This window comes from Pseudorhodobacter ferrugineus DSM 5888, from assembly GCF_000420745.1.
In the GTDB taxonomy this organism is placed as follows: domain Bacteria; phylum Pseudomonadota; class Alphaproteobacteria; order Rhodobacterales; family Rhodobacteraceae; genus Pseudorhodobacter; species Pseudorhodobacter ferrugineus.
On sequence record NZ_ATVN01000008.1, the window covers coordinates 1 to 55,309 of the forward strand.

Annotated in this window: 60 protein-coding genes and 1 pseudogene (1 of these 61 cut by a window edge); 33 read left to right on the forward strand and 28 right to left on the reverse strand. The window is 59.0% G+C overall.

The annotated features are described in order from the left end of the window. Positions 1-324: IS5 family transposase (locus G560_RS20610; RefSeq protein WP_155947204.1), on the forward strand; the 324-nt coding region annotated here is incomplete at its 5' end. A gap of 119 nt (positions 325-443) precedes the next feature. Here the strand turns inward: G560_RS20610 and G560_RS18865 are convergent. The 3 genes from G560_RS18865 to G560_RS0108530 form a co-directional block, all read right to left on the reverse strand. Next, positions 444-686: a hypothetical protein gene (locus G560_RS18865; RefSeq protein WP_022703897.1), complete on the reverse strand. Its 243-nt coding sequence runs from the start codon at positions 684-686 to the stop codon at positions 444-446. A 75-nt stretch (positions 687-761) separates the two neighbouring features. Next, positions 762-1,496, reverse strand: a complete 735-nt coding sequence (locus tag G560_RS0108525) for a tyrosine-type recombinase/integrase (RefSeq protein ID WP_022703898.1) — start codon at positions 1,494-1,496, stop codon at positions 762-764. Beyond that, positions 1,477-1,902, reverse strand: coding sequence for an integrase arm-type DNA-binding domain-containing protein (locus G560_RS0108530; RefSeq protein ID WP_022703899.1), 426 nt, complete (start codon positions 1,900-1,902; stop codon positions 1,477-1,479). Before G560_RS0108530 ends, G560_RS0108525 begins: the two co-directional genes overlap by 20 nt. A 408-nt stretch (positions 1,903-2,310) precedes the next feature. Between G560_RS0108530 and G560_RS0108535 the strand changes: the two genes are divergently transcribed. From G560_RS0108535 to G560_RS0108560, 6 genes are all read left to right on the forward strand, one after another. Continuing rightward, positions 2,311-3,225, forward strand: a complete 915-nt coding sequence (locus G560_RS0108535; protein ID WP_022703900.1) for a lipid A-modifier LpxR family protein — start codon at positions 2,311-2,313, stop codon at positions 3,223-3,225. Between the two features lie 308 nt (positions 3,226-3,533). After that, complete coding sequence (locus G560_RS0108540) at positions 3,534-4,403, forward strand: Hint domain-containing protein (RefSeq protein WP_338053573.1); 870 nt, start codon at positions 3,534-3,536, stop codon at positions 4,401-4,403. Positions 4,404-4,666: 263 nt separating this feature from the next. After that, positions 4,667-5,287 (forward strand): 30S ribosomal protein S4, encoded by a 621-nt coding sequence (rpsD, locus tag G560_RS0108545; RefSeq protein ID WP_022703902.1) that lies wholly within the window; start codon positions 4,667-4,669, stop codon positions 5,285-5,287. Positions 5,288-5,426: 139 nt separating this feature from the next. Beyond that, on the forward strand, positions 5,427-6,512 hold the full coding sequence (gene hisC, locus G560_RS0108550; RefSeq protein WP_022703903.1) for a histidinol-phosphate transaminase: 1,086 nt from the start codon (positions 5,427-5,429) through the stop codon (positions 6,510-6,512). After that, a complete protein-coding gene (locus G560_RS0108555; RefSeq protein ID WP_022703904.1) occupies positions 6,512-7,453 on the forward strand; it encodes a prephenate/arogenate dehydrogenase family protein in 942 nt (313 codons plus the stop codon). The genes hisC and G560_RS0108555 overlap by 1 nt, the downstream gene beginning before the upstream one ends. A 176-nt stretch (positions 7,454-7,629) precedes the next feature. Next, complete coding sequence (locus G560_RS0108560; protein ID WP_244870037.1) at positions 7,630-8,271, forward strand: extensin-like domain-containing protein; 642 nt, start codon at positions 7,630-7,632, stop codon at positions 8,269-8,271. On the opposite strand, the gene G560_RS0108565 is transcribed toward G560_RS0108560, so the two are convergent. Then, positions 8,272-9,258, reverse strand: a complete 987-nt coding sequence (locus G560_RS0108565) for a DUF2125 domain-containing protein (protein WP_028913889.1) — start codon at positions 9,256-9,258, stop codon at positions 8,272-8,274. Between the two features lie 65 nt (positions 9,259-9,323). Between G560_RS0108565 and G560_RS0108570 the strand changes: the two genes are divergently transcribed. From G560_RS0108570 to G560_RS0108580, 3 genes are all read left to right on the forward strand, one after another. Then, entirely contained in the window at positions 9,324-9,860 is a 537-nt protein-coding gene (locus G560_RS0108570; RefSeq protein WP_022703907.1) for a gamma-glutamylcyclotransferase, read from the forward strand. Positions 9,861-9,927: 67 nt separating this feature from the next. Next, on the forward strand, positions 9,928-11,130 hold the full coding sequence (locus G560_RS0108575) for a hypothetical protein (RefSeq protein WP_022703908.1): 1,203 nt from the start codon (positions 9,928-9,930) through the stop codon (positions 11,128-11,130). Positions 11,131-11,133: 3 nt separating this feature from the next. Next, complete coding sequence (locus tag G560_RS0108580) at positions 11,134-12,777, forward strand: peptidoglycan -binding protein (protein WP_022703909.1); 1,644 nt, start codon at positions 11,134-11,136, stop codon at positions 12,775-12,777. Positions 12,778-13,154: 377 nt separating this feature from the next. On the opposite strand, the gene G560_RS21490 is transcribed toward G560_RS0108580, so the two are convergent. Further along, positions 13,155-13,397: a hypothetical protein gene (locus tag G560_RS21490; protein WP_231575854.1), complete on the reverse strand. Its 243-nt coding sequence runs from the start codon at positions 13,395-13,397 to the stop codon at positions 13,155-13,157. A gap of 3 nt (positions 13,398-13,400) precedes the next feature. After that, positions 13,401-13,490, reverse strand: a pseudogene (locus G560_RS21705) (M23 family peptidase); the annotation flags it as partial. Here G560_RS21705 and G560_RS21500 point away from each other — a divergent pair. Next, complete coding sequence (locus G560_RS21500) at positions 13,456-13,692, forward strand: hypothetical protein (protein ID WP_022703911.1); 237 nt, start codon at positions 13,456-13,458, stop codon at positions 13,690-13,692. The pseudogene G560_RS21705 and the gene G560_RS21500 overlap by 35 nt on opposite strands. A 108-nt stretch (positions 13,693-13,800) precedes the next feature. Here the strand turns inward: G560_RS21500 and clpA are convergent, their stop codons facing one another. Next, positions 13,801-16,119 carry an ATP-dependent Clp protease ATP-binding subunit ClpA gene (gene clpA / locus G560_RS0108595; RefSeq protein ID WP_028913890.1) on the reverse strand — a complete coding sequence of 773 codons (2,319 nt, stop codon included), beginning with the start codon at positions 16,117-16,119 and terminating at the stop codon, positions 13,801-13,803. A 172-nt stretch (positions 16,120-16,291) separates the two neighbouring features. Continuing rightward, positions 16,292-17,077: a hydroxyacylglutathione hydrolase gene (gloB, locus tag G560_RS0108600; protein WP_022703913.1), complete on the reverse strand. Its 786-nt coding sequence runs from the start codon at positions 17,075-17,077 to the stop codon at positions 16,292-16,294. Positions 17,078-17,140: 63 nt separating this feature from the next. Between gloB and G560_RS18875 the strand changes: the two genes are divergently transcribed. From G560_RS18875 to G560_RS0108635, 7 genes are all read left to right on the forward strand, one after another. After that, positions 17,141-17,980, forward strand: a complete 840-nt coding sequence (locus G560_RS18875) for a class I SAM-dependent methyltransferase (protein ID WP_022703914.1) — start codon at positions 17,141-17,143, stop codon at positions 17,978-17,980. A gap of 344 nt (positions 17,981-18,324) precedes the next feature. After that, the gene (locus tag G560_RS0108610; protein WP_028913891.1) at positions 18,325-18,885 is read left to right on the forward strand and encodes a F0F1 ATP synthase subunit delta; all 561 of its coding nucleotides are present in this window, start codon (positions 18,325-18,327) and stop codon (positions 18,883-18,885) included. Then, positions 18,886-20,424, forward strand: a complete 1,539-nt coding sequence (gene atpA, locus G560_RS0108615; RefSeq protein ID WP_022703916.1) for a F0F1 ATP synthase subunit alpha — start codon at positions 18,886-18,888, stop codon at positions 20,422-20,424. It begins immediately after the preceding gene. A gap of 12 nt (positions 20,425-20,436) precedes the next feature. Further along, complete coding sequence (locus G560_RS0108620; protein ID WP_022703917.1) at positions 20,437-21,312, forward strand: F0F1 ATP synthase subunit gamma; 876 nt, start codon at positions 20,437-20,439, stop codon at positions 21,310-21,312. A gap of 23 nt (positions 21,313-21,335) precedes the next feature. Then, positions 21,336-22,772 carry a F0F1 ATP synthase subunit beta gene (gene atpD / locus G560_RS0108625; protein ID WP_022703918.1) on the forward strand — a complete coding sequence of 479 codons (1,437 nt, stop codon included), beginning with the start codon at positions 21,336-21,338 and terminating at the stop codon, positions 22,770-22,772. A 9-nt stretch (positions 22,773-22,781) separates the two neighbouring features. After that, a complete protein-coding gene (locus tag G560_RS0108630; RefSeq protein WP_022703919.1) occupies positions 22,782-23,180 on the forward strand; it encodes a F0F1 ATP synthase subunit epsilon in 399 nt (132 codons plus the stop codon). A 242-nt stretch (positions 23,181-23,422) separates the two neighbouring features. Next, the gene (locus G560_RS0108635) at positions 23,423-23,773 is read left to right on the forward strand and encodes an H-type lectin domain-containing protein (RefSeq protein ID WP_022703920.1); all 351 of its coding nucleotides are present in this window, start codon (positions 23,423-23,425) and stop codon (positions 23,771-23,773) included. 34 nt (positions 23,774-23,807) lie between these two features. On the opposite strand, the gene G560_RS0108640 is transcribed toward G560_RS0108635, so the two are convergent. Beyond that, positions 23,808-24,824: a ribose-phosphate pyrophosphokinase gene (locus G560_RS0108640; protein WP_022703921.1), complete on the reverse strand. Its 1,017-nt coding sequence runs from the start codon at positions 24,822-24,824 to the stop codon at positions 23,808-23,810. Between the two features lie 105 nt (positions 24,825-24,929). Here G560_RS0108640 and G560_RS0108645 point away from each other — a divergent pair, with 105 nt between their 5' ends. Together G560_RS0108645 and G560_RS0108650 are read left to right on the forward strand one after the other, a co-directional pair. Continuing rightward, a complete protein-coding gene (locus G560_RS0108645) occupies positions 24,930-25,526 on the forward strand; it encodes a 2-hydroxychromene-2-carboxylate isomerase (RefSeq protein ID WP_022703922.1) in 597 nt (198 codons plus the stop codon). Continuing rightward, a complete protein-coding gene (locus G560_RS0108650; protein ID WP_022703923.1) occupies positions 25,527-26,354 on the forward strand; it encodes an alpha/beta fold hydrolase in 828 nt (275 codons plus the stop codon). Here G560_RS0108650 and G560_RS0108655 read toward each other — a convergent pair. The 7 genes from G560_RS0108655 to G560_RS0108685 all read right to left on the reverse strand — a co-directional run bounded on the left by G560_RS0108655 (position 26,351) and on the right by G560_RS0108685 (position 32,310). Next, on the reverse strand, positions 26,351-27,367 hold the full coding sequence (locus tag G560_RS0108655; RefSeq protein ID WP_022703924.1) for a threonine aldolase family protein: 1,017 nt from the start codon (positions 27,365-27,367) through the stop codon (positions 26,351-26,353). The two genes, G560_RS0108650 and G560_RS0108655, sit on opposite strands and share 4 nt — an antisense overlap. Further along, the gene (locus tag G560_RS0108660; protein ID WP_022703925.1) at positions 27,367-27,849 is read right to left on the reverse strand and encodes a YcgN family cysteine cluster protein; all 483 of its coding nucleotides are present in this window, start codon (positions 27,847-27,849) and stop codon (positions 27,367-27,369) included. Before G560_RS0108660 ends, G560_RS0108655 begins: the two co-directional genes overlap by 1 nt. Then, positions 27,846-28,772, reverse strand: a complete 927-nt coding sequence (locus G560_RS0108665; RefSeq protein ID WP_022703926.1) for a bifunctional riboflavin kinase/FAD synthetase — start codon at positions 28,770-28,772, stop codon at positions 27,846-27,848. The genes G560_RS0108660 and G560_RS0108665 overlap by 4 nt, the downstream gene beginning before the upstream one ends. Positions 28,773-28,799: 27 nt before the next feature. Further along, complete coding sequence (locus G560_RS0108670) at positions 28,800-29,243, reverse strand: MaoC family dehydratase (RefSeq protein WP_022703927.1); 444 nt, start codon at positions 29,241-29,243, stop codon at positions 28,800-28,802. A gap of 117 nt (positions 29,244-29,360) precedes the next feature. Next, positions 29,361-30,254, reverse strand: a complete 894-nt coding sequence (locus G560_RS0108675; protein WP_022703928.1) for a TIGR01459 family HAD-type hydrolase — start codon at positions 30,252-30,254, stop codon at positions 29,361-29,363. A 74-nt stretch (positions 30,255-30,328) separates the two neighbouring features. Beyond that, positions 30,329-31,249: a manganese-dependent inorganic pyrophosphatase gene (locus G560_RS0108680; RefSeq protein WP_022703929.1), complete on the reverse strand. Its 921-nt coding sequence runs from the start codon at positions 31,247-31,249 to the stop codon at positions 30,329-30,331. A gap of 65 nt (positions 31,250-31,314) precedes the next feature. After that, complete coding sequence (locus tag G560_RS0108685; protein WP_022703930.1) at positions 31,315-32,310, reverse strand: TraB/GumN family protein; 996 nt, start codon at positions 32,308-32,310, stop codon at positions 31,315-31,317. Positions 32,311-32,532: 222 nt separating this feature from the next. Between G560_RS0108685 and G560_RS0108695 the strand changes: the two genes are divergently transcribed. From G560_RS0108695 to G560_RS0108705, 3 genes are all read left to right on the forward strand, one after another. Then, positions 32,533-32,820: a co-chaperone GroES gene (locus G560_RS0108695; RefSeq protein WP_022703932.1), complete on the forward strand. Its 288-nt coding sequence runs from the start codon at positions 32,533-32,535 to the stop codon at positions 32,818-32,820. Between the two features lie 90 nt (positions 32,821-32,910). Then, positions 32,911-34,563, forward strand: coding sequence for a chaperonin GroEL (groL, locus tag G560_RS0108700; RefSeq protein ID WP_022703933.1), 1,653 nt, complete (start codon positions 32,911-32,913; stop codon positions 34,561-34,563). A gap of 242 nt (positions 34,564-34,805) precedes the next feature. Then, on the forward strand, positions 34,806-35,648 hold the full coding sequence (locus G560_RS0108705) for a DMT family transporter (RefSeq protein ID WP_028913893.1): 843 nt from the start codon (positions 34,806-34,808) through the stop codon (positions 35,646-35,648). On the opposite strand, the gene G560_RS0108710 is transcribed toward G560_RS0108705, so the two are convergent. Further along, entirely contained in the window at positions 35,637-36,395 is a 759-nt protein-coding gene (locus tag G560_RS0108710; protein WP_022703935.1) for an esterase/lipase family protein, read from the reverse strand. The genes G560_RS0108705 and G560_RS0108710 overlap by 12 nt on opposite strands. An 82-nt stretch (positions 36,396-36,477) precedes the next feature. Between G560_RS0108710 and G560_RS0108715 the strand changes: the two genes are divergently transcribed. Further along, positions 36,478-36,924: an NUDIX domain-containing protein gene (locus G560_RS0108715; protein WP_028913894.1), complete on the forward strand. Its 447-nt coding sequence runs from the start codon at positions 36,478-36,480 to the stop codon at positions 36,922-36,924. A 50-nt stretch (positions 36,925-36,974) separates the two neighbouring features. Then, positions 36,975-37,466, forward strand: coding sequence for a GNAT family N-acetyltransferase (locus tag G560_RS18880; RefSeq protein WP_022703937.1), 492 nt, complete (start codon positions 36,975-36,977; stop codon positions 37,464-37,466). Here the strand turns inward: G560_RS18880 and G560_RS0108725 are convergent. The 3 genes from G560_RS0108725 to G560_RS0108735 form a co-directional block, all read right to left on the reverse strand. Further along, on the reverse strand, positions 37,463-38,539 hold the full coding sequence (locus G560_RS0108725) for a 5-(carboxyamino)imidazole ribonucleotide synthase (protein ID WP_022703938.1): 1,077 nt from the start codon (positions 38,537-38,539) through the stop codon (positions 37,463-37,465). The genes G560_RS18880 and G560_RS0108725 overlap by 4 nt on opposite strands. Continuing rightward, positions 38,532-39,017, reverse strand: coding sequence for a 5-(carboxyamino)imidazole ribonucleotide mutase (purE, locus tag G560_RS0108730; RefSeq protein ID WP_022703939.1), 486 nt, complete (start codon positions 39,015-39,017; stop codon positions 38,532-38,534). The genes G560_RS0108725 and purE overlap by 8 nt, the downstream gene beginning before the upstream one ends. A 111-nt stretch (positions 39,018-39,128) precedes the next feature. Next, on the reverse strand, positions 39,129-39,347 hold the full coding sequence (locus tag G560_RS0108735) for a YdcH family protein (protein WP_022703940.1): 219 nt from the start codon (positions 39,345-39,347) through the stop codon (positions 39,129-39,131). Between the two features lie 199 nt (positions 39,348-39,546). On the opposite strand from G560_RS0108735, the gene G560_RS0108740 reads away from it, so the two are divergent. Next, positions 39,547-39,960 (forward strand): Hsp20 family protein, encoded by a 414-nt coding sequence (locus tag G560_RS0108740; protein WP_028913895.1) that lies wholly within the window; start codon positions 39,547-39,549, stop codon positions 39,958-39,960. A gap of 27 nt (positions 39,961-39,987) precedes the next feature. Next, positions 39,988-40,215: a DUF1150 family protein gene (locus tag G560_RS0108745; RefSeq protein WP_022703942.1), complete on the forward strand. Its 228-nt coding sequence runs from the start codon at positions 39,988-39,990 to the stop codon at positions 40,213-40,215. A gap of 45 nt (positions 40,216-40,260) precedes the next feature. On the opposite strand, the gene trxB is transcribed toward G560_RS0108745, so the two are convergent. Next, positions 40,261-41,202 carry a thioredoxin-disulfide reductase gene (gene trxB, locus G560_RS0108750; RefSeq protein WP_028913896.1) on the reverse strand — a complete coding sequence of 314 codons (942 nt, stop codon included), beginning with the start codon at positions 41,200-41,202 and terminating at the stop codon, positions 40,261-40,263. A 177-nt stretch (positions 41,203-41,379) separates the two neighbouring features. Between trxB and G560_RS0108755 the strand changes: the two genes are divergently transcribed. Further along, entirely contained in the window at positions 41,380-41,880 is a 501-nt protein-coding gene (locus G560_RS0108755; RefSeq protein WP_022703944.1) for an Lrp/AsnC family transcriptional regulator, read from the forward strand. A 443-nt stretch (positions 41,881-42,323) separates the two neighbouring features. Here the strand turns inward: G560_RS0108755 and G560_RS20975 are convergent, their stop codons facing one another. The 4 genes from G560_RS20975 to lgt all read right to left on the reverse strand — a co-directional run bounded on the left by G560_RS20975 (position 42,324) and on the right by lgt (position 45,467). Beyond that, on the reverse strand, positions 42,324-42,476 hold the full coding sequence (locus G560_RS20975) for a hypothetical protein (RefSeq protein ID WP_022703946.1): 153 nt from the start codon (positions 42,474-42,476) through the stop codon (positions 42,324-42,326). A 277-nt stretch (positions 42,477-42,753) separates the two neighbouring features. Then, positions 42,754-43,506, reverse strand: coding sequence for a peptidoglycan editing factor PgeF (gene pgeF / locus G560_RS0108775; protein ID WP_022703947.1), 753 nt, complete (start codon positions 43,504-43,506; stop codon positions 42,754-42,756). Between the two features lies 1 nt (position 43,507). After that, a complete protein-coding gene (locus G560_RS0108780) occupies positions 43,508-44,596 on the reverse strand; it encodes a class I SAM-dependent methyltransferase (protein WP_022703948.1) in 1,089 nt (362 codons plus the stop codon). Continuing rightward, positions 44,583-45,467 (reverse strand): prolipoprotein diacylglyceryl transferase, encoded by an 885-nt coding sequence (gene lgt, locus G560_RS0108785; protein ID WP_022703949.1) that lies wholly within the window; start codon positions 45,465-45,467, stop codon positions 44,583-44,585. Before lgt ends, G560_RS0108780 begins: the two co-directional genes overlap by 14 nt. A 154-nt stretch (positions 45,468-45,621) precedes the next feature. On the opposite strand from lgt, the gene G560_RS0108790 reads away from it, so the two are divergent. From G560_RS0108790 to G560_RS0108805, 4 genes are all read left to right on the forward strand, one after another. Beyond that, positions 45,622-45,867, forward strand: a complete 246-nt coding sequence (locus G560_RS0108790) for an accessory factor UbiK family protein (protein ID WP_022703950.1) — start codon at positions 45,622-45,624, stop codon at positions 45,865-45,867. 87 nt (positions 45,868-45,954) lie between these two features. Continuing rightward, the gene (locus G560_RS0108795; RefSeq protein ID WP_162140856.1) at positions 45,955-46,812 is read left to right on the forward strand and encodes a glucosamine kinase nucleotide-binding domain-containing protein; all 858 of its coding nucleotides are present in this window, start codon (positions 45,955-45,957) and stop codon (positions 46,810-46,812) included. A gap of 111 nt (positions 46,813-46,923) precedes the next feature. Beyond that, on the forward strand, positions 46,924-47,670 hold the full coding sequence (locus G560_RS0108800; RefSeq protein ID WP_028913897.1) for an SDR family oxidoreductase: 747 nt from the start codon (positions 46,924-46,926) through the stop codon (positions 47,668-47,670). Positions 47,671-47,685: 15 nt separating this feature from the next. Next, complete coding sequence (locus G560_RS0108805) at positions 47,686-48,534, forward strand: fumarylacetoacetate hydrolase family protein (protein ID WP_022703953.1); 849 nt, start codon at positions 47,686-47,688, stop codon at positions 48,532-48,534. Between the two features lie 271 nt (positions 48,535-48,805). Here G560_RS0108805 and murJ read toward each other — a convergent pair whose 3' ends face one another. The 3 genes from murJ to G560_RS0108820 form a co-directional block, all read right to left on the reverse strand. Beyond that, positions 48,806-50,353, reverse strand: coding sequence for a murein biosynthesis integral membrane protein MurJ (gene murJ / locus G560_RS0108810; protein ID WP_022703954.1), 1,548 nt, complete (start codon positions 50,351-50,353; stop codon positions 48,806-48,808). Beyond that, positions 50,350-53,049: a [protein-PII] uridylyltransferase gene (locus G560_RS0108815; protein ID WP_231575855.1), complete on the reverse strand. Its 2,700-nt coding sequence runs from the start codon at positions 53,047-53,049 to the stop codon at positions 50,350-50,352. Before G560_RS0108815 ends, murJ begins: the two co-directional genes overlap by 4 nt. Positions 53,050-53,211: 162 nt before the next feature. After that, positions 53,212-54,390, reverse strand: a complete 1,179-nt coding sequence (locus tag G560_RS0108820; protein WP_022703956.1) for a penicillin-binding protein activator — start codon at positions 54,388-54,390, stop codon at positions 53,212-53,214. 83 nt (positions 54,391-54,473) lie between these two features. On the opposite strand from G560_RS0108820, the gene rsmI reads away from it, so the two are divergent. Continuing rightward, positions 54,474-55,309: the 5' portion of a 16S rRNA (cytidine(1402)-2'-O)-methyltransferase gene (rsmI, locus tag G560_RS0108825; protein WP_022703957.1), read on the forward strand. Its footprint extends 85 nt past the window's final position; 836 of the gene's 921 nt are visible here — the first part of the coding sequence; it begins with the start codon at positions 54,474-54,476; its stop codon lies beyond the right edge, outside the window.

Below are 55,309 nucleotides of genomic sequence, written 5' to 3' on the forward strand. Positions count from 1 at the left end.
GGTCAGGTAAGCGACTACACTGGCGCCATGGCTTTGCTGAGCAGTTTGCCAAATGCAGAATGGCTGCTTGCAGATCGAGGCTATGATGCCGACTGGTTCCGCGAAGCCTTGTCAGAAAGGGGTACAAGGCCCTGTATCCCAGGTCGCAAATCACGCAACAAGACCATTCGATACGACAAGCGCCGTTACAAACGCCGCAACCGCATCGAAAGAATGTTTGGCAGGCTCAAAGATTGGCGACGCGTCGCAACCCGCTACGACCGCTGTCCAAAGGTATTCCTGTCAGCAATTGCACTCGCTGCAACCGTCATATTCTGGTTATGAGTCCTGAACCTAGAGAGTGGGTCACCAAGATGAAAACCGAGAGGATTAGTTTTCTCTGACTTGGCATCATTGGCGTTATGCGGGCATTATCCGTTTTGGCTTGCCTTGACTGATTGACGTCAGGCAAGCGGCTCGTGCCGTTCCTGCTCCATGAACGCCCGTAGGTCCCTGACTGCGTAGCGAACGCTTCGCCCTACCTTGCAATAGGTCGGACCTTGGCGTCGGGTGCGCATGATTTCGAGACCCTGGACCGGAATACCAGTCAGCACAGACGCCCCGGCCGTGTCGAGGTATTCTGGCACAACTTGCTGACGGGCAAGCTGCGCTTCGATACGGGCGAGTGCGTCACGAATGTCTTCCATAATCTCAAGCCTTGTCAGTAACTTGAGTTGATTATGGAAGACAAAGGACAGTCAGCAAACCATCAGTTGAAGCAGCTACGCGCCCCGATAGGACACGATCTTGCCCGCAATGGTTTCGATGGCATCACGCATCGGACCAAGCAGGTTGGCGCGGGTCACGTAGTTCCAGGTGACGCCAGCAGGCCGATGGTTTATCAGGATCATGGTCATGCCCACATCAACACCCGCCTCCATCGCAAAGGTGCGGAACGTGTGCCTCATGCCGTGTGGTGCATAGTCAAAGGTTGTGGTGCGGCACATCTGCTCGATGTGGCCGGACTTCGCCGTAGGGGATGCGAAGACATAGGGCGAGCAGAGGGGGCGGGTCAGTTCTCGAATTTCTTCCACCTCTTGCAGCACAAACCGGGGCAGAGGCAGCTTGAACGCCTTGGCCTCGCCACCCTTCGGTGACGGCACGGTCAAGACGCCATCAGCATCGATATGTTCCCACTTCATGGACCTCGCGTCACCACTTCGAAGGCCACAAACGAGCATCACGATCCAGCAGCAGCGCCGAACGCGATCCTCTATGCCATCTAGCGCCTGCCAGAGTTTGGGCATGTCATTCGGCGCCACGGCCCAATCTCGGGGAGTTTCCTTGTTCAGCTTCACGGCACGGGTTACCACGTTTGGCGGTAGATCGAAGGTGCGGGCTGTGTCGTTCAGCAGCAGCTTGAGCACCCGCATCGTCCCGTTTGCGCCATAGGCACCACTTGTCCGCGTGATACGTTCATGAAGGGCACGGACGGTCTCACGGTCGATTGCATCCATGCGAGTGTTTTTCAGCTTCTTGAGCGGGCCTTCCACTTTCTCGCGATACCAAACCTTTTGTGGAGGGTTGCAGGTCAGGGCGACTGTCGAGATACCTTTCCAGAGCTTGCGCCAAGGTCGGAACCTCAGTCTTCACCCTGCGAGGATCGTCGCCCTTTGACAGTTTAAGCCTGATTGCCTGTGCTTCGGCGCGCGCTGTCTTTAGCGACACCTGATCAGTTCGCCCGAGCGTGGCAGTCACGTAGCTGCCTCCGGGGTTGTTGATTTTCCCCATCAGTTTGAACGACGATGCCTTCTTGCCCACGACCACACGAAGGCCAGGAACGGTTGCATCATACAGGATTGCGCCCTGCGGATGATCCTCGTGGAGCTTTCCCACAAGGGCTTGGGTTAGAGTGGTGGTCATGTGTATCCTCCATAATCAGGCCCTGGTCTGGACCATCTGTCAGGCCAAACGGTGTTGAATACACCAGAAGGCTATGGAAGGTATTATAGGCCTGAAAACAACAACTTAGGACCATTAAACAGGCTGGGGAAGGCATGAGAATACTCAGACTGAAATACTTAAAATCTGTTGGGGCTTGTCCCCGTGTGGGTTCGAGTCCCACCGCCCGCACCATCCTTTCCAAGTGTTGGCGGGGCAGGGTACGCCCTTGGGGCAATCTGCCTTTGACAGCCCGCGCGGCAATTTGCGGCGTTGCGACAACATAAGGTGATGAATTTGAGGAACTTCTTGTCAAGCTATAGCCGTGGCGCGACGAATCGTTTAGGGTTACGTCACTGGGCGGGGGCTTGGACTTAAGGTGAGATGTCTATGCCCCGTGCCCTTTTGGCGGTTTTGTCCGCACTTTTCCTAACAGCAATGCCATCGACGCTTGTGGCACAAGAGACTGTTACTCTTGGCTATGGCCGGTTTTTCAACAATGACGCTTTGGGGGATGGCAAGGATCGTTGGCGTACAGGTTCCTACACCGTTAGCATTGTGCGCGGAACGGACTGGGACGGTGACTTGCCCAATCGCTTTGGTGCCGTGCTGGAATATCGGGCGCGCAGCGAAATCATCGCACCTGCCAATCTTGCTGCACCATCGCCCAATGATCGACGCTATGTCGGCGCGTTGTCCGTGGGCGTTCATTCCTACTTTAAACGGAACGCGGTTGAGATGCGTCTGGGGGCCGATTTGGTCGCTGTTGGTCCGCAAACAGGGGTTGGGGCGCTGCAACGCAAAGCCCATAAACTGTTCGGCATGGGTGGGACAAGCGATCTGTCTGGTCAATTGTCCAACCATGTCTATCCCACCATGTCGGCCGAGATGGGAAAGACCTATACTCTGGGTGCGGCCCGCCTCCGCCCGTTCGCCGAGGCGCAGGTCGGCGTTGAAACCTATGTGCGTCTGGGGGGCGATCTGACGATTGGCCATTTTGGCCAAGGGGCGCTTATGCTGCGCGATCAGGTGACGGGGCAGCGGTTTACCGGCACGCGCGGCGATGCGGGGCAAGGGGCAAGCTTTACCGTTGGCGGCGATATCGCACGGATTTTCGACAGTGCCTACTTGCCTGATGGGGGTTCCGTAGAGTCAATTAAGCGTCGCAGCAGATTGCGGGCCGGTGTAAATTGGCGCGGTGAAAAATCTGAAGTATTCTATGGCGTTACACATCTTGGGCGCGAGTTTGATCGCCAGCCTTCCGGTCAAACGGTTGGATCCTTGCGCTTGCATATCCGATTCTAGCGATTCGATTCTCCAGGACTGTGGCAAAAATACAATAGCCAAGCGGAGTCTTGCCTGTTAACGTTTCATTATAAACTATAAAAAAACGAGCAGGCATACAGGAAATGGGAACGGGCTTTCGCGGCACGTTCGTTATCTCTTTGTCACAGACAGAAACAGACGGCCTGAAGGCCGCACCATTAGACGTACTTGCTGTTGGCGCTTCGTGGCGCTGGACAGGGGAAACTGTACGCGTTGACGGTGCGCAGGACGTTTTGCTTCTTCAGGGGGCCGAGGGGGCAGCGGACATAAGAAAACGGGCGGCGCGCATGGTGCGACGCCTTTTAGGGACTGCTATTTCGTCACGGGCGGACAGCCCCGATGCTGGCGAAGATGACGGTCTGGATGATCCAGAGCAGGGGTTCATCGTCACCGATGGCACCCAAAGCTATACCGTCACCTTGATTGACGTGCGCGACGTTGGCACGCGTCTTTTGATGTTTGTGGACGAGATTCCACCTGCAAACGTAGACCTGTGGGTCGTGCGCATGGCGATTGACCGGACAGCGCAAGTTGTCGGTGCGCGTGCGGCTGGTGGTGTGATTTGTTTCGCGCCAGACACGTCGATTCGCACCGCAGATGGCGCAAAACTGATCCAAGACTTGCGCCCGGGTGATGCCATCGCCACCAAAGACAACGGCCTGCAACAGATTTTGTGGACAGGCCATCGCCGTATGACAGGCGCTCGCCTGCATGCCATGCCCCATCTGCGCCCGATCCGGTTTCGGGCTGGCGCGCTGGGCCTTGGTCGTCCGGACGAGGATTTGTTGGTTTCGCCCCAGCACCGGATGTTGGTAAAGGGTCCGGCAGCTATGGCCTTGTTCAACGCTCCTGAGGTGCTGGTCGCTGCCGAAGACTTGGTCAATGATCATTCGATCCACGTTGATCTGACCCAGCGCGAGGTGACCTATATTCACATCTTGCTGGAACGCCATCAGGTGATTTGGGCCAACGGGTTAGAAACCGAAAGTTTCCATCCATCAAATACCGCGCTGGATTTGGTGGAAGCTGACCAACGACACCGCTTGCTTCAGCTTTTGCCCGGATTGGCCGATAACCCGCATGTTTACGGCGATTATGCCCGCCGCAACTTGTCTGGGTCCGAAGCTGCGATCTTGCGGCATGACTTGGCGGCATGAACTGGGGGGCCTGAACTGGGCGGCTTAGCGGTTGACACCGCTCTGCGGGCCTATATAAGCCCGTCTGTCCTCGGATTTACGTCCGAGGACTTTTCATTGGTGTTGGTGGACCTTGCAAAAGGAAACCTGTCACCCGCGAACCACCCCGAAACGGGTGGATCAAGGGGAAGGACAACGCCCTTCGTGACGCTCTGAGGCCCAAAAAGTGGGAACCGGTTTTTGGACCAGCCGAAAGAGCAAATTTTAACTGAAGGAGATCAGAGATGACAAAACGCACCTCTGCCAAATACAAAATTGACCGCCGCATGGGCGAAAACATCTGGGGCCGTCCAAAGTCGCCAGTAAACAAGCGTGAATATGGCCCGGGCCAGCACGGTCAGCGCCGCAAGAACAAGCTGTCGGACTTCGGTACACAGCTGCGCGCAAAGCAGAAATTGAAGGGTTACTACGGCGACCTGACCGAAAAGCAATTCCGCAAGATCTATACTGAAGCGGAACGCGTAAAGGGCGATACTGGCGAGATGCTGGTAGGTCTGCTGGAGCGCCGCTTGGACGCCGTCGTGTATCGTGCGAAGTTCGTGCCAACAGTGTTTGCGGCCCGTCAGTTTGTGAACCACGGCCATGTCACCGTAAACGGTGCGCGCGTGAACATCGCGTCTTACCGCGTCAAAGAAGGCGACGTGATCGCTGTTCGTGACCGCTCCAAGCAATTGGCCATCGTGCTGGAAGCTGTGGTTTTGGCGGAACGTGACGTGCCAGACTACATCGAAGTTGATCATTCCAAAATGACCGCGACATTTGTGCGCACCCCAACCTTGGGCGATGTGCCATATCCTGTTGTTATGGAACCAAACCTCGTGGTCGAATATTACGCCAAGAACTGATTTTGGCCGATATCTGGCCCGCTTTTTGTGGGTCAAACGAAACGCCGCCCTACATTAGGGTGGCGTTTTGCGTTTGCGGCCTCTGGTCAGCGCCAGTTGAAGCCGTTAACAAGATGCAGCATCTCGGGGGAGCGCTAAAATGACGTCTGACATTCGGCCAAAGCCGGGCATTATGGATATCGCTTTGTACCAAGGCGGGGCCGCCACGGTTGCTGGCAAGACCAACACCATCAAGCTGTCGTCAAATGAAAATCCGTTTGGCCCGTCTGATAAGGCCAAAGAGGCATTTGCGCGGTCCGTGCACCAGTTGCACCGCTATCCCTCAACCGATCATGCCGCCCTGCGCGCCGCGATTGCAGAGGTGCAGCACCTTGATGCTGACCGCGTGATTTGTGGCGTTGGCAGTGACGAAATCATCCATTTCCTGTGTCAGGCCTATGCGGGCGCGGGCGATGAGGTGGTGTTCACCGAACATGGTTTTTTGATGTACCGGATTTCGGCCACAGCCGCAGGGGCCACCCCGGTCGAGGTGGCTGAACGGGACCGCACCACGGATATTGGCAATCTGCTGGCCGCCTGTAACGAGCGCACGAAACTGGTGTTTATCGCCAATCCGAACAACCCGACAGGCACGATGATTTCCGCAGCCGAGGTGGCCCAGCTTGCCGATGGCCTGCCACCCCAAGCGATCTTGGTGCTGGACGGGGCCTATGCCGAATATGTCGACGGCTATGACGGTGGGCTGGCACTGATCGAATCCCGTGAGAATGTGGTGATGACCCGCACCTTTTCCAAAATCTATGGGCTTGGCGGTTTGCGGATCGGCTGGGGCTACGGCCCTGCCGCGATCATTGATGTGCTGAACCGCATTCGTGGCCCGTTCAATCTGTCAAACACGCAGCTAGAGGCCGCCGAGGCCGCGATGCGCGATCAGGATTATGTGGCCCGCTGCCGCAGCGATAACGCCCGTATGCGCATCTGGCTGGCCGAGGCGCTGGCCGAGCTTGGCGTGCCGTCTGATACCTCGCTTGCCAATTTCGTGCTTGCTCGTTTTGCGGATGCGGCCGAGGCCGAGGCCTGCGATGTCTATTTGCGCGACCAAGGGCTGATCGTACGCCGCGTGGCGGGGTACAAACTGCCGCATTGCCTGCGGATCACCATCGGCGATGAAAGTGCGTGCCGTCGCGTGGCCCATGCCGTGGCGCAGTTCAAAGGCAAGCGCTGATGGCCGTTATCTATGAAAAAGTCGCCCTGATCGGGTTAGGTCTTATTGCGTCATCCATGGCGCATGCGATGCGGCAGCGTGGGCTTGTCGGCACCATTACAGGCCATGCCAAGTCCGCTGAAACGCGTGATGCAGCGATGGAACTGAAGTTTTGTGATGCGGTTTTCGACACGGCTGCGGCGGCGGTTGAAGGGGCCGACCTTGTGGTGCTTGCCGTTCCAATTGGGGCGATGGACAGTATCGCCGCGCAAATCGCCCCGCATCTGAAACCGGGGGCAACCGTCACCGATGTGGGGTCCGTCAAGCAAGCGGTGATTGAGGCTGTTGCGCCCCATATGCCAAAGGGTGTGCATTTCATCCCTGGCCACCCGCTGGCGGGCACCGAACATTCCGGCCCTCGGTCGGGCTTTGCCACGCTGTTTGAAAACCGTTGGTGGCTGCTGACCCCTGCGGCTGATGCCGATGCGGCGGCCGTGGCCCGCCTGCGCAGCTTGCTGGAAGGCATGGGGGCGAATGTCGATATGATGGACGCCCCGCACCACGACCTGGTACTGGCCGTGACCAGCCACACGCCCCATCTTATCGCCTATACAATGGTCGGTGTGGCCGATGATCTGCGCCGCGTTACTGATAGCGAAGTCATAAAGTATTCGGCGGCAGGTTTCCGCGATTTCACCCGCATTGCGGCAAGCGATCCGACCATGTGGCGCGATGTGTTTTTGACCAACAAAGACGCCACACTGGAAATCCTTGGCCGCTTTACCGAGGAACTTTTCGCCCTACAGCGTGCCATCCGCAAAGGCGATGGGCCGCATTTGCACGATTATTTCACCCGCACCCGCGCTATCCGACGCAGTATCATTCAGGCGGGACAAGACACTGACGCCCCCGATTTTGGCCGTGGCGCGCGGGCGGTGCCAAAGCCCGATGTGGCCGTATGAAAGGGCTTTGCCCTGCGTTTGTGTTGGCGTGCTGCCTTGGCGGGCAGGGCTTGGCAGATATTTCGTCCGTGCGCCCCATGCCGCGTCCCGCTATTCTTGCACCCGCTGACGCGCCGCCCCAAGCACCGATTGATTCGGCTGAATTCGCAACGATTCGATTTCCGTCGATCCGCCCGATGCCACGGCCTGAGGGCGTTCAAGCCGCTGTTGAGGCCCCGAAAAGAGGGCTTTTGGGTAAACTATTCGGTCCTGAAAAGGTGATTGATAAAAAACTCGGAGCCCAAGAGCAAAAGACCTATGGCAGCAGCGCTATCTGTCAAGACAGCGCGATCCAAGGCACAGCGATCCCCTCTATCCGTGGGGCGCAATCAGGCTGCGGCGTAGACAGCCCTGTCCGCATCACGGCCGTCGATGGCGTGACCCTAAGCACCCCCGCTACCATTGATTGCGATACAGCCCGCGCGCTGCGCAAATGGGTCACCAACAAGGTCAAACCTGCCTTTGGCCGCAACGAGGTAACGCAGCTTCACGTGGCGGCCCATTATGTTTGCCGTGGCCGAAACAACAAGAAAGGCGCGCGGATCAGCGAACACGGGCGCGGAAAAGCTATTGATGTTTCGGGGTTTACACTGGCCGACGGCACAAAGCTAAGCATTCAGGCCGACTATAAATCCAGCCGGGGCAAAGCGATCCGCAAGGCCCACAAAGGCGCGTGCGGCATCTTTGGCACCACCCTTGGTCCCGGGTCTGATGGCTATCATGAGGACCATCTTCATTTTGATACCGCCAAATATCGCGGCGGGCCTTACTGCAAATAATCACCGCAGCCGTGGCGCTGGCCCGACCGGAAGCGGCCCGATAAGCGTAAGCCCATTGGCGAACCGCAAGGGCAATTCCAGTGTGTCCACCCCGTCCGTCGACTTGGCCAGAAACTGCGCTGCGCGCTCCCATGTCCGGCGCTGATCGGGGGCCAGCAGACCTGTCGCCTGCGCCACATCCAGCGCCACACGCCAGTTTTCCAAGCGCAAAACGGCATCGCCTTCGGCAAATCCCGCCGCGTCGGCCACGATACTGCCTGTCACCGCAACGCCCATCGTGCCCCAGTCAATTCGCAAATCATCCAGCTCGACCGCTGCAATTTGTGGCTTGGCCGCCAAAGCGGTCCTGTCAAGCGGCGCGGTCAATTCCACATGGGCATCCAGGCGGATCAAGGCGATCTGCGCCGGCAGAACCCCACCAAAAAGTGCCGTCAATCCAGCATCCGGCGTCAGGGTTCCCAGATTCAGCCCAACCTCATGCCAATGCGCGCGGCTTTCATCCAACCGCGTTGCAAATTGCACCGTCTCGGCTTTCACCGTCCACCCCTTGTCGCCAACGACCTCCAGCGCCTGGCCTACCACGGCCAAACGGTCCAGCGGCAGGCTCGTTTGCGGCTTGGCCACCACGCTGGCTTGCAGCTTTCCCGACCTGATCGTCATCGCCTCTCTCGGCAAGACCAGCCGCTGTTCGGGTGGAAAGGCCGCGATCACATGCCACGGCTTATAACTCAGGCTTAGCACCTGAAAGAACGGCGCTTGCCAGTTAAACCCCGTGGCCGGATCGGCAAAATGCGGGTCGGTCACGGTCAGATCAAAGCGGTTGGGAAACCCTTGAACGGACAGATCACTGTATTCTGCCACCTTGCCGCTGTCTTGCAACGTAGCAAACCACCCCTTTGCTGCCGCTTCAAACCCGCGCTCGCCCACAAACCAATAGCCGCCCCAAAGGCAGCCCAACAGCATCACCAAACCCGTCAACCACCGCATCAGGCCGCCCCTTTTCATTTCACGCTTTTTGCTGTCTACAAGGTCGCGCAACGGAGGGCCAGAAGATGCAAAAGCCACTTTGGGTTTTCGGATACGGATCACTGGTCTGGAACCCCGGATTTCCGGTCGCCGAACAGCGCGTGGCCCAATTGCACGGCTGGCACCGCAGCTTTTGCATGCGTTCAATCCACCACCGCGGCACCGAAATCGACCCCGGCCTTGTCCTCGCACTTGACCGCGCAGCACACGCCTTTTGCGCAGGCGTTGCCTTTCGCGTAGTCGATGGTGCCGAAGGTGCCACCCTCGCGGCTTTGCGCGAACGCGAGTTGATTTCCTCGGCGTATCTTGAGGAATGGTTGCCGCTGTCCCTTGATGGCGGGGCAGAGGTTACGGCCTTGTGCTATGTCATCGATCCCGCGCATGACCAATATTGCACCCTCGCGCTGGAAGAACAGGCACAGATCATCGCGCAAGCGGTTGGCGGCCGTGGGCGCAATTGCGAATATTTGTTCAACACCGCCGCCCATTTGGCGCAATTGGGCATCGGAGATGCCGATCTGGAATGGCTTTCCAGCCGTGTCCACGCACTAAATGCGAAATGACAGTTGGCACAATCGCTTTGCGGGCTTAGGCTAAGACGAAGCAAACCAGAAGGGTCATTTGCGCCGAATGGACAAGACCACCACCGAGGCAGAGTTGTCGTTTACCCATCCGATTCGTCAGATCATTCTGATGCTGGGTGTTGTTGTGCTTGTCGCCCTTGGCGGTTTTGTCGCTTGGGGGCAGTTGTCGGGGGTGTTCCTTGCCAACGTCTGGCTGAACGGCTTTATCGCAATGGTCTTCGTCTTTGGCGTCATTGCGTGCTTTTGGCAGGTGCTGCAACTGATGCAATCGGTGCGCTGGATTTTGGGGTTTACCCAGCCCGATCCAGCGGTCGAACAGGTGACAGCGCCGCGCCTGCTGGCCCCGTTGGCGGCCTTGCTGCGCAGCCGTGGCGCGCGGATGCAAATCTCGGCCTCGTCCTCGCGGTCTATTCTCGATTCGGTCGCCACGCGGATAGATGAGGCGCGCGACATTACGCGCTACCTTGTTAACCTGCTGATATTTCTGGGCCTTTTGGGTACGTTCTACGGCCTTGCGACCACTGTTCCCGCGGTTGTCGAAACCATCCGCAATCTTGCCCCGAAAGAGGGCGAAGATGCGATGCAGGTGTTTGAAAAGCTGATGGGTGGGCTAGAAGCGCAGCTTGGCGGTATGGGCACGGCGTTTTCCTCGTCGCTCTTGGGGCTGGCGGGGTCGCTGGTTGTGGGGCTGCTTGAACTTTTTGCCAGCCACGGCCAGAACCGGTTTTACCGCGAGCTTGAGGAATGGTTGTCGTCGATCACCCGGCTGGGTTTTTCTAGCGGCGATGGGGATGGTGGCGATGTGTCTGGCCTTGGCGGCGTTATGGATCAAGTCGCGCGGCAGTTGGAAGCCTTGCAAAACCTGTTTGTGCAGGCCGATGTGTCACGCAGCCTTGCCGATGAACGGCTGGGAAGCCTTGCGGATGCGGTGAAGGATCTGTCTGCCAAGGTGCAAGCGGACAGCCATGTTCAGGACCAACTTGCGCAGATTGCCGCCACCCAAACAACGCTTTTGACCCGCATTGCCGATGGCCAAGACAGCTTTGCACCCGTGCTGGCCAAGGCTGGCGAAGATGGGCTAGATGCCGAAAGCCGGATGCGCCTGCGGTCCATCGATGTACAATTGCTACGAATTTTGGAAGAGATATCCGCCGGGCGGCAGGAAAGTGTGGCCGATTTGCGTGCCGATATCGCAGGCCTGACCAACGCGGTCCGGCAACTGTCGCGCAGCGCACAAGGGCGGGACTAGGCTATGGCGTTGAGCCGGCGGGGTGGGCAAAAGATGAACGGCTCTATCTGGCCGGGGTTCGTCGATGCCATGACTGCGCTGCTGCTGGTCTTGATGTTTGTGCTGACAATTTTCATGATCGTGCAGTCGGTCCTGCGCGAAACCATTGACAACCAAGACCACGAACTTGACGCGCTGGCTGAGCAGGTCGCGGGCCTTGCCGATGCCTTGGGGCTGGAACGCAATAGGGCCGATCGTTTGGCCACCGAAGTGGGGCAATTGGGGGCAAGCCTGACCGCGGCCCAAGCCGATGGGGCGGCGCAAGCGGCCTTGGCGGCGTCCTTGTCCAGCCAATTGGCCGTGCGTCAAGCAGATCTGGACACGGCCACTGCGCGGATCAGCAGCTTTGAGGCGCAGGTGGCAAGCCTGTTGGCCGAACGCGATGCGGCGCGGGGGGAGGCGGTGAGTTTGACCGCGGCTGTGTCAGAGCTGGAGGCCGCGCAAACCCGTATGATATCAGAACAAGAGGCGCTTAATCTGGCCCTTGCCCGCGCCCGCGATGAAGTTGACGCGCAAGCCGAGGCGGCCCGCCTCGCCGCCGCTCGCCGTGAGGCGCTGGATGCGATGATCGCCGATTTGCGCGCCAAAGTGACCGAAGGCGAGGCTAACCTTGCGGCCAATACCGCGCGGATTGATGGGTTAGAGGCGCAGCTGACCGAAGAAGAAAAGGCGCGGCTGGTCGATATGGCCGCCGCCGAGGCCTTGCGGGCGCGGCTTGCGGCATCCCAAACCGAGCTTACGGCGATGACGCTGGCCTTGGAAGAGCAGCGCAAACGGGCCGAGGAAACCTTGACCTTGCTGGCTGCGGCACAGGCGGCGGCGAGCCAATCTGATACAGATTTGACGGGCAAAGACGCGCTTCTTGCCACAGCCCGCGCGGCGCTGGCCGAGGTGGATGCGCGGTCGCAGGACAATGCCCGCAGGGTGGCCTTGCTGAACGAACAAATCGCGGCGTTACGGGGGCAACTGAGGGATTTGCAGGGGCTTTTGGACGCGTCATCGGCCAGGGATGAGGCTGCGAATGTGCGGCTGGATACTTTGGGGACGCAACTGAATACCGCCCTTGCTCAAGTCGCGGCCGAGCAGAAAAAGCGGGCCGAGCTGGAGGAGGCGGAACGCAAACGGCTGGAAGCCGAAACGAAGAAGCTGGAGAATTTCCGGTCAGAATTTTTTGGTCAGCTGCGCGAGGTTTTGGCTGGGCGGGACGGGGTTCGGATTGTGGGGGACCGGTTTGTGTTTTCGTCCGAGGTGCTGTTTCGGCCCGGATCGGCGGATCTGGCCCCTGAGGGTCGGAGCCAGATTGACGGGGTTGTGGCGACGCTGAAAGAGGTTTCAGGGCAAATCCCTGACGGGATTGATTGGATCATTCGGGTCGACGGGCACACCGATAATGTGCCGCTTTCAGGGGCGGGTGAATTTGCCGACAACTGGGAATTGAGCCAGGCCCGCGCCTTGTCTGTGGTGCGGTTCATGCAGGATGATTTGGGTTTTCCGCCCGAACGGATGGCGGCGACCGGATTTGGGGAGTGGCAGCCTGTGGCGGGGGGGGGATCAGAGCAGGCGCGGGCACAAAATCGGCGGATTGAGTTGAAGCTGACGGAACGGTGATTGAATGTATCCGCAGAATGTCCGCACGCGGTCATTCGTCTAATTTATTGAAATTATTAAACTTTGTTACTTTTGTTAACCTGATTTTAACCTGCGTTCGCGCGGCTTTGCGGCGGAAATTCTGATTTGTAAGTATATTGAAAAACCCGCTGTGGCGGGTTTTGAGCCATGTGTGGTGCATGCCTTTTAACAGATTTTCTTGGGTTGACGGCAGAGTGGATATTTGGGTCGAAGAGAATGGAAGGACGGGTTGATCGCGTTTGCCAGCGATTTTTTCTGCGTCTCGTGTTTAGAGCAATTCGACTGAAACCTGCGTCACCTATGGCTGTCGAACATCAGAGGTTTTGGGCACGTTTGGCGATGCAAGGTGTTTCAATTTAAAGGCGAAACGCTTTAGGGGCAATTGTAAGACTGAGAGATATTTGGCCGATTTGCGTGCTGCCGTGCAGCAAGGTTGCGGTGCCGTTATAGGGGCCTGCGGGCCAGTTTTGGCCGCGGTTGCGATTGCCTGCGGCGCGCATGGTGCGGGCTTGGGGTTTGGTGAAGGTGGCGGTTTGGCGCAGAACCTCGCCCTGTGGGCCGGTGAGGGTGCCTGCAGCGACGGTTTCGCCCTTTTGCACCACAACAGTTCCGCGTTTGAGGTGGCAATATTGGGTTTCCCAGCCGTCTGCATGGGTTATGACGACCGCATTGCCGCAAACGCGGTCGGTGATGTCGGGGGCAGGGCGCGTTCGACGCTATGTCGGCCATGCCGTCGCGGGTGGCGCCTGCGGCGGCGGCGAGGACGGTGACGGTGACGCCGTTTTGCATCGCTTTCAGGGTTGGGACAGCGAAATCGGTGCCTTTGTGGCCATCATAGCTGAGCGAACCGCAGGTGAAATCGGCCGCCGCTGTGCCTTGGGTCACGGCCGGTGAACTGCTGGATGAAACACGTATCGTCCAAGGTGCAATCGACCGGAATGGATAAAGAAAAGACCCCCGCTTGTGCGGGGGCCCAGAAAAGAAGCGCAGTAATAACAGGGGTCATTCTGCCGTGAGAAGCGGGGTTTTGCGGCCGGTGATGCGGGCCTTGTCCGGTTCCTCGAATGTGAGGTCCAGCGCACCGTCTTTGATGCCGACCTTGACCACGCCGCCCTTCATCAGTTTGCCGAACAACAACTCCTCGGCCAGTGGTTTTTTGATGTGTTCCTGGATCACGCGGCCAAGCGGGCGCGCGCCCATTTTGTCATCATAGCCCTTTTCGCCCAGCCAATTCGCGGCCTCATCCGTCAGTTCGATATGGACGTTGCGGTCCAAAAGCTGTGCTTCGAGTTGCAGGACGAATTTTTCCACGACTTGACGGATGATCTGGCGGCCCAAGGGGGCAAAGCTGATCACGGCGTCAAGGCGGTTGCGGAATTCAGGCGTAAAGGTGCGTTCCACCGCTGCTGTATCTTCGCCGGTCCGCCGGTCACGGCCAAAGCCGATGGCGGATTTTGACATTTCCTGCGCGCCGGCGTTCGACGTCATGATGAGGATAACATTGCGGAAATCCACCGAACGACCGTTATGGTCGGTCAGTTTGCCGTGGTCCATGACTTGCAGCAGGATGTTGTAGACATCCGGATGCGCCTTTTCCATTTCATCCAGCAGCAGCACGCAATGCGGATGCTGGTCGATACCATCGGTCAGCATGCCGCCTTGGTCAAAGCCGACATAGCCTGGAGGGGCGCCGATGAGGCGAGAAACGGCGTGTTTTTCCATGTATTCGGACATATCGAAACGCAGCAGTTCCACGCCAAGCGTGTTGGCGAGTTGTTTTGCCACCTCGGTTTTGCCCACACCTGTGGGGCCTGCGAACAGGTAATTGCCGATCGGTTTTTCGGGTTCGCGCAGGCCTGCACGGGCGAGTTTGATGGCGGACGCCAGCGCCTCGATCGCCTTGTCTTGACCGAAGACCACACGTTTGAGCGATTTTTCGAGATCGCGCAGGATTTCCGAGTCGTCTTTGGAGACGTTTTTCGGAGGGATGCGCGCGATTTTTGCCACCACAGCCTCAATTTCCTTGGTGCCGATGGTTTTGCGGCGCTTGGAATCCGAGAGGAGGTGCTGTGCGGCACCCGCCTCATCAATCACGTCAATCGCAGAGTCGGGCAGTTTGCGGTCGTTGATATAGCGCGCGGCGAGTTCCACGGCGGTTTTGATCGCATCGGCGGTGTAGCGCAGGTCGTGATGTTCTTCAAAATGCGGCTTCAGGCCCATCAGGATTTTGATGGTGTCTGGCACCGAGGGTTCGTTCACGTCGATTTTCTGGAACCGGCGGGCAAGGGCGCGGTCCTTTTCAAAGTGCTGACGGAATTCCTTGTAGGTGGTGGAGCCCATCGTGCGCAATTTGCCGCCCTGAAGCGCGGGTTTCAGCAGGTTGGACGCATCCATAGCGCCGCCCGATGTGGCGCCGGCACCGATAACGGTGTGGATTTCGTCGATAAAAAGGATCGCGTCGGGGTGATCCTCGGTTTCTTTGACTACGGCTTTGAGACGTTCTTCGAAATCGCCACGGTAGCGGGTGCCTGCGAGCAAAGCACCCATATCGAGGCTGTAGATCGTGGCTTTGGACAGAATTTCGGGCGTTTCGCCGCGCACGATTTTCCAAGCCAGACCTTCGGCGATGGCAGTTTTGCCAACGCCGGGATCACCGACCAGCAGCGGGTTGTTTTTGCGGCGGCGGCAGAGGACCTGGATGCAGCGTTCCACCTCGGCCTCACGGCCGATCAGGGGGTCGACATCGCCTTTGATGGCTTTGACGTTCAGATCGACGCAATATTTGGACAGGGCGGATTCCTTGGCCTCGCCCGCCTCGCCTTTCGGGGTTTCCATGTGCTCTTCGGCACCCGTAACAGGGCGCGCCTCGCCAAAGGCGGGGTCTTTGGCGACACCGTGGGCGATGTAATTGACCGCGTCATAGCGGGTCATATCCTGTTCTTGCAGGAAATAGGCGGCGTTGGATTCGCGTTCGGCAAAGATGGCGACGAGGACGTTGGCGCCCGTCACCTCATTGCGGCCCGACGATTGCACGTGGATCGCCGCGCGCTGGATCACGCGTTGGAAGGCGGCTGTGGGCACGGCCTCGGACCCCTCGACATCGGTGACGAGGGTGGAGAGGTCATCGTCGATGAAATCGACAAGCGTTTTGCGCAACTCATCCAGATCGACGGAACAGGCCTTCATCACGCGAGAGGCTTCGGGTTCGTCGATCAATGCCAGAAGCAAGTGTTCCAGCGTGGCGAGTTCGTGGCGGCGCGCGTTGGCAAGTGCCAAAGCGCCGTGGATTGCCTGTTCAAGCGTCGTGGAAAATGATGGCACGGTTCAGTGCTCCTCGTGTTCTGCTGGCGGATCGGGCGGGGCGCCCTGACCGACAATGGCCTCATACCCTTAAGGTTCGGTTTTATTTCGGCGGCTTCAAGTCTTTTTTCTGATTATTTTAGGTTTCAGACGGTTGTGTCGGAAAAAGTGAACAATGGTGATGGCGCTGCGGTCAGAATTTATCTTTGCGTGCACGGATTTCTGTAAAAACATCGAGATCTGCCGCGGCGGCCATGCCGAGGGCGGCTTTCATATCGGGGTTGGGGGCGCGGAGGAACGGGTTGGTTTCGCGTTCTTGCGCCAAGGTGGTCGGGATCGTCGGCTTGCCTGCTTTGCGCAGGTCCGACACCCCTCGTGACATCAAGATAAGCTGCGGATTGGCGGGTTCAAGGGCTAAAGCAAAGCGGATGTTGCTGGCGGTGTATTCATGGCCGGAAAACAGGCGGGTTGCATCGGGGAGGGGGGCAAGTTTTTGCAGGCTGGCCCACATTTGCGCGGGCGTGCCTTCAAACAACCGCCCGCAGCCCATCACCATCAGGCTGTCGCCGGAAAACAGCGCTTGGGTTTGCGGAAAGTGAAAGGCGATGTGGCCGATTGTGTGGCCCGAAACGTCAAAGATATGGACGGACTCACCGCAGATGGTGACGGTCTCACCGTCGCTCAGGGCGCGGGTAAGGGGCGGCAAGCGGTGGGCATCGGCGGCGGCGCCCCAGATACGAGGGCCCCCCTTTGACCTATCGGGCAAGCCTGCCAACAAATCAGCCAAGCCGTCGATATGGTCCCAATGGTGGTGTGTCAGCAAAATATCGGTCAAGCGCCATTTGTTTGCCGACAACGCAGCGAGAATCGGGGCGCCCTCGGGCACATCCACCAGCGCCGTGTCGCCAGTTTCAGAGTTATGAATCAGGTAGGCATAGTTGTCGGACAGGCAGGGAATTGTCAAAATCGCAAGTGGCATGGTCTTTTGCCTTTCTTTGGGTAATGTTGGCACAAGCTTCGCCCGAAAAAGGCCCTGTCTGCAATGCATCTTGATGTGCTTGACCTTCGCAACTTTTACTATCGGACCAAATTGGGCCGCGTGGCGCAGCGTGCCATTCGCGACACGGTGGTGCGGATGTGGCCGTCTGCCAAAGGTGAGACGATGGCGGGATTCGGCTTTGCCGCGCCTTTGATGCGGCCTTATCTGGCCGATGCGCGGCGGGTTATTGCCTTGATGCCAGCCCCGCAAGGCGTGATGCCTTGGCCTGCGGGCATGGAAAACGTGTCAGTGCTATGCGAGGAAACGGCTTGGCCGCTGTCCACGGGCATAGTTGACCGCCTGATCCTGATGCACGGGTTGGAGGCGTCGGAACAGCCGTCGATGGTGTTAGAGGAAGCATCCCGCGTGCTTGGACCCCACGGGCGGGCGTTGTTTATTGTGCCATCGCGGTCCGGCCTGTGGGCACGGCGCGATGGGACGCCGTTCGGGTTTGGCCGCCCCTATTCGGTGAGGCAGTTGGAAGCGCAGTTAAAACGCCATGATTTCACGGTAGAGCGAAGCCTGTCGGCGTTGTTTGCGCCGCCATCGGGGCACCCGTTCTGGCTGCGGACATCTGATTTCTTTGAACGCAACGGCAGGCGGTTCGCACCGTTTCTGGCGGGCGGGGTGCTGATTGTCGAGGTGTCAAAGCAGCACCGCGCGCCGGTGCAAGGCGGGTTGCGGGCCGCCGTGCGCCGCCCGTTGCGGGTGTTGGAAGGCATGGGGCAGGGCGCACCGGAACCCGCCTTGATGCAAGGCCCTGCCGCGCTCGAGGCCTTAACCGAGGTCGCCGCACCACCATCAGGATCTGCGCCGCCGGATACGAAGCCACAAACACAGTAAACGGGCCGCAGTTGATGGTCCTTTTGGCGACGCGCGCGCAGGGCGGTCGTGGCGCTTCGTACGGTTTGGGCAGGCTGCCAGACCTATTGAATGGCACAAGCCCGGCCAAAGTGCGTGGCGAAACCGGGGTTTTTGACGCCAATTTCGAGCGATGGTCCCCAAGGCGTGGCGGGGTTGCGACATGTTAGCGCCCGTCACGTGCATTTTACCATTTGTTGATGGTTGCGGCACAAATCCGCCTCTGCTACACCGCATCAAAATTCAGACGCATGCACAAGTATGCGCCATAGGATGCCCTTGTGCCGTGTGACACGATGCCGGGGCTTAATTTCGGAAGGGATGACGTGTCAGAATCAGCTTCGATCTCCTCCGGCATTGCTGCGCGCTACGCCACCGCTCTTTTTGAGCTGGCGAAGGAAAGCAAGGGCCTCAAGGCGCTGGAGGGCGACATCGGCGCCCTTGACGCGACGCTTGCCAGCTCTGCCGACCTGAACGCCTTGATTTCGTCGCCGGTCTATACCCGCGACGATCAGGGCAAAGCGATTGCCGCGATTGCCGCGAAAATGGGGTTGTCCCCGTTGATGGTAAACACCTTGGCATTGATGGCGCAAAAACGCCGTCTGTTCGTGTTGCCGCAATTGACCAAAATTGTGCAAGATTTGATCAGCGAAGAAAAAGGCGAGGTGACTGCTGAGGTCACATCTGCCGCCAAGCTGAGCGCTGCACAGGCCAAAGAACTCGCCGCTACGCTGAAAGCCAGTGTCGGCAAGGATGTGAAACTGAAAACCGCTGTCGATGAATCCCTCATCGGTGGTCTGATCGTAAAGCTCGGCTCTACCATGATCGATACGTCGGTCAAGGCCAAGCTCGCGGCCCTCCAGAATGCAATGAAAGAGGTCGGATAAATGGGTATCCAAGCAGCTGAAATTTCTGCGATCCTTAAGGACCAGATCAAAAACTTTGGCCAAGATGCCGAAGTTGCCGAAGTTGGCCGTGTGCTGAGCGTAGGCGATGGTATCGCCCGTGTTCACGGGCTGGACAAGGTTCAGGCCGGTGAGATGGTCGAATTCCCCGGTGGTATCCGCGGGATGGCCTTGAACCTTGAAGTCGACAACGTGGGTATCGTTATTTTCGGCGATGACCGCGCGATCAAAGAAGGCGACACCGTAAAGCGCACCAAGTCCATCGTGGACGTTCCAGTGGGCGACGAGCTGTTGGGCCGCGTTGTAGACGGTCTGGGCAACCCGATTGACGGCAAAGGCCCGATCAAGACGAAAAAGCGCGCGATTGCGGACGTGAAAGCGCCCGGCATCATTCCACGCCAGTCGGTTCACGAGCCGATGGCGACAGGTCTGAAGTCGGTTGACGCGATGATCCCCGTTGGTCGTGGCCAGCGCGAATTGATCATTGGCGACCGTCAGACCGGCAAAACAGCGATTGCGCTGGATACCATTCTGAACCAGGCGTCCTACAACAAGGCCGCTGGCGACGACGAGAGCAAGAAGCTGTACTGCGTTTACGTAGCGATCGGCCAGAAGCGTTCGACCGTGGCCCAGTTGGTCAAGAAGTTGGAAGAAACCGGCGCGATTGCTTACACGATTGTTGTCGCTGCAACCGCGTCTGACCCAGCACCGATGCAGTTCTTGGCGCCCTATGCCGCGACATCCATCGCCGAACATTTCCGTGACAATGGCCGCCATGCGCTGATCATCTATGATGATTTGTCCAAGCAGGCCGTGTCGTATCGCCAAATGTCGCTGCTGTTGCGCCGCCCGCCGGGCCGTGAAGCATATCCGGGTGACGTTTTCTATCTGCACTCGCGCCTGTTGGAGCGGTCGTCGAAGTTGAACAAGGATCATGGTTCGGGGTCGTTGACCGCGTTACCGATCATTGAAACCCAAGGCGGCGACGTGTCTGCGTTTATTCCGACAAACGTGATTTCGATCACCGATGGTCAGATCTTCCTTGAAACCGAACTGTTCTATCAGGGCATTCGCCCCGCTGTGAACACCGGTCTGTCCGTTTCGCGCGTTGGGTCTTCTGCTCAGACCGATGCGATGAAATCGGTTGCGGGTCCGGTTAAGCTGGAACTGGCGCAGTACCGCGAAATGGCGGCCTTTGCGCAGTTCGGTTCGGACCTTGACGCGTCCACACAGCAGTTGCTGAACCGTGGTGCGCGTTTGACCGAATTGATGAAGCAGCCACAGTATTCGCCGCTGACCGGTTCGGAAATTGTTTGCGTGATCTTTGCAGGCACCAAGGGCTATCTGGACAAGATCGCGGTAAAGGATGTTGGCCGCTACGAGGCTGGCTTGCTCAAGCATCTGCGGTCGAACCATGCGGACCTGTTGGCGGATATCACCAACAACGACCGTAAGGTGAAGGGCGAGCTGGAGGATAAAATCCGTGCCGCGCTTGACGCATATGCCAAAGATTTCGCCTAAAGGGGTAGGTCAATGCCGAGCCTAAAGGACTTAAAAAACAAGATCACGAGTATCAAGAATACTCGCAAGATCACCAAAGCCATGCAAATGGTTGCCGCGGCGAAACTTCGCCGCGCGCAGGAAGCTGCGGAAGCTGGTCGGCCCTATGCCGAGCGGATGAATGCGGTGATGGCGGGGCTTTCGGCCTCGGTTGGAACATCGGCCAGCGCGCCCCGGCTTTTGGCTGGGACGGGCGAGGATAAAGTGCATTTGCTGGTCGTCATGACCGCCGAACGCGGGCTTTGCGGTGGCTTCAACTCGACCATCGTGCGCCTTGCACGGGCACGGGCGAATGAGCTGCTGGGCAAAGGCAAAACGGTCAAGATTTTGACTGTTGGCAAAAAAGGCCGGGAACAGCTGAAGCGTGATTTCGCGCGCTATATGGTCGGTCACGTTGACCTGTCCGAGGTAAAGCGCGTGGGCTACGTTCAGGCCCAAGCGATTTCGCGCGACATTCTGGCACGCTTTGATGCGGGCGAGTTTGACGTGGCAACGCTGTTCTTTAACCGCTTCCAATCGGTGATCAGCCAGGTGCCGACTGCGCAACAGGTTATCCCCGCGAAATATGACGCGGAAGATGCCGGTGATGCGGTCGCATTGTACGATTACGAGCCGTCAGAGGAAGGCATTCTTGCCGATCTTTTGCCGCGCGGTGTGGCGACGCAAGTCTTCACTGCTTTGCTTGAAAACGGGGCCTCGGAACAGGGTGCCCGGATGAGTGCGATGGACAACGCAACCCGCAACGCAGGCGATATGATCGACAAATACACGACGATCTACAACCGCTCGCGTCAGGCTGCGATCACCAAAGAACTTATCGAAATCATCTCGGGCGCTGAGGCGCTTTGACCCGCATAACGGAGACTTGACACATGGCGAAAGCACCAACAAAGGCCGCAGGCAAGATCACCCAGGTGATTGGCGCGGTTGTGGACGTGCAGTTTGAGGGTGACCTGCCGGCCATTCTGAACGCATTGACCACAACCAACAACGGCAAAAAGCTGATCTTGGAAGTGGCACAGCACTTGGGCGAAAGCACAGTGCGCACCATTGCGATGGACGCGACCGAAGGTCTGGTCCGTGGCGAAGGCGTGACCGACACCGGCGCGCCGATTTCCGTGCCGGTTGGCATGGGCACATTGGGCCGCATCATGAACGTCACCGGCGATCCCGTTGACGAAAAAGGCCCCGTTCTGTCGAAAACAACCCGTTCGATCCACGGTGAGGCCCCAAGCTTTGCCGAGCAGTCGACCGCGACCGAGATCCTTGTGACCGGCATTAAGGTTATCGACCTCTTGGCACCTTACACGAAGGGCGGCAAAATTGGTCTGTTCGGCGGCGCGGGCGTTGGCAAGACCGTTTTGATCATGGAATTGATCAACAACATCGCCAAAGTACACTCGGGCGTGTCGGTGTTTGCGGGCGTGGGTGAGCGTACCCGTGAAGGCAACGACCTTTACCACGAGATGATCGAATCCGGCGTTATCGTTCCCGATGATCTGGAAAAGTCGAAAATCGCACTGGTGTATGGCCAGATGAACGAGCCTCCAGGTGCGCGTATGCGTGTGGCTTTGTCGGGTCTGACATTGGCCGAACAGTTCCGCGATGAAACCGGCGCAGACGTTTTGTTCTTTGTGGACAACATCTTCCGCTTTACCCAAGCGGGTTCGGAAGTGTCGGCGCTGTTGGGTCGTATTCCATCCGCTGTGGGTTATCAGCCAACGCTGGCAACCGACATGGGTCAGATGCAGGAACGCATTACATCGACCAAGAACGGTTCGATCACATCGGTTCAGGCCGTGTACGTACCTGCCGATGACTTGACCGACCCTGCACCGGCGACATCCTTTGCCCACTTGGACGCGACCACCGTTTTGGACCGTTCGATCTCGGAAAAAGGGATTTATCCGGCTGTGGACCCGCTGGGTTCCACCTCGCGTTTGCTTGACCCGCTGATCATTGGCGAAGAGCATTACGGCGTGGCGACATCCGTGCAGCAGATCCTTCAGCGCTATAAGTCGTTGCAAGATATCATCGCGATTTTGGGTATGGACGAATTGTCGGAAGACGACAAAATCGCCGTGGCCCGCGCGCGTAAGATCGAGCGCTTCCTGAGCCAGCCGTTTGACGTGGCCAAGGTATTTACCGGCGCAGACGGCAAGCAGGTGCCTTTGGAAGAAACCATCGCCTCGTTCAAGGCGGTTGTGGCCGGTGAATACGATCACCTGCCAGAAGCGGCCTTCTATATGGTTGGTGGCATTGAAGAAGTGATCGCCAAAGCGCAGCGTCTTGCTGCAGCTGCGGCATAAGGGGGCAACATGGCCGCGACTTTGCAATTCGACCTCGTGTCACCGGAAAAGCGGCTTGCGTCCTTTCAGGCGTCCGAAGTGCAGATTCCGGGCGCTGATGGTGACCTGACGGCGATGGAGGGGCATGCCCCCACCATCACCACCCTGCGCCCCGGTATTTTGAAGGCGATTGGTGCCGACAAGACGCTGGCTTTTGCTGTGACCGGCGGTTTTGCCGAAATCACGGCGGCAGGCGTTTCTGTTTTGGCCGAGCAGGCCATTCCGGTGGAAGATCTGTCTGGCACTGTGCTGGACGGGATGATCGACCAAGCCCGAGAGCTGGCCGCAATGGCGCTGCCCGAAGACAAGGATGCCGCTGAAAAGCTGGTGCAAGACATGATGGCCCTGCGCCACCATGCGAGCCACTGATCCAAGCGACTGATTGTGAAAGGCCCCGAAAACACTCGGGGCCTTTTGCGTTTTACGGGCGTCATTGCGCCAAGGGGCGTAAAATATTTCGTGGAAATTGTCGGGCCGATCAAAGTTTCGCCGTTTTTTACAGATAATTGGCGTAGACACAGACTTGACCGCTCCGATTTTGGTCGATGCTGAATTTGACGTAACATTTTGGGCAATGTGCAATAGATCATGCTGAAACAGGACGTTTGGTAATGAAACGATTTTCCGCCCAGACGATGGGCATTCAACAAGGCTCACGCGTGTTGTTTTCCGATTTTGCGGATGATGGCGTGATGTGGACGGGGCATGGCGCGCGCGAAAGCCGCCATATCGTCAAGTTCCCCGAAGCCTATGCAGATGTGCCTGTCGTGACGGTGTCTATGTCGATGTGGGACATGGACCAAAAGTCCAATGCGCGCGCGGATCTGTCGGCAGAGCAGATCACGGCTGCGGGGTTTCATCTTGTGTTCAAGACTTGGGGCGATACGCGCGTGGCGCGGGTGCGGGCCGATTGGCTGGCGATTGGCCGCGTCAAGGACGAGGACGACTGGGAATTGTACTGAGCGGGCGGCGGTGGGTGAAACCCACCACCCCTTATCAGCCGCGATACAGACCTTCATAAATCGGGCTAAGGGTTTCCGTTTCAAACAGCGATGACACGGATGTGCCGTTCCAGATGTTCAGGATCGCTTGGGCAAACATCGGAGCCGTGGGCAGAATACGGATATTGGGACAGTTTTTCACCGCATCAGACGGCGCGATGGAATCGGTGATCACCAGCGATTTCATCACGGAATTGGTAACCCGTTCCACCGCAGGGCCAGACATAACGCCATGCGTGATATAGGCATGCACCTCGGATGCGCCGTTTTCCAGCAAAACTTCGGCGGCTTTGCACAGGGTGCCAGCGGTGTCGCACATGTCGTCGACAATGATACATTTCTTGCCCGACACATCGCCGATCACCGTCATCTCGGCAATCTCGCCCGCCTTTTCGCGGCGTTTGTCCACGATGGACAGCGGCGCGTTGATCCGTTTGGCCAATTCACGCGCACGGGCCACGCCGCCAACATCGGGGCTGACCACCATCATATCGGACATAGAGCCTTTGAACTGCGCCATGATATCCAGCGCAAAGATCGGCGAGGCGTAAAGGTTATCGACCGGAATATCAAAAAAGCCCTGAATCTGGGCAGCGTGCAAATCCAGTGTCAGGATACGCTCGATCCCCGCCTCGACCATCATATTGGCGACCAGCTTGGCCGAAATCGGCGTGCGGGCCTTGGTGCGGCGATCTTGGCGGGCATAGCCGAAATAGGGGATCACGGCGGTGATACGCGAAGCCGAAGAGCGGCGCAGCGCGTCTGTCATGATCAAGAGTTCCATCAGGTTGTCATTGGCGGGGTTCGACGTGGGCTGGATGATGAACATATCCTCGCCGCGCACGTTTTCATACACCTCGACAAAAATCTCGCCATCGTTGAACCGTTCGACGCGGGCATCCACAAGGCCGACCGACATGCCACGGTGCAGCGACATCCGCTTTGCGATGGCGGTGGCAAGCGGCATATTCGCATTGCCGGAAATCAGCTTGGGTTCATTGAGGGCGGCCATGTTTTGTCCTTTGCGAGGCAGTCAAAAGGGATTCGGGTTGGCGTTGACACCGCTTACCATCGGGCTAGGGTCTTGCAAACCAATGACAGCCTGAAAGGCGCTAAAATGACCCATATCGACTATTACTTCGCAACTGTTTCGCCGTTTACCTATTTGGCAGGCACACGGTTGGAGGAAATTGCCGCGCGTCATGGGGCGACAGTCACCTACAAACCGTTGGATGTGATGGGGTTGTTTGGCCGGACGGGGGGGCAGCCGCCCAAGGATCGGCACGAAAGCCGCCGCGCTTATCGTTTGCAGGAAATGCGGCGGCAGGGGGCCAAGCACGGGATGGCCTTGAACCTGCAACCGATGTTTTGGCCAACGAACCCGGCGCCAAGTTCCTATGCCATCATTGCGGCGCAAGCAGCAGGCGGCGGCGATATGGGGGCTTTGGTGCATGGCATCACGCGGGCCTGTTGGGCCGAAGAAAAGAACATCGCCGAGGATGACGTGATCCGCGCGGCACTGACCGCCGCGGGGTTTGACGCAGGCCTTGCCGACAGCGGCATGTTGGCGGGGGCCGAAGCCTATGCCGCCAATCTGGAAGAGGCGGTATCGCGCGGTGTGTTTGGCGCGCCGTCCTATGTGGTGGGCGATCAGATCTTTTGGGGCCAAGACCGGCTGGAAGATCTGGACCTGCATCTGGCCGGCAAGTTGTAAATGCCCGAGGCGGTTCTGGCGGGTATTCCAACCGCTTGGCGTGTGATCGGCGATGGGCCAGTGCATGCGCTGGCCCTGCATTGTTCGCTGGCGCATGGTGGGACGTGGATCGGATTTTCCGCTGGTTTGCAAGGGGTTAGCCTGACCGTGCCCGATCTATTGGGCCATGGGCGCAGCGGTGATTGGGACGGGGTTTCGGATTTTCACAGCCTTGCCACGCGGCAAGCGATGGCAGTACTGGCGGCTGTGCCGGAGGGGCCGGTCCATCTGATTGGCCACAGCTTTGGTGCGACGGTCGCCTTGCGAATGGCTCTGGAAAACCCCGACCGCATTGCCAGCCTGACGCTGATGGACTCCGTGCTGTTTTGTGCAGCGCGGGCAGCAGGCGGGCCTGCCTTCGGCGACCATATCGCCCAGCATGCGGGCTTTGCCGAGGCGCTGGCTGCGGGCAATGCGCTTGCCGCGACCGAGGCCTTTCAGGCGATTTGGGGCGGCGGGCGGCCCTTTGACAGCCTGCCGCCTGCCCAACGCGGCTATATCGTGCAGCGGATTGGTTTGATTGCAGCGCAAAACCCTGTGTTGAACGACGATGCGGCGGGGATATTGGCTTACGGTCGGCTGGAAGGCCTAGGGGTTCCGGTGCTGTTGCTGCAAGGGGCAGAGTCGCCTGCGATTATTGATGCAATCAATGCAGAGCTTGCGCGGCGTTTGCCGCAGGTCACGCGCGCCACGGTGGCAGGGGCGGGGCATATGTTGCCGATCAGCCATGCGGCAGATTGCGCTGTACGGGTTCAGGCGTTTTGGGCCCAGATTGCAAACGCGCTTTAGCCGCGAAACGCTGCCAGCAACCCGTCAACTTCGGCTTCGGTCGTACACCATGCGGTAACAAGGCGGCACACACCGTTGCCCATGTTGTAATAAACCGCACCCGCGTCTTTAGCGCGGGCGTGGGCGGCATCGGGCAGCTTGGCAAAGGCGATGTTGGCCTGAACGGGATGCAGCAGGTCCGCGCCGTCAATCGTGGCAAGCCCCGTGGCCAAACGGGCGGCCATTGCGTTGGAATGGCGAGCCATATCCAGCCAATAACCGCCGTCAAACCACGCCTCCATCTGCGCCGCGATATAGCGCATTTTGGACGACAGATGGCCTGCGCGTTTGCGCCGCAGTTCCAGCTCGCGTGACTTTGCAGGGTCAAACAGTACAATCGCCTCGGCGCCCAAAAGGCCGTTTTTGGTGCCGCCAAGGGTGAGGACATCGACGCCCGCGCGCCACGTCATATCGGCGGGGCTGGCGTTAGTCGCGGCAAGGGCATTGGCGAAACGCGCGCCATCGAGATGGGTGGCCAGATTGTGGGATTTGGCCAAAGTGCAAAGCGCAGTCAGTTCGGCCACCGAATAGGTCGTGCCCGCCTCGGTCACATTGGTCAGGCTGAGGGATGAGGCCTGCACAGAATGGACAGAACTGTCGGTACGGGCCAGCGCATCGGTCAGCGTTTCCGGCGTGATTTTGCCGTGATCGCCCTCTACCAACAGCAGCTTGGCACCGCTCGAGAAAAACTCAGGCGCGCCGCATTCATCCTCTTGGATATGGGCGTGGCGGTGGCAGAGGGTGGCACCAAAGGGCGGGGTATAAAGGGCAAGCGCAAGGGAATTGGCGGCGGTGCCTGTGGTGACAAGGTGAACCTGCGCATCGGGCGCATCAAACAAAGTGCGGATTTGATCGCGCAGACGGGCCATCGGGGCATCGGCCCCATAAGACAGGGTTTGCCCCTGATTGGCGCGGGCAAGGGCATCCATGATCGGCTGCGGCACAGGTGCGCCATTGTCCGAGGCGAAAAACATTACGGCCGCTCCTGTATAAGATAATCTTCCCAATCATCCTCGGTCACCTCGGTCTCCGGCACGGTCCAGCCGCGCACGGACGCGCCTTCGATATGGACAGATTCTGGATCATTGGAAATAAGGGGGTGCCAGTCGTGCAGGGGCTTGCCTTCATGCACAAGGCGGTAGGCGCAGGTGCTTGGCAGCCAATAGGAAATTTGTTCCAGCTTTTTGGGCGTTAGTTGCACACATTCCGGCACATATTTGTGGCGGGTGGCATAGTTGGAACAGCGGCAGCTGTCACCATCGAGCAGACGACAGGCAACGCGGGTAAAGGCGATTTCGCCGTTGTCTTCGTATTCAATCTTGTTCAGGCAGCATTTGCCGCAACCGTCACACAGCGCCTCCCATTCGGCCCCCGACATCTTTTTCAGCGGAACGGTTTCCCAAAAGCGGGGGCGCAGGCCAGTAGGGGCGGCGATGGGGGGAAGTTTTTCGGTCATTTGGTGGCCGTCAGAATGGCGCGGGCACGGTCGCAATCGGCGTGCATTTGGATGATAAGGGCGTCGAGGCTGTCAAACTTTTCCTCGCCACGGAGCCATTCGACAAAGGCGATGGACAGGTGATGGTCGTAAAGATCGCCCTTGAAATCAAACAGGTAGGTTTCAAGATTGGGGCGGTTTTCGCCAAACATCGGGCGGGTGCCAAGGTTGGCGGCCCCCATATAGCGGCCCTGTTGCGGGCCGGTCAGGATATCGGCGTAAACCGCATAAACGCCGTTGCGCGGCAGGTGCAGGCCCGTCACATCCATATTGGCGGTGGGATACCCCAACTGGCGGCCCCGCTTTTCGCCGTGGATCACCGCGCCGTCGATGCGGTGCCAATGGCCCAGCATTTCGCGGGCGGTTTTGGTGTCGCCTTGCGTCAGCGCCGCGCGGATATTGGTGGATGAAATATCGGTGCCACCCGTTTGCACCAGATCGGCCAGATGCACCGTGATGCCATGTGCCGCACAAAGGGTTTTCAGATCGGCGGCGGTGCCTTTGCGTCCTTGGCCAAAGCAGAAATCGGCGCCAACGGTGACATGCGACACGCCAAGCCCTTTGGCCAGCACTTGGGCCACAAAACCTTCGGGCGTCAGACTGGCGAGTGTGGCGTCAAACGGCAGTTCGAACAGGGTTTGCACGCCGAGTTTTGCCAAACGGTTGGCGCGGGCTTCGGCATTCATCAAACGGAACGGGCCGGAGTTGGGCGCGAAATAGCTGCGGGGATGGGGTTCAAAGGTGATGATCCCCAGCGGGCCGTGCGTGGCGGCAAGCGCGATAACATGCTGATGCCCAAGGTGAACGCCGTCAAAATTACCCATCGCCACGGATGCGCCGCGATGTGCCTGTTCAACCCCTTGCCAGTGTTGGTAAATCTGCATGCCCGTCCTTACGGGCGCTGCCCGGTGTCAATCAAACTTGCGGCTTGGCGCGAGAACCATCGCTTCGCCCTTCAGGACCACGGTATCGCCCACTGCGCAATGGGTTTCAAGGGTCACGCGGCGGCGGCCGATATCAATCGCCGTGACCGTGACTTGGGCGCGCACTTGGTCGCCGGGGCGGACGGGGGCCATGAATTTCAAGGATTGTGCCAGATAGACCGTGCCATGCCCCGGCAGCTGTTCGCCGATAACGGCCGAAATCAGGCCAGCGGTCAGCATTCCGTGCGCAATGCGCCCTTCAAATATCGTGTCGCGGGCGTAATTATCATCAAGGTGAACGGGGTTACGGTCAGTTGACACCTCGGCAAACAGTTCGATGTCGCGGTCGGTCACGGTTTTGACCAAGTGGCGGGACATGCCGATTTCGATATCTTCGATGCAGATGGTGCCGCGTGGCTGATTATCAAGCATGATCGATTCCCCGTTTGCGTTGCCGGGGGTATAGCAAATGCTGCAATGCAGCGCAATTGACTTGGTAATTATTTATCTGAATGTGGTATGTAATCTGCAACAATGTTGCGCGACTGTTTACGCTAGATGTCCCATCACATAGGTCGGGTTGCGCTGCTCTGCTGCTAGCCACGTATCCAATGCGGCACCGTCCAGTGCATCGGCAGGGCCGAATTGGCCCGCGTTCAAGCCTTCTGTCAAAAACAGACTGTCGAGGTTTTCTTGCATCGCACCAAGGACATCGGTGTTGATCCCGTCGCCCACGCACAGGATGGCATCGTCGGAGATTTGGCCCGCCAATTCGGTCAGGCGGCGGCGCGCAAGGTCGTAGATGGGCGGGTGGGGTTTGCCGAAATACAAAACCTCGCCGCCCATTTGTTCATAAAGTTCGGCCAAAGCCCCTGCGCAGTAGATACGTTTATCGCCGTAATCGACCACGATATCAGGGTTGGCACACAGCATTTTCAGCCCGTTGGTTTTGGCCAGCAGAAACTGCGCGCGGTAATCGGCTGGGGTTTCGTCCATTTCCTCATTGGGGCCGGTGCACAGCATGCCTTGGGCCTGCGCCAAGGGTACAATTTCAATCGGGTTGGTGGCAGCCATCGCGGCCAAGTTGGGGTCGGCGAATTCGTCAAAGAAGGCCTGATCCTTGGGCATCGGGCCGATGTGATAGACCTTGTGGCCCGCAGCCCCCGAAAGATAGGCATATTGTGTGGCATCGCCTGAGGTTATCACCTCGTCATAGCAATCGCGCGGCACGCCGATGCGGTCCAGCTGCACCAAAACGCTGGGTTTTGGGCGCGGCGCGTTGGATACCAGAACCACAATGCCACCCTGCGCCCGAAAGGCCTGAAGGGCGGCCACAGCGGCGGGAAAGGGTTTTACGCCATCATGCACGCAGCCCCAAAGATCGCAAAACAGCGCACGGTAACGCGGAGCGATTTCGGCAAAGCTGGTGATGATCTGGGGCATGGCGCGGGCTTTCGGTGGTTGGGCAGGGGCGTAACGCCCCGGAGGCGCAATGCGTTCCGGAGCAGAGTTTTAGGTCAGAGCTTCAGCGCGGGGATGATCTGCTTTTTACGGCTCATCACGCCCGGCAAAACCACGGTGTCGCCGGTGACTGTGACGCCAAAGGACGCCTCGGCCATTTGCTTTACAAGGTCGTTGGGGACCAGCAGCGTTGCTTCCTCGGCCAGAATATCGACGACAAATAGCAGCACTTGGTCAGCGCCGTCCTGCTTTGCCACATCGGACATGGCGGCCATCAGACTGGCTTTGCGGTCCAGCACCATCTTTGGCGATGTGGTTTCCAGAACAGACACGCGCAGATCCTTGCCCGCGACCGTGTATTCCTTGCTGTCCATGCGCAGCAGTTCGGCATCGGAAAACGCCGACACATCGGATTTCGCGGCAAACAGTTCAGCCGCGTGATCGGCGATGGACACACCCAGATCGGCGGCCAGTTTTTCGGCGACAGACCGGTCATGCGGGGTGGTGGTGGGGCTGCGGAATTGCAGCGTGTCCGAGATAATGCACGACAACATAGCACCCTTTATGCCACGCGGTGCGCGGGCCAGATCATCGCCCATCAGGTCATGCAGAATGGTCGCGGTGCAGGCCAAGGGGCGGATGGTGATGTTGATTGGCGATTTGGTCTTGATACCACCGACCAGCAAGTGGTGGTCAATGATGCCAACCACATTGGCGTCATTGATCGACGGCGGCAGTTCGGCCGGATTGTTGGTATCGACGATCCAGCAGGTGTCATCGGCGGTGACATCGGCGATGATCTCGGGCTTGGGCAGGTCCCAGTGTTTCAGCACAAAGGCGGCTTCGGTATTGGGTTCGCCCAGCAGTACGGGTTTTGCAGGTGTGCCTGTGATTTCAGACAAATACCATGCCCAGATGATGGGCGATCCGGTGCTGTCGGTGTCGGGGGATTTGTGGCCAAAGACGAGTGTTGTCATGATGCGCGAACCTGTGGACTGGTGTGATTTGCCGCCTTATAGGGTCACGCGCGCAGATTGTCACGCTATTGGCCGGAGAGCGGCGCTATAGCAAACCCTTGGCGTTCCAGCAGAGCTAGCACACCGTCTTTGCCAGACAAATGCAGCGCGCCAAAGGCGGCAAAGGCGGGGCCGTTTTGCAAAGCGGCCTCGATCACCGGAATCCATGCGATATTGCGGTCGGCCATCAGGGTTTGTTCGGCATGGGCAAAATCGGCATCGGTTTTTTCAGGGCGGGCATCAGGGATTGTATTGGCGATATAACGCGAAAATTCCCATATCAGGCGGCTATCGCCGTTGAAAAATGCGTCCGCCGTGGTGGTTAGAAAATCCTCGGACTGGTTCTCCACTTGCAGCGCGTTGCGGATCATCAGGATTTGTTCATCTGTGGACAGGCCATCAAAAAGGCCAAGCGCGGTATCAAAAGGTTCCAGCGCCATGACGGGGATGTCACGATCAATTGCCGCCCCGATCAGGCGTTTATCGAGGCCCCCGCCCGCAGCGGCCAGTTGCAAGGCACAAGGCGGGATCGCCAGCATCATCGACACAAACCAAGGCCGCAACTTTTCAGCCAGCGATGACGGGATGCCACGTTGCAGCAGGGCAGCGGAAAGTTGATCCCAATCGGCGGGCGGCAGTTGGGTTTTAAGGCCCGCGCCAGCCATATCCATCATTGCCGTGGGGTCGCTGGTCAGCTTTTGTTGCAGCTCTGCCTCTTCTTTCGGACCGGCCTCGACCAGCAGGGTTTTGGCTTGGTCCAGATAGGGGAGGAGCGTGTCCATGATGGCGCTGTGGCGCGGGTCATCAAGGTGGTAGGTGCCGGACAGGAAAAGCGTTTCGGTACCCCGCGTGGCTTGCCAAAAGTTGCCCGTGGCATAGGGTTGGTCGTGGGCTGCGGCCTTAAGGGCGGTACGGTCTGCCTCGGGCAGTGCGGTTATCAGGTTTTCACCCACGCATTCCGCAGAGGCAGGGGTGGCAAGGAACAAGCAAACAACGGCGGTTAGGGCAAAACGAAGCGACATGGGGCGGCCTTTGGCAGCGGAATTTGCACGAAATTGGCACGCGCGGGTTGGGCGGGTCAAGCACGGGTGGGGCTCGGCCAATAAACCTGCGGCGGTTGGGTAAATTTTTGCAAGGGACGTGGTTGACAGGCCAAGGGACTGTGCCTAGGTATCCGGTGTTAGCACTCAACCCGATTGAGTGCTAACACGATATTAACCTGGAACCTAAGGGAGTGTTCACAGATGGCATTTAAACCGCTGCATGACCGAGTGTTGGTTCGCCGCATCGAAGGCGAAGATAAGACCAAGGGCGGCCTGATCATCCCAGACACCGCAAAAGAAAAGCCAGCCGAGGGCGAAGTGATCGCACTGGGCGAAGGCGCGCGCAAAGACAGCGGCGAGCTGATTACGCCGTCGGTCAAGGTTGGCGACCGCGTGTTGTTCGGCAAATGGTCGGGCACAGAAGTGACGCTGGAAGGCAAAGAGCTTCTGATCATGAAAGAAAGCGACATCATGGGGATCATCGGCTGAGGCTGAGGGTTTGGCGGGCGGTGCGCTGAAGCGCACCCTACGCATGATGTGCTAATCAACTGAAATTCAAGACAAACTGGAGCAAGCAAAATGGCTGCTAAGGACGTCAAATTTGATACCGATGCCCGTGACCGTATGTTGCGCGGCGTTAACATCCTTGCCAATGCGGTAAAGGTGACTTTGGGCCCGAAAGGCCGCAACGTCGTGATCGACAAGTCCTTTGGCGCACCACGCATCACCAAAGACGGTGTAACGGTTGCCAAAGAAATCGAGCTTTCGGATAAGTTCGAAAACATGGGCGCGCAGATGGTCAAGGAAGTTGCTTCCCGGACCAATGACGAAGCCGGTGACGGCACCACCACGGCGACCGTGTTGGCGCAAGCCATCATCATCGAAGGTCTGAAGTCGGTTGCGGCTGGCATGAACCCGATGGACCTGAAGCGCGGCATTGATCTGGCAACCACCAAGGTTGTTGAAGCGATCAAAGCTGCTTCACGTCCGGTGTCTGACTCGGCTGAAGTTGCGCAAGTTGGCACCATTTCCGCCAACGGCGAAGTCGAGATTGGCCGCCAGATTGCGGACGCGATGCAGAAAGTCGGCAACGAGGGTGTTATCACCGTTGAAGAAAACAAGGGTCTGGAAACAGAAACCGAAGTTGTCGAAGGCATGCAGTTCGACCGTGGGTATCTGTCGCCATACTTTGTCACCAACCCAGACAAGATGATTGCCGATCTGGAAGACGTGATGATCTTGTTGCACGAAAAGAAACTGTCTTCGTTGCAGCCAATGGTGCCTTTGCTGGAGCAAGTGATCCAGTCGCAGAAGCCTTTGCTTATCATTTCAGAAGATGTTGAAGGCGAAGCGCTTGCAACGCTTGTGGTGAACAAGCTGCGCGGCGGCCTGAAAATCGCTGCGGTGAAAGCACCTGGTTTCGGCGATCGTCGCAAGGCGATGCTGCAAGACATCGCAATCTTGACCGGTGGTCAGGTGATTTCCGATGACTTGGGCATGAAGCTGGAAAATGTTACGATGGACATGCTTGGCAAAGCCAAGAAAGTGACCATCACCAAGGACACCACCACCATCATCGATGGCGCTGGCGAAAAGGCCGAGATCGAAGCACGCGTTGCCCAGATCCGCACCCAGATCGAAGAAACCACATCCGATTACGACAAAGAGAAACTGCAAGAGCGCGTGGCCAAACTGGCTGGCGGTGTTGCTGTGATCCGCGTTGGCGGCATGTCGGAAATCGAAGTGAAAGAGCGCAAAGACCGCGTTGATGACGCCTTGAATGCGACCCGTGCGGCCGTGCAAGAAGGCGTTGTTGTTGGCGGTGGTGTGGCACTGGTTCAGGCTGGCAAAGTGTTGCTGGGCTTGGAAGGCGCTAACGCTGACCAGACCAACGGTATCAACATCGTTCGCAAAGCTTTGGAAGCGCCACTGCGCCAGATCGCGCAAAACGCGGGCGTTGATGGTTCGGTTGTGGCTGGCAAAGTGCGCGAGTCCAATGATCCGAAGTTCGGCTATAACGCCCAGACCGACGAATATGGCGACATGTTCAAGTTTGGCGTGATTGACCCAGCCAAGGTTGTGCGCACAGCGTTGCAAGACGCGGCGTCTGTCGCATCCTTGCTGATCACCACCGAAGCGATGATCGCTGACAAGCCATCCAAAGATGGCGCTGGCGGCGGCGGCGGCATGGGTGACATGGGCGGTATGGGCGGTATGGGCGGCATGATGTAATTTCATGCCTTGCATGAAATGATCAGTCTCCGTTCGCGGGACTTGGGAAAGGGCATCTTAGCGGGTGCCCTTTTTCGTATTTGGGAGGCGTCTGATTTGTGTGGCCGATGGGGAATGAGTATTTTTGCAAAGATGAAATGGCGCGGTTTCGCTTTGTCGGGTCCGGCGGTAAGATTAGTGCCAACACAAAAAGCGGGGGTTCGATGCCTCCGCTTTTTGTTCCCTGTGAACCGGAGGCGGATATGCGGTTGTTTTGGTTGACGACTGTGGCGATGGCGGCCTTTGCGGCCAATTCGGTATTGAACCGGATGGCGGTGACACAAGGCGCGATGGACCCTGTGGATTTTGCGGTGCTGCGGCTGGTTGCAGGGGCGCTGGCCTTGGGCCTGTTGGTGGCATGGCGGCGCGGGCCGGTTTGGGCGGGGTGGTCGGGGCGCGCGGCGGGTGTGTTTGGCTTGCTTTTGTATCTGTTTGGTTTTTCCTTGGCCTATGTTGATTTGGCGGCGGGGATCGGCGCGCTGATTTTGTTTGGCATGGTGCAGGTCACGATGTTTGCGGGCGCGGTTTTGGCGCGCGAGGATGTGCCTGTGACCCGCTGGTTGGGGGCGGGTTTGGCCTTTGCGGGCTTGGTTTGGTTGGTGTCACCTGCGGGGCAGGCTGTGGCGCTGGTTCCAGCGGCGATGATGGCGGCGGCGGGTGTGGGCTGGGGGATTTATTCGCTGGCCGGGCGCGGGGCGCGGGACCCGCTGGCGGCGACGGCGGCGAATTTCTGTTTGGCGGTGCCTGTGGTTTTGGCCGTGGCATGGTGGCGACTTGATGTAGCGAACTTAACCGGCCTTGGGGTTGGTTTGGCAGTGCTGTCGGGGGCTGTGACCTCGGGGATGGGGTATGCCTTGTGGTACGTGGTTGTGCCGCAACTGGGGGCGGCGCGGGCCGGTGTGGCGCAGCTGTCGGTGCCTATTTTGGCGGCTGTGGCAGGTGCCCTATGGTTGGAAGAGCCGTTGGGCTGGCGGTTTATGGTGGCGGCGGCTGTGGTTTTGGGCGGGGTCGGTTTGGCGATTGTAAAGCGACCCTTACGGCGTTAGGCCAGAGGCGACCGTGACGGTGCCAAGGGCGATTTGAACTGCCTCGGCCAGTGGCAGATCGGCATCAAACCGGCCTTTGCGCAAAAACAGCACGGTTTGCGCGATCACCATCGGGTTCAGCATCATGAATGTATGGGTCACGGGCAGGGTGATATGGGCGGCCATACCGTCAAGTTTCGTGCTCTCGACCGACACCTTGCCATCATCCGACCCATCGATCAGGGCTGATGCCGCAGGGTTCAGGCTGCGGTTTCCGGCGATTATACCCAGCGGATAATCGGGGCGCGGCAGTTGGTTGGGAACCGACGACAGTTCGGTGCCAAGCTGCGCGCCCGCAGGCCCGTTGATCCATTGAAACAGCGACAGATCGCCCAAAATGTCGACCAACTCAGACCCGTGGTTGGGCGGGGCAAGCATCACCACCGCCCCCAGATTTTCGGGGCGGTAGCGGGCAAGGTACGCACGCGTCAGGATGCCGCCCATCGAATGGGTCACGAAATGGGTGCGTGCTGGACCGCATTGGGCCACGGCGGGTATGACATTTTCCTCGACCAAGGTCGGGATCGGCGCCTCGGTGGACGGATAGCCTTGGTTCACCACGCGGAACCCTTGGGCGGTCAGCGACGCCTCCATCGCCAGAAGTGAATTTTCGCCGCGCGCCAACCCGTGCAACAGCACCACGCAATCGGGCGTTTGGGCGGCAAGCGGTGCGGGGACAATAAGGGCGAGAAGGGCAAGGGTTTTCATAGCGTCACGTTACGCAATTATGGGCGGTTTGCAATTGGGCTTTGGGCTGGACAAACCCCAAGCGGCGCGGCAGCGTGGGGGTATGAAACCACGTTCCCCCCGTTTGGCCGTTCGGGCGTTGATCTTGGACCAAGATCGGCTTTTGTTGGTCAATGCTTACGGTGGTGGGGTGTCCGATTTATGGTGCGCCCCGGGGGGTGGGGTCAATTTGGGCAGCAGCCTGCCCGACAACCTGATCCGCGAGGTGCATGAGGAAACGGGGCTGACCGTTACCGTGGGCGCGCCGGTTTTGGTGAATGAATTTCATGCGCCGGAACACGGGTTTCATCAGGTTGATGTGTATTTTCGCTGTCAGATTATCGCGGGGGCGTTGGATGCGCAGTGGCGCGATCCCGAAGGCATCGTGACCGAGCGGCGGTTTTTCACACGCGATGACTTGGCGGGGATCAGGTTCAAACCCGATAGCCTGCCAGAGGCGGCATGGGGGAATGGGATGCTCTATGATCCGTTGGAACTGTTGGTGCGCTAAAGTGTGCATTGTGTCTGAAGTTCAAATCGAAACGCTATAGGGGGGCCGAGATGATCACGGATTTGCGGCAAGGGCGTGATGATGTGGCGGTGTTGGATATGATGTTCCGCGCGGCGGACTACAGCCTGCTGGAAAAAGGCCGCGCGCCGGTTGCGGGCGACGTATCAGACTTTTTTGCCAGTTGCGTGCCAGGCGGGGATTTGGCCGAGGCGGTCAAGCTGGGGTACTGGCAAGGCGATGTTTTGCTGGGATTTATAGAGATGAGCTTTGGCTATCCAGAGGCCACGGATGCCTATATCGGCTTGTTAATGCTGGACAATGCGGCGCGTGGTGGTGGAATCGGTCCGCAGCTTTTGGCCGAGGCAACGGCGCGCGCGCGGGCCAAAGGGGCCAGACGGCAATTGATGGCGGTGCTAGAGGCGAACCCAAAGGCCAAGGCGTTTTGGCAGCGCGAAGGGTTTGCGCCCGAACGGTTTTTCCCCGCCAGCGCGAATGACCCTTTGGGCCATGCAAGGTGCCGCATGACCCGTGATTTACGCTAAGTAATCCCGCGCGTGATGCGGTTCACATGGCCCATTTTGCGACCAGGCCGCGCCTCGGGCTTGCCATACATATGCAGGGCCGTGTTTTTCTCGGCCAACAGCGCGGGGACGCGGGCAATATCGTCGCCAATCAGGTTTTCCATCGTCACATCGGCAAAACGTGACCCGTCACCCAAGGGCAGGCCCGCAACGGCGCGGATGTGTTGTTCAAACTGATCGACCGCACAGCCGTTCTGGGTCCAATGCCCCGAATTATGCACGCGGGGCGCGATTTCGTTCACGATCAGGCCTTTGGGTGTGACAAACAGCTCCACCCCCATCACGCCGACATAATCGAGCGCGTTCAGGATGCGTGCGGCCAAAAGTACCGCGTCCGTCCGCTGGGCAGGGGTCAGTTTGGCGGGGATGGTGGTGCTGTGCAAAATACCCGAACGGTGGACGTTTTCACCCGGATCATAGGCCGAAACCGACCCGTCCGACCCGCGCGCGGCAATCACCGACACCTCATGCGTAAAGTCGATGAACCCTTCCAAAACGGCATCGGCACCGTTCATCGTGGCAAGCGCTGCGGGCGCATCAGCCGCGGCCATGATCCGCGCTTGGCCCTTGCCATCATACCCCAGACGGGTGGTTTTCAAAATGGCGGGACAGCCGGTTTTGGCGATAGCGGCGTCGAGATCGGCGGCGGTTGTCACGGCGGCATAAGCCGCCACGGTCAGGCCCAATCCGGTCAGGAAATCTTTCTCGGCGATACGATCCTGGCTGATCGCCAGCGCGCGGCGGCCCGGGTGAATGGGGCGCAGCGATTCGAGTATATCCAGCGCCGAGGTGGGGATGTTTTCAAACTCATAGGTGATGACATCGACATCGGCTGCAAAGGCGCGCAAGGCCTCCGCGTCATCATAGCTGGCTGTGGTCACGCGATTGGCTGTATCGGCGGCGGGCGGGTTTTGCCCTGGCTCGAATATATGGGTTTTATAGCCCAGCCGTGCGGCGGCGACCGACAGCATACGGCCAAGCTGACCACCGCCAAGAATACCGATTGTGGCCCCAAAGGGCAGGGGATTAGTCATCGCGCGGCTCCTCGGGGATGGACGCGGTAAGGGCGTCACGCCACGCATCAAGGCGCGCGGCCAAGGCGGGATCGTTCAGCGCCAAGATACCCGCGGCCATAAGGGCGGCATTGGCCGCACCCGCAGCCCCGATCGCCATCGTCGCCACCGGATAGCCGCGCGGCATTTGCAAAATAGAATACAGACTGTCGACACCCGACAGCGCCTTGGTTTGCACCGGCACACCAATCACCGGCACGCGGGTTTTGGATGCCATCATCCCTGGCAAATGCGCCGCCCCGCCTGCGCCAGCGATAATCACCTTCAGCCCGCGATCCACAGCAGATTTGCCATAGTCCCACAGCCGGTCAGGGGTGCGGTGGGCCGATACGATCTTGGACTCGTAAGGCACGCCAAGCGCGTCGAGCAGCGTTGCCGCCTCTTTCATCGTCGGCCAGTCAGACTGGCTGCCCATGATAATGCCCACCTCGATTGCCATGCGCCTGCCCCTTAATCGGCCCTGATGCCGGTTCCGTGAAAGCGCGCACTATAACGGCGGCAAGGGTGGGGGCAAGGTGGAATGGCGTGGCTGCCGCAAGGCAGAGTTAGGTCAGGCAATGATATCGGGGATCAGATCATCCTCGATCTTGACGATACGCTCTTTCAGTCCCAGTTTTTGCTTTTTCAGGCGGCGCAGCATCAATTGATCAGGGCTGACAGCAGACCCCAAAGCGACAATCGCCTCATCCAGATCGCGGTGTTCGCGCTGCAAAACGGCCAGCCGGATCCGCAGCATTTCGTCGGTGTTCAGTTTGGTCGAGGCATTCATTGGGTATGTTCACTGAGTCGGTTCATCCATTGCTTGCGCACTATACTCCATAGTGCGGAAAAATGTATGAAAACTGTTCGCCATTGTGACAGGCCGTGCCTCTTGCAGCCAAGCAGGTTGCGCCCCATATTCATAGCATAAGGATGCCCGCGCTTGGGGTCCGACCTTACCGAACTGTCGCTTTGAAAAGGACATGTCGATGACAAAACTAAGTTTTGGGGCGCATCCCCATTTGTTGGGGTTCGAACAGCTGGAACGGCTGGTGGAACGCACCGCAAAAACCGCAGCCGAGGGCTATCCGCCCTTTAACATCGAAGCGGTGTCGGAAAACGACTATCGCATTACGCTGGCCGTCGCGGGGTTTCGCGATGATGACCTAAGCATCACGGTCGAGAATCGGCAATTGGTTATTCGCGGTCGCCAAGCCGAGGAAGAAGGCGAACGCTTGTTTTTGCATCGCGGCATTGCGGCGCGGGCGTTCCAGCGGTCATTCGTTCTGGCCGAAGGGGTCGAAGTTGCCCGTGCAGGCCTTGAACATGGGCTGTTGCACATAGATCTGCGCCGGTCGGTGCCGGATGTGATTGTGCAAACCATTCCAATTGATCGCCGATAAAGCCAAACGCTATTAGGAGGGATCGCTATGAACACTGCATTTAATAAAATGCCCAAAGCTGCGGACCGGATTGTCTATGTTCGGGCCGTCGAGGTGGCAGATTTGCCGTTTGAATTGCAAGAACAGGCCGAAGGGCTGACGCAGATTTTTTCCGTGCACCGCGGCAATGGCGAGCGGTTGGCACTGGTGGCCAATAAGGGGCTGGCCTTTGCGCTGGCACGGGAACAAGACTTTGCGCCGGTTAGCGTGCATTAAACCGCGCTAGGGGGGCCGAGCGTTGGTGACGCCCGGCCTTTTCCATCACTCTTGTTCGGCCAGAAACTTTTCTGCATCAAGCGCGGCCATACAACCCATGCCTGCCGAAGTGACAGCTTGGCGGTACACATGGTCGGTCAGATCCCCCGCCGCAAACACCCCGGGGATCGAGGTTTGGGTAGAGCCCGCTTTGACCTTTACATAGGCCCCATTATGCAATTCCAGCTGATCCTTGACCAGTTCGGACGCGGGCGCATGGCCGATGGCCACGAAAAACCCTGCGCAGGGAATGTCGGTAATCTCGCCCGTTTTCACATGCTTGGCGCGCACGGCGGTCACGCCCAAGGGGGCCGTGTCGCCCAACACTTCTTCAACCGAGTGGTTCCACAGCATTTCGATTTTCGGATGCTTGAACAAACGATCCTGCATGATCTTTTCGGCGCGAAGGCTGTCGCGGCGATGGATCAGGGTCACTTTGGTCGCGAAATTGGTCAAAAACAGCGCCTCTTCCACGGCCGTGTTGCCGCCACCGATCACCACCACCTCTTTGCCACGATAGAAAAAACCGTCGCAGGTGGCGCAGGCAGACACGCCAAAACCTTTGAACTTTTCCTCACTCGGCAGGCCCAGCCATTTTGCCTGCGCGCCTGTCGCCAAAATCACGGCATCGGCGGTGAATGTGGTGCCACTGTCGGCCTGCGCGGTGAACGGGCGTTTGGACAGATCAAGGCTGGAGATGTAATCCGAAATCACTTCGGCCCCCATTGCGCGTGCGTGCTCTTCCATCCGGACCATAAGGTCGGGGCCTTGGACATGGGTGTCACCAGGCCAGTTTTCCACCTCGGTCGTGATGGTCAACTGGCCACCCGGTTGCAGACCTTGAACCAAAATCGGGTTCGTCATCGCGCGCGCGGCGTAAACGGCGGCGGTATAGCCTGCGGGGCCAGAGCCGATGATCAGGATTTTGCTGTGACGTGTTTCGGCCATGATGCCCCCCAAGAAATGTTCTGTCCCCCATATAGGCGCGTTGGGCGGGGGCGAAAACCCCCCATCCTGTCGCGGGGTGATGACAAAATGTTGCGCAAGGTTGAAAGAATATTGCGCAAACTGGGTAGAAAACATAAGGTCCGGCACTGAACGCTGGAAATCACAGGGAATACACGCATGGCTGGCAATAAACTCGACCCGATCGACCGCCAGATCCTTGCAGAATTGCAGGCCGACGGGCGGATGACCAATGTGGAATTGGCCAAACGTGTCGGCATTTCCGCGCCGCCCTGTTTGCGCCGCGTCCGCACGCTGGAAGAAGCGGGCTATATCAAGGGCTATCACGCCGATATTGACGCGCGCGAAATGGGATTCGAGGTGCAGGTCTTTGCGATGGTGCGGCTGCATTCCCAAGCTGAAGGCGATTTGTCGGCGTTCGAGGGGCGGTGCCGCGCGTGGCCCTTGGTGCGCGAATGCCATATGCTGAACGGCGAAATTGATTTCATTTTGAAATGCGTGGCGCCCGATTTGTCGACGTTTCAAAGTTTCCTGACTGGTGATTTGCTCAAGGCCGATAATGTGGCCAGTGTGAAAACCAGTCTGGTCATTCGCGGGGCCAAGGATGAACCGGGCGTGCCGTTTGAAGTGTTGGAAGAACGGCTGAACCGCAACGCTTGAATCAGGTTGGAATATCGGCAAAGGCCTGCGATTGCGCGGGCCTTTTTTTATGTCTGGGGTTTGCGTTCTGGCGGGCCAAAAACAAAAGAAGCGGCCCCTTTGCGATATGCCAGAGGAGCATATCAGGGCCGCCCTTTTTGAAACCTGGCGGTTTTGACGGGAAGGGTGCCTTGGGCCCGTTCGCCCTGTGGTCTTACCGCGCTTGCCGCCTGAACCTCCGTGTCGCGACGAGATTGCATCGCGTCACAAGGAGAACATGGCTGAAATGAGGCGAGCTGTCAAAGTTTATTCGTAATTCAACAGTTTAACGGCAACAGTTAAGGTTAACTTAGCCGTATTGTTGCAGGTGCAGGGTGAAATAAGGCCGAATTAAGACGCAAAAAGGGCCCAGAGGGCCCAGATTGCGATTCGCAATTGCGGTTTGTGGTGTGGCCTCGCGGGGCTTAACGCGCGGCGACGGCGCGCGGTGCAGGCTGCGGTGCCGCTGCGGTTTTGAAAGCCTCCGGCTTGCGACGATTGCCGCGCTGGAATGGCATAGCAGGCGTGGCATCTTGGCTGGCGGCGATAACGGATTTCAACCAACGGCGTTTTGTCATGATCTGCTCCTGCTACTCTTTGTTTGCGCATTGCGCTGTGTTGCTTTCGTTAAGGGTAATATGGCGGTGCAATGGGGCCAGTTTTTGGCATGGATACATTTTTCCAAGAATTTTAGGGCTGGGCGCGGCGCGAAATATGGCGAATTTGCCATACCGCAGATGCACAATAAAATAAGGGCAATGCGCGCTGATTTGGCGACAATCGGGGCAGGATTGGTGGAATTGTTTCCGCGTTTACGGCAAGAACGTGGCGCGGTCTGCCGCCTTTGCGCCCGAATTACAGCCGGATCACGGAGATCAGCCGGCCATAATCGGCCTCGGCCAAATGCGTGGTGCGGCGGTAGGAAAAGAATCGGTCAGGGTCGGAATAGGTGCAATGGCGGGTCCATTCGGCATGGCCCACACCTGCGGCGCGCAAACGGGCAAGGCCGTAAGCTGGCAGATCAAACAGCGCACGGTCGCCAGCGCCGCCTGCAAAGAAACGGGCATGGTCGGGGTCGTCGTCAATAAAGCTTTCAACGAACTCGGGGCCAACCTCATAGGCGGCTTGCGATATGCACGGGCCAATGACGGCGGTGATGCCCGCACGGCTGGCACCCAAAGCGGTCATCGCGTCCAAAGTCGCCTCCAGCACCCCGTCCTTGACGCCGCGCCACCCTGCATGGGCGGCCCCGATAACGCCTGCCACAGGGTCGGCAAACAGCACGGGCTGGCAATCAGCGGTCAAAATGCCCAGCGCGATGCCGCGGGTGGCCGTGACCATCGCATCGGCGCGGGGCCTTATATCCAGCGGTGCGGTCAGGGTCACAACATCGGGGGAATGCACCTGATGCACGGTTTGGAGATTGTCGGGGTCCACATCCATCGCCGCCGCCACACGGGCGCGGTTTATCGCCACGGCCTCGGACAAATCGGTGCTGCCGGGGCCGCAGTTCAGCCCTTGGAATATGCCCGAAGATGCCCCGCCTTTGCGGGTGAAAAACCCGTGGGTCAGGGGCGCAAGCGCGTCAGAGGTGATGATTTCGATCATGTCAGTCGAACCCCGCAGGCGCTGGCATGTGGGCAGGATAAAGGGCCAGCGCTTTGAACAAGCTTCCCATTTCTTCGGGCCGGGTCAAGCGTTGTGTGGCCGACAGGTGGTTTTCCAGCGCTGCCCCCGTCAGATTGCGCGACAGACGTTCAGCCCGCGCGCCAATCCCAAGCCGTGCCAGCAAAGCGCCTTGGTCGGTCAGGCCCGTGGCGCGGATGTTGGTGGGCGGGGCGGCGGCGGCATTGGCCAGCGCCTCAAAATCCACATGGGCCGTCAGGTCAGCATGGCCGGGGGCAGCAAAAGGGTCGGCAAAGGCGTGGCCTTGCACCCCTTGCAGCGTATCCCCCTTGGACCGCCAATTGCCGTAGTCGATCATCAAAGCCGCCCCGCCGTGGCTGCTGATCTGGGTGCCGATGCGGGCCATGATGGGGCTGGCATCGGGGCGGGTTTCCACAACATCGCCGGGTTTGGTGTCATCCATCCGGTGCGCAAGGTCGGCGCGCGCGGTGGGGGCGGCATAGCCTTTGACCAGCGCGTTTTGCGCCACGCCCACAATGGTTTCGCACCAGCCGTCCACATGACGGGTGAATTGGCGGATGGGCAGGGCGTCAAAAAACTCATTGGCAATCAGGTACAAGGGCGCGTCATCGGGCAAACCCGCGATGCTTTCGGCCCATGTGACCTTGTGATCGGCCAAAGTGCTGGCCTGCACCGCGCGCAGGGGGGGCGATGCCTCGACCAGATGAATTTGGGCGGCAGCGTGAAAGCCCGCAACGGCGCGGGTCGCGCGCAGCAAGTCGGCCATCAGCGTCCCACGGCCAGGGCCAAGTTCGGCAAGGATAAACCGCGCAGGTGCCCCTTGATCGACCCAGGCTTGGGCGATGCACAGGCCCAACAGCTCGCCAAACATCTGGCTGATTTCGGGGCTGGTGATGAAATCGCCAGCCCGCCCCAACGGATCGCGGGTGGTGTAATAGCCGTGGTCGGGGTGCAAAAGACAAGCGGCCATATAGTCGTGCAAGCTGATCGGCCCTGACGCCGCGATTTGCGCTTTCAGCAGGGTTTCAAGTGGGGCTTCAACGGGCGTCACGGCGCGCCCACCAGATAAGGGCAACCCCCACCACGATCATCGGCAAGGACAGGGCCTGCCCCATCGTCAGCCCATAGCCGCCCGCGTGAAAGGCAAGACCTAGCGGGTTGCCATCGGTCACAAATTGCGCATCGGGTTGGCGGAAAAATTCCACAAAAAACCGCGCAGCACCGTAACCCGCAAAGAACAACCCCATAACTTGCCCCGGCCTGTGCAGCCAGTTGCGGCGGTAGACCAGCCACAAAAGGGCCGACCCCAATAGCAAACCCTCTAACCCTGCCTCGTACAATTGGCTGGGGTGGCGCGCGCAGATGCCCATCACATCGGGGCAATATTGCGCTGCATCCCCTGGAAAGGCCACGCCCCACGGCTTGTCTGTCGCACGGCCCCACAGCTCGGCGTTGATGAAATTGGCGATGCGTCCCAACAGCAGGCCAGGGGGGGCGGCAAGCGCCAACAGGTCGGCGGCTGGCAGCATGGGAATTTTCTCAAGCCGGAAAAACAGATAGGCCGCCACCACGACGCCCAAGAACCCGCCATGAAACGACATGCCACCTTGCCAGACCTTCAGAATTTCCAGCGGATGCGACAGGTAATATCCGGGCTGGTAAAACAGCGCGTAACCGATGCGCCCCCCCAAAATGACCCCTGCAATCACCCATGTCAGCAACCGTTCCACCTGATCGGCAGTCATTGGCGCAGCCCCTGCCCACAGCCGTGGCGTGGCAATGGCATGCAGCACCAATCGCCAGCCGATGATCAGCCCCGCAATATAGGCCAGCGCATACCAGCGCAGCGCAAAGGTCATGCCACCAACGCTGATCGAAAACAGTTCGGGCGAGATATTGGGAAAGGCGATGTAGCCTTGCATGCATGTATCCTTAAACGGGGCAGTCGTTTGGCTGGTTGTCGGGTGGCACCGTTGGGATGTCAACCAATTCGCCGCACCCGCTTGCCCCCAACGCAAGGGATCGCCATATAAGGTGTAAGATATAACGACCACAGGCACCACCAAGGAGGCCAGAATGCAGACCCGCAACAAGTTCTTTGACGATATGTCGCAGCTGATGACCAATGCGATGGGCGTGGCCCAAGGCGCCAAGACCGAGGCAGAAACCGCTATGAGCGGCATGGTCGACCGTTGGCTTGCCAGCCGCGATTTCGTGACGCGCGACGAATTTGATGCCGTGCGTGCCATGGCCCAAAAAGCGCGTGAGGAAAATGACGCGCTGGCAGCACGGCTTGCCGCGCTGGAAGGCAAGTCCAAGTAAATTGCGTGCCACCGCGCGGGCAGGATCTGGCGCGGTGGCTTGACGCTCGTTGTTGTGGATATGCCTTTGCAAAACCCGCCCCCTTTTGTGATCGGTTGTGATGGTGGCGGCACGGGCTGCCGCTTGGTCATTGCCGATGTCGCGGGGCGCGTTCTGGCGCAAGGTGCGGGCGGCCCTGCGAATGTAACATCCGATTTTGACGGCGCGGTTGCCAGCCTGAACACAGCTTTGGCCCAAGCCGCTGCGCAGTTGGCCCTGACGCCCGCCGATATATTGGCAGGTGTGGCGCATTTTGGCCTTGCGGGGGTGCAATCGCCCCAAGACAGCGCCCGCATCGCAGCCGCCTTTCCCTTTTTGCGGATCAACGTCACCGAAGACCGCCTGATCGCAGTGGCGGGCGCTTTGGGCACAGCGGATGGCGTGTTGATCGGGCTGGGCACAGGGACCATCATCGCCGCACAACGCGGCGGGCAATCGCTGCGGATTGGCGGCTGGGGGCTGGCCCTGTCGGATGATGCCTCGGGCGCGTGGTTGGGGCGGCTGGTGTTGCAGCGGGTTTTGCTGGCGCAGGATGGGATGGAGCCGTTCACCCCGCTGACGGATGCGGTTTTTTCGCGGTTTGACCGTGACCCTCGCGGTTTGGTTGGCTTTGCCAGCACGGCGCGGCCTGCCGATTATGCACGCTTTGCGCCGGATGTTATTGCGGCGGCTGGGGCGGGCGATGCGGTTGGGCTTGCACTAATGCAGCAAGGCGCGGCCTATCTGGCCCGCGCACTTACCGTCTTGCGCTTTGCCCCGTCTGAAATTTTGTGCCTGACCGGCGGCGTTGGCCCGCATTACGCCCCCTATTTACCCGTAGCGGCGCAAAAGGCCGTAATAGCGCCCAAAGGCCAAGCGGTGGATGGTGCCCTGGAGTTGGCGATGGGTTTGACTGCGCAGGGTTAGGCCGCATGTTTTCGCAGCAAAGCCTTGGGGTGCGGTTGACAGCGGGGGCAAAACCATGGCCCTTATGCACTGGTATGGTACCGCTGATGCGGGCGAATGGGGGGAGACAACATCATGGGCAGGCTAACTGGCAAACGGGCTTTTGTAACGGCGGCAGGGCAAGGCATCGGTCGGGCCGCAGCGCTGGCCATGGCCCGCGAAGGGGCGCAGGTCATTGCGACCGACATCAACGCCGAAACGCTGGCAAGCCTTGCAGCGGAAGGGGTTGAAACGCATCTGCTGGATGTGCGCGACCCTGCGGCGGTCAAGGCCATGGCGGCGCGGGTGGGCACGGTCGACGTGCTGTTCAACTGCGCAGGCTTTGTGGCCCACGGCACGATCTTGGATTGCGACGAGGATCAATGGGCGTTCAGCGTCGATCTGAACATGACCGCGATGTACCGTGTCACCCGCGCGTTTTTGCCCGCGATGCTGGCCAATGGCGGTGGGTCGATTATCAACATGTCGTCGGTCGCGTCGTCGATTATCGCAGCCCCGAACCGCTATGTTTACGGCGCGACCAAAGCGGCAGTGATCGGGATGACCAAGGCGATTGCCGCCGATTTCATCACCCAAGGCATCCGCTGCAACGCGATTTGCCCCGGCACGATAGACAGCCCGTCATTGGAACAACGGATGAAGGATCTTGGCGGCGGGGATTATGCCGCTGGCCGCGCCGCCTTTATGACGCGTCAACCGATGGGGCGCATGGGCACGCCGGACGAGATTGCCAATCTGGTGGTCTATCTGGCATCGGATGACAGCAGCCTGACCACGGGGGCCGCCCATGTGATCGATGGCGGCTGGTCGAATGTATAAAAGAGAGGAAAGACAATGAAACTTTTGCGTCATGGCCCCTTGGGGCAGGAAAAACCGGGGATACTGGCCGCAGATGGCACGATGCGCGATTTGTCGGAACATGTGGCCGATATTGGCGGCGTGGCGCTGACCGATGCGGCGCTGGCAAAGCTGTCCAAGATTGACCCGATGTCGCTGCCTTTGGTCGCTACGGGAACACGCCTTGGCGCCTGTGTGGCAGGAACCGGCAAATTCATTTGCATAGGGCTGAACTATGCCGACCATGCGGCTGAAAGCGGTATGGCCGTGCCGCCCGAGCCGGTGATTTTCATGAAAGCCACCAGTGCGATTTGTGGGCCGAATGATCCTGTCATTATCCCGCGCGGGTCGGTCAAGACCGACTGGGAGGTGGAGTTGGGCGTGATCATCGGCACCAAGTGCAAATACGTCAGCGAGGCCGATGCGCTGGCCCATGTTGCAGGCTATTGCGTGTCAAACGATGTATCCGAGCGGGCGTTTCAGACCGAACGCGCGGGGCAATGGACCAAGGGCAAGTCTTGCGACAACTTTGGTCAGATTGGCCCCTATCTGGTGACGCGCGACGAGGTGGCCGACCCGCAAAATCTGGCCATGTGGCTGACCGTGAACGGCAAGAAAATGCAGAACGGGTCGACCAAGACGATGGTTTACGGTGTGGCGCATGTGGTGTCTTACCTAAGCCAGTTCATGACCTTGCATCCCGGTGATGTGATCTCTACAGGCACCCCGCCCGGCGTGGGCATGGGTATGAAGCCGCCGCAGTATTTAAAAGCGGGAGATGTGATCGAGCTGTCGATCGAAGGCTTGGGCCAGCAGCGGCAGGATGTGATCGCCGACCCGGCCTAAGCGCAGGCGCGTGTGCGGCTGATGCAGTGGCAAAGGGGCGGCGGGCAGCGATGCTTGCCGTCCTTTTTTGCCGAGCTGTGTCAGTGTGAAGATGGGGCCTCCGGCGGGGATATTTAAGAACAGAAAAATTGAGAGCGATGATCACGCCCAATGCGGTCGCCGAAAGCCGGCACGGTTTGCGGCCGGGCCCAACCTTGAGGCGATGCTTGCGGGCCGTTGCCCGCAGGCATCAACGAATGGCGGGAGTGTCCCCTTTACAAAGAGACCGCCCTTATCCCTTTTTGCGGCGCATATTGGCTTTAAAATCGGCCAGTCGGAAAGCGCCGATCAGGGTGCCGATGCCGAAATAGCTGATGATGCCGACCATCACCAAGGCAAACAGGGCAAGATAGCGCAGACCGCTGGCCGCGAAATAGGGGTCCAGCACATGCGCCGCCCCCCACAAAATCGCCCCCATCGCAAGGGACGCGGCAAAAATCCGGGGCGCGCGGTTACGCAAACGCGCATCCAGTTGTGCCGCCAGCCCCATTCTCCGCGCGCCGTGCCACAGCTGCGCAACCATCACCCAAGCCGACAGCGTGGTGGCCCAAGCGGCGGCGGAAAAGCCGATCAACGGCACAAGGCCAACCGCGATACACAGGTTCACTATCATTGAGATCACCGCGAAATAAAACGGACGGCGGGTATCTTCGCGGGCGTAATACAAAGGTTGCAGCACCTTTTGCAGCACAAAGGCAGGCAGGCCAATGCCGTAAATCGCAAGCGCTAGGGCCGTAGGTGCGGTATCGGTGGCATCAAACGCGCCGCGTTCAAACAGCACTGAAATTAGCGGATAGGCAATGACCACCAGCGCCACCGCCGATGGCACGGTCAATGCCAGCGCAAATTCCGTTCCCCGGTTATAGCTGCTTTGCCCGCCTGCCTCATCCCCCGCCCGCAAACGGCGCGACAGGTCGGGCAGCAGCACCGTGCCAATCGCAATGCCCACCACGCCCAACGGCAGTTGGTACAAGCGGTCGGCATAGGTCAGCCACGCCACCGCACCTTCGGTAAAGGACGCGACTTGGCGGCCCACCAGCAGGTTAATCTGCACCACGCCCCCCGCCAGCACCGCAGGCGCCGCAATCATCGCGAGGCGCTTGAGTTCCGGCGTCATGCGCGGCCGTCGCGGGATCAGGGTAAAGCCTGCTTTATGCGCCCACCACCAGGCAAAGGCGAATTGCGCCACGCCCGTCACAGGCACCGTCCATGCCAGTGTCAGGCCCATATCCCAGCCCAGATAATCGGCCAGAAACATCGCCGCGATAAAGATCAGGTTCAGCAGCACCGGCACAAAAGATGCCTCGGTAAACCGGCCCAAGGTGGTCAGCACCCCCGACAAAAGCGCCACGAGCGAAATGAACAGGATATAGACAAAGCTGATGCGCCCGTATTCGACCGCCAGATCAAAACGCGCATCGCCAACAAACCCCGATGCCATAGCCCACACCAGCCACGGCATGGCGATGGTGCCGATGAGGGAGAACACCACCAAAATTGCCCCCAGCGCCGAAAACGCATCGCGGGCAAAGCCATGCGGGTCGTCCCCTGCCTCCAGCTTTTTGGCAAACAGCGGCACAAAGGCCATGTTGAATGCACCTTCGGCAAAGAAACGACGAAACATGTTGGGCAAGGAAAAGGCGATCAAGAACGCCTCGGCCACCGGCCCCGTGCCCAGATAGGCCGCCATCATCACGTCGCGCACGAAACCCACGCCACGGCTGGCCAATGTCCAGCCGCCCACGGTCAAAAACCCTTTGACCAATCTTATCGGCTTCATACCTTTGCCCTCTCGACACCATCAATGATGGCTTGGCGCAGCTTGCGCTCCAGCGCGTCTTGTTTTTGTTTGGTATGCAGTTTCAACCCGAACATGTCTTTGACGTAAAAGCTGTCGACGACCTGTGCGCCGAATGTCGCGATCACGGCGCTGGCGATATAGATGTTATTGGCCGCCAAGGTGCGCGTCAGATCATAAAGCAATCCGGGGCGGTCGCGGGTATCCACCTCGACAATCGTGTAAATCTCGGACCCTTCATTGTCGAACGTAATATGGGTTGGGAACCGAAACTCGCGCTCGCGCTTTTTCACGCGGTCACGGTCGGCCAGCGCGTCGCGCGCAATCACCTCGCCGCGCAGGGTTTTGCTGATCATCGTGCGCAGGCGGGGCAGGCGGGCGGCCTCATAGGGGTGGCCTTCGGAATCTTGCACCCAAAACACCGCCGTCGCCCAACCATCTTTGGACGTATAGGTCCGCGCATCGACCACGTTTGCCCCAACCAGAGCCAAGGCCCCCGCAAGGCGCGAAAAGATACCGGGATGATCGGCCAGCGCAAAGGCCGCGCGGGTGGCATCGCGGTCGCCGTCAGGGTGCAGATCAATCCGGATCTCATCATCGCTGATGTCCAATAGCAACTTGGCAAATACCGCTTGGGTTTCCGTGGGCAGGCCTTGCCAATAGGGTGGGTAATGGCGGGCCAGCTCGGCACGAACCGCCTTTGCATCCCAATCAATCAACCGTTCCTTCAACATTTTTTTGGCCGCATCGGCGCGGTTTTCGCGGTTCAGGGTTTCAAGGCCCCCTTCCAGCGCCGTGGTTGTGTCGCGGTAAAGCTGACGCAGCAGCATCGCTTTCCAGTTGTTCCACGTGCCCGGACCCACGCCGCGAATGTCGCATACGGTCAGCACACACAGCAAATCCAGCCGCTTGCGGGTTTTTACCAGCTTGGCAAAATCGCGCACCGTGCGCGGGTCCGACAAATCACGCTTTTGCGCCACATCCGACATCAGCAAATGATAGCGCACCAGCCATTCGACCGTCTCGGATTCCTCGGGGTTCAACCCCAAACGTGGGCACACCCTGCGGGCGATTTGCGCCCCAAGAATGGAATGATCCTCGGGGCGGCCCTTGCCGATGTCATGCAGCAGCAAGGCGATATACATGATCTTGCGGTTCACCCCATCTTTCAAAATGCTCGAGGACAGCGGCAATTCCTCAACCAACTCTCCCCGTTCAATCTGGGCAAGGGTGGAGATGCATTGGATCGTATGCTCATCCACCGTGTAGTGATGATAGACGTTGAACTGCATCATCGCCACGATCGCCTCAAACTCGGGGATGATCGCGGACAGTACGCCCAGTTCGTTCATCCGCCGCAGCGCGCGTTCGGGGTTGCCGTGTTTCAGCAAAAGATCATGGAATATGCGCAAGGTTTCGCGGTCGGTGCGCAGGTCATCGTCGATCAGGTGCAAGTTGGCGGTGATGGCACGCATGGCTGTGGGGTGGATCAGATAGCCGGTGCGCAGCGCCTCTTCAAAGATGCGCAGCAGGTTCAGCGGTTCGGCTGCAAGATCGCCGCCGTCACCAAACACAATGCGCCCTTGTTCCAGCGCAAACCCGTATTTCAGCTTTTTGCGGCGGCGGAAAAACCCGATCAGCGCCGGTTCGGATTTGGCATGCCGCGCCTCGAGCTGGGTCAAAAAGATGCGGGTCAATTCGCCCACGCGGGTGGCGTGGCGAAAGTAATCCTGCATGAAATGTTCAACATCGCGGCGGCCTGCGCCATCGCTGTATCCCATCCGCGCGGCCACTTCGACTTGCAAATCAAAGGTCAGCTGATCCATCGGGCGGTTGGTGATATAGTGCAGGTGGCAGCGCACATCCCACAGGAAATTTTCCGCCGTAGCGAATACATCATATTCGTCTTGGGTCAACAATCCGGCCTGCACCAAACCCGACGCGGTTTGCACCTCATGCAGATATTTCCCGATCCAATACAGCGTTTGCAGGTCGCGCAAACCGCCTTTGCCCTCTTTGACATTGGGTTCCAGCACATAGCGCTGGCCGCCTTGGCGTTTGTGACGCTCGGCCCGTTCTGCCAGCTTTGCCTCGATGAATTCAGGGCCGGTTTTGCGGAACAGTTCCGACCACAGCTTGGTGCGCAATTCACGCGCCAAGGGTTCTTCGCCCGCCAGAAAGCGGCGTTCCAAAAGGGCGGTGCGAATGGTGATATCTTCGCGCGCGAGGCGGATGCAATCGCGCACGGTGCGGGTGGAATGCCCAACCTTCAGCTTTAGGTCCCACAGCATATACAGCATCGATTCGATCACCGATTCCGCCCAAGGGGTCACCTTGTACGGTGTCAGGAACAGCAAATCGACATCGGAATGGGGGGCCATTTCTGCGCGTCCGTAACCGCCCACGGCAACAACCGCGATGCGTTCGGATTCTGTTGGGTTGGACAAAGGGTGCAAATGGGTCGTGGCCACGTGCAACGCCGTGCTGACAATCCGGTCGGTCAGCCACGCGTTTGCGCGGATCAACTCGCGCGCCGCATGTGGTTTGGCGCGAAACGCCGCTTCCAGCCGTGTATTGGCGGCGGCGCGGGCCGCTGCAAGGTGCTGCACCGCAATCGCCCGCGCCTCGCGCCCTGCCGCGGCATCTGCATTGGCAATGTCAGCAGCGATTTGATCCATCAGCGCCGTGGCGCCGAGAATCTGGTCCGGCGGCAGGATCAGGTCGTCAAACCCAAGCTGGGGCAGGCTGGGAAAAGGCACACCCGCCAAAGATCCGGCGGGTATGTCTTGGGCCGCTTTGGTGCGGGGCATAGGGGCTATCCGATTGAAACGGGTGCGAGGTCAGAACCCCGCACCGCCAAAGCTGCGGGGGGCGGCATCAATGATGACCACTTGACTGTTACGGATCTGCGCAATCGCAAGGCCGCGCTCATTCGTGCCATCACCGCGCAGCCGGAAAATGCCGTTCACGCCGACAAATCCCGACCCTTGGGTCAGCGCCTGTGCCGTCAGGGCATTCGCATTGCCGCGTTTGACCAAGGCGCCAATCGCTGCAATGCCATCATAGGCCAGCCCTGCGATCGGGTGCGGCGCCTCGCCATAAGCGGCTTGATAACGCGATTGGAACTGCTGGAACAACGCAGGATCGGGCATGGCAAACCAGCCCCCCTGCACACCCGGCAGCGCCAGTGTCGCGGTTGGAATATCCCAACGGGTCAGGCCAATGAACTGGGCCACCGATGGGTCAATACGATTGTCGCGCAGCAATTGTGTAAGCAGCGGCAGCGCGCCTGCTGTATCAGCCGTCATAAACACGGCCTGCGCGCCCGAACTGCGCACTTGGGCCGCAATTTCCGGGGCCGCTTTCACAATGCCGTTCTGCGAAAACTCGTACCCGACACGCGCCACAACCGTGCCACCCGCATTGGCAACGCCGCGCTCAATCGCGATCCGCCCGACCTCACCCGCAGGCGTGCGGTCGTTTACGACCATGATATTCCGCTTGCCTTGCTTGGCTGCAAAAGACGCCAGCCGGTTGGCGGTATTTTGAAAGGTTGGCCCAAGCACAAAGACGTTGCCGCCTGCGATGTCGGTATTGTTGGAAAAGGACAAAACATTGACGCCACGGGCGGCCACCGCGACACCTGCCGCGTTGGCGTTTTGGGCAAAGACAGGGCCAAGAATGATTTTCGCGCCCTCATCAACAGCTTTGATTGCGGCGGCTTGTGCGCCTGCGGGTTTGCCTCCGGTGCTATAGACCCTTAGGTCAATCTTGACGTTGCCAAGGTCTGAAATTGCCAGTTTTGCGGCGCGCTCAAGGGATTTCGCCAACACATCATCGCCTGCCGAGCCAGATCCGCTTGGGACCAACAACGCCACGGGAACCGGGGCAGAGGCATTAATCGAAGGCCCTCCGCCTCCGACGACGCCAATGGGCTGACATGCCGAGAGGGCCAAAGCAGCGGCACCCGCCGCCACCCATGTCAATGACTTGCGGGCAGATTTTAAAAACGACAACATACGGGTCCCTCATTCCGGTGGTACAGCAGACAGCTTAACCCTATGCGTTTCGGGGAATGAAGTAAACTTTGGAAGGGGCCGGAATGACGAGTTCTGAATGGACAGATGCAGATGGCGTGGCACAGGGCGCAGGCGCGTTCCGTCCCGACCCGCGTGCCTTGGCACCGGGGTTGTACTTTGTATCGACCCCGATTGGCGCGGCGCGCGATATCACCTTGCGGGGCCTCGATATTTTGGCCAAGGCCGATGTGCTGGCCGCCGAAGATACCCGCACCCTGAAACACCTCATGGAGATTCACGGTGTTGCTTTGGGCGATCGGCATGTCTTTGCTTATCATGATCATAACGGCGATGTTATGCGCCCCAAACTGCTGCGCGCCTTGGCCGAAGGCAAATCGGTGGCCTATGCGTCCGAGGCGGGAACACCGCTGATTGCCGACCCCGGGTTTCAATTGGGCCGCGCCGCAATTGCCGAAGGATTGACGGTTCTGGCCGCACCAGGGGCGTCGGCGGTGCTGGCGGCGCTGACGGTTTCCGGCCTGCCAAGCGACCGGTTCTTGTTTGCAGGATTTTTGCCAACACAAGCCGGCGCACGGGCAAAGGTGCTTGCCGAACTGGGCGACGTGCCTGCGACGCTAATTTTTTACGAATCACCCAAACGCATTAACCGAACCTTAGGTGAAATGGCGCAAAGCTGGGGGGATGAGAGAGAGGCGGTCGTGTGCCGCGAATTGACCAAGCGATTCGAAGAGGTGACGCGGGGCAATCTGGGCGACTTGGTTCAGGCCTTTGACGGTCGGGCGGTGAAAGGTGAAATCGTGGTTCTGGTGGGTCGGGCTGTGGCGCAGAAATTGGATGATGCCAGTATCGAAGACCGGCTGCGGGCGCATTTGGTCGGCAAATCTGTGAAAGATGCTGC

Coding starts and splice junctions, on each gene's coding strand:
- G560_RS0108665 (WP_022703926.1), bottom strand. CDS start 28,772: ATGCAGATTTACCAACACTGGCAAGGGGTTGAACAGGCACATCGCGGC.
- G560_RS18865 (WP_022703897.1), bottom strand. CDS start 686: ATGGAAGACATTCGTGACGCACTCGCCCGTATCGAAGCGCAGCTTGCC.
- G560_RS0108735 (WP_022703940.1), bottom strand. CDS start 39,347: ATGAATGCCTCGACCAAACTGAACACCGACGAAATGCTGCGGATCCGG.
- G560_RS0108630 (WP_022703919.1), top strand. CDS start 22,782: ATGGCCGCGACTTTGCAATTCGACCTCGTGTCACCGGAAAAGCGGCTT.
- G560_RS0108805 (WP_022703953.1), top strand. CDS start 47,686: ATGAAACTTTTGCGTCATGGCCCCTTGGGGCAGGAAAAACCGGGGATA.
- G560_RS0108540 (WP_338053573.1), top strand. CDS start 3,534: ATGGTGCGACGCCTTTTAGGGACTGCTATTTCGTCACGGGCGGACAGC.
- G560_RS0108710 (WP_022703935.1), bottom strand. CDS start 36,395: ATGAAAACCCTTGCCCTTCTCGCCCTTATTGTCCCCGCACCGCTTGCC.
- G560_RS20975 (WP_022703946.1), bottom strand. CDS start 42,476: ATGACAAAACGCCGTTGGTTGAAATCCGTTATCGCCGCCAGCCAAGAT.
- G560_RS18880 (WP_022703937.1), top strand. CDS start 36,975: ATGATCACGGATTTGCGGCAAGGGCGTGATGATGTGGCGGTGTTGGAT.
- G560_RS0108695 (WP_022703932.1), top strand. CDS start 32,533: ATGGCATTTAAACCGCTGCATGACCGAGTGTTGGTTCGCCGCATCGAA.
- groL (WP_022703933.1), top strand. CDS start 32,911: ATGGCTGCTAAGGACGTCAAATTTGATACCGATGCCCGTGACCGTATG.
- G560_RS0108670 (WP_022703927.1), bottom strand. CDS start 29,243: ATGCTTGATAATCAGCCACGCGGCACCATCTGCATCGAAGATATCGAA.
- atpD (WP_022703918.1), top strand. CDS start 21,336: ATGGCGAAAGCACCAACAAAGGCCGCAGGCAAGATCACCCAGGTGATT.
- G560_RS0108535 (WP_022703900.1), top strand. CDS start 2,311: ATGCCCCGTGCCCTTTTGGCGGTTTTGTCCGCACTTTTCCTAACAGCA.
- G560_RS0108565 (WP_028913889.1), bottom strand. CDS start 9,258: ATGCGGTGGTTGACGGGTTTGGTGATGCTGTTGGGCTGCCTTTGGGGC.
- atpA (WP_022703916.1), top strand. CDS start 18,886: ATGGGTATCCAAGCAGCTGAAATTTCTGCGATCCTTAAGGACCAGATC.
- G560_RS0108685 (WP_022703930.1), bottom strand. CDS start 32,310: ATGTCGCTTCGTTTTGCCCTAACCGCCGTTGTTTGCTTGTTCCTTGCC.
- G560_RS0108705 (WP_028913893.1), top strand. CDS start 34,806: ATGCGGTTGTTTTGGTTGACGACTGTGGCGATGGCGGCCTTTGCGGCC.
- G560_RS0108740 (WP_028913895.1), top strand. CDS start 39,547: ATGACAAAACTAAGTTTTGGGGCGCATCCCCATTTGTTGGGGTTCGAA.
- G560_RS0108635 (WP_022703920.1), top strand. CDS start 23,423: ATGAAACGATTTTCCGCCCAGACGATGGGCATTCAACAAGGCTCACGC.
- G560_RS0108755 (WP_022703944.1), top strand. CDS start 41,380: ATGGCTGGCAATAAACTCGACCCGATCGACCGCCAGATCCTTGCAGAA.
- murJ (WP_022703954.1), bottom strand. CDS start 50,353: ATGAAGCCGATAAGATTGGTCAAAGGGTTTTTGACCGTGGGCGGCTGG.
- G560_RS21500 (WP_022703911.1), top strand. CDS start 13,456: ATGACGACCGCATTGCCGCAAACGCGGTCGGTGATGTCGGGGGCAGGG.
- G560_RS0108655 (WP_022703924.1), bottom strand. CDS start 27,367: ATGTTTTTCGCCTCGGACAATGGCGCACCTGTGCCGCAGCCGATCATG.
- trxB (WP_028913896.1), bottom strand. CDS start 41,202: ATGGCCGAAACACGTCACAGCAAAATCCTGATCATCGGCTCTGGCCCC.
- G560_RS0108820 (WP_022703956.1), bottom strand. CDS start 54,390: ATGTTGTCGTTTTTAAAATCTGCCCGCAAGTCATTGACATGGGTGGCG.
- G560_RS0108645 (WP_022703922.1), top strand. CDS start 24,930: ATGACCCATATCGACTATTACTTCGCAACTGTTTCGCCGTTTACCTAT.
- G560_RS0108815 (WP_231575855.1), bottom strand. CDS start 53,049: ATGGATCAAATCGCTGCTGACATTGCCAATGCAGATGCCGCGGCAGGG.
- G560_RS0108680 (WP_022703929.1), bottom strand. CDS start 31,249: ATGACAACACTCGTCTTTGGCCACAAATCCCCCGACACCGACAGCACC.
- purE (WP_022703939.1), bottom strand. CDS start 39,017: ATGGCAATCGAGGTGGGCATTATCATGGGCAGCCAGTCTGACTGGCCG.
- rpsD (WP_022703902.1), top strand. CDS start 4,667: ATGACAAAACGCACCTCTGCCAAATACAAAATTGACCGCCGCATGGGC.
- G560_RS0108570 (WP_022703907.1), top strand. CDS start 9,324: ATGCAAAAGCCACTTTGGGTTTTCGGATACGGATCACTGGTCTGGAAC.
- G560_RS0108790 (WP_022703950.1), top strand. CDS start 45,622: ATGCAGACCCGCAACAAGTTCTTTGACGATATGTCGCAGCTGATGACC.
- G560_RS0108675 (WP_022703928.1), bottom strand. CDS start 30,254: ATGCCCCAGATCATCACCAGCTTTGCCGAAATCGCTCCGCGTTACCGT.
- G560_RS18875 (WP_022703914.1), top strand. CDS start 17,141: ATGCATCTTGATGTGCTTGACCTTCGCAACTTTTACTATCGGACCAAA.
- G560_RS0108560 (WP_244870037.1), top strand. CDS start 7,630: ATGCCACGGCCTGAGGGCGTTCAAGCCGCTGTTGAGGCCCCGAAAAGA.
- G560_RS0108530 (WP_022703899.1), bottom strand. CDS start 1,902: ATGACCACCACTCTAACCCAAGCCCTTGTGGGAAAGCTCCACGAGGAT.
- G560_RS0108580 (WP_022703909.1), top strand. CDS start 11,134: ATGGCGTTGAGCCGGCGGGGTGGGCAAAAGATGAACGGCTCTATCTGG.
- G560_RS0108640 (WP_022703921.1), bottom strand. CDS start 24,824: ATGGCCGCCCTCAATGAACCCAAGCTGATTTCCGGCAATGCGAATATG.
- gloB (WP_022703913.1), bottom strand. CDS start 17,077: ATGCCACTTGCGATTTTGACAATTCCCTGCCTGTCCGACAACTATGCC.
- hisC (WP_022703903.1), top strand. CDS start 5,427: ATGACGTCTGACATTCGGCCAAAGCCGGGCATTATGGATATCGCTTTG.
- G560_RS0108650 (WP_022703923.1), top strand. CDS start 25,527: ATGCCCGAGGCGGTTCTGGCGGGTATTCCAACCGCTTGGCGTGTGATC.
- G560_RS0108725 (WP_022703938.1), bottom strand. CDS start 38,539: ATGACTAATCCCCTGCCCTTTGGGGCCACAATCGGTATTCTTGGCGGT.
- G560_RS0108575 (WP_022703908.1), top strand. CDS start 9,928: ATGGACAAGACCACCACCGAGGCAGAGTTGTCGTTTACCCATCCGATT.
- G560_RS0108715 (WP_028913894.1), top strand. CDS start 36,478: ATGAAACCACGTTCCCCCCGTTTGGCCGTTCGGGCGTTGATCTTGGAC.
- G560_RS0108745 (WP_022703942.1), top strand. CDS start 39,988: ATGAACACTGCATTTAATAAAATGCCCAAAGCTGCGGACCGGATTGTC.
- G560_RS0108555 (WP_022703904.1), top strand. CDS start 6,512: ATGGCCGTTATCTATGAAAAAGTCGCCCTGATCGGGTTAGGTCTTATT.
- G560_RS0108620 (WP_022703917.1), top strand. CDS start 20,437: ATGCCGAGCCTAAAGGACTTAAAAAACAAGATCACGAGTATCAAGAAT.
- pgeF (WP_022703947.1), bottom strand. CDS start 43,506: ATGATCGAAATCATCACCTCTGACGCGCTTGCGCCCCTGACCCACGGG.
- G560_RS0108660 (WP_022703925.1), bottom strand. CDS start 27,849: ATGACCGAAAAACTTCCCCCCATCGCCGCCCCTACTGGCCTGCGCCCC.
- G560_RS0108525 (WP_022703898.1), bottom strand. CDS start 1,496: ATGGATGCAATCGACCGTGAGACCGTCCGTGCCCTTCATGAACGTATC.
- lgt (WP_022703949.1), bottom strand. CDS start 45,467: ATGCAAGGCTACATCGCCTTTCCCAATATCTCGCCCGAACTGTTTTCG.